This is a genomic window from Amantichitinum ursilacus, assembly GCF_001294205.1.
Taxonomy (GTDB): domain Bacteria; phylum Pseudomonadota; class Gammaproteobacteria; order Burkholderiales; family Chitinibacteraceae; genus Amantichitinum; species Amantichitinum ursilacus.
Window position 1 is genome coordinate 173,015 of sequence record NZ_LAQT01000001.1, and the last position, 57,671, is coordinate 230,685.

The 57,671-nt window shown below is 60.8% G+C and carries 49 protein-coding genes and 1 tRNA gene (2 of these 50 running past the window's edge); 28 read left to right on the top strand and 22 right to left on the bottom strand.

Translation table 11 applies throughout. From position 1 onward, the window contains the following. Positions 1-56 carry the end of a glycoside hydrolase family 18 protein gene (locus WG78_RS00745; protein WP_053935875.1) on the top strand. It extends 1,708 nt beyond the left edge of the window, so only the last 56 of its 1,764 coding nucleotides appear in the window; its start codon lies off the left edge, out of view; its stop codon occupies positions 54-56. 59 nt (positions 57-115) lie between these two features. After that, positions 116-988 (top strand): L,D-transpeptidase, encoded by an 873-nt coding sequence (locus WG78_RS21945; protein WP_083458667.1) that lies wholly within the window; start codon positions 116-118, stop codon positions 986-988. A 78-nt stretch (positions 989-1,066) separates the two neighbouring features. Here the strand turns inward: WG78_RS21945 and WG78_RS00755 are convergent, their stop codons facing one another. From WG78_RS00755 to WG78_RS00765, 3 genes are all read right to left on the bottom strand, one after another. Beyond that, positions 1,067-2,215 carry a porin gene (locus WG78_RS00755; protein ID WP_053935876.1) on the bottom strand — a complete coding sequence of 383 codons (1,149 nt, stop codon included), beginning with the start codon at positions 2,213-2,215 and terminating at the stop codon, positions 1,067-1,069. A 931-nt stretch (positions 2,216-3,146) separates the two neighbouring features. Further along, positions 3,147-4,289 (bottom strand): BamA/TamA family outer membrane protein, encoded by a 1,143-nt coding sequence (locus tag WG78_RS00760; protein WP_053935877.1) that lies wholly within the window; start codon positions 4,287-4,289, stop codon positions 3,147-3,149. 126 nt (positions 4,290-4,415) lie between these two features. Beyond that, positions 4,416-5,087, bottom strand: a complete 672-nt coding sequence (locus WG78_RS00765; protein ID WP_053935878.1) for a PadR family transcriptional regulator — start codon at positions 5,085-5,087, stop codon at positions 4,416-4,418. A gap of 242 nt (positions 5,088-5,329) precedes the next feature. Between WG78_RS00765 and WG78_RS00775 the strand changes: the two genes are divergently transcribed. The 5 genes from WG78_RS00775 to WG78_RS00795 all read left to right on the top strand — a co-directional run bounded on the left by WG78_RS00775 (position 5,330) and on the right by WG78_RS00795 (position 12,077). Then, positions 5,330-7,900 (top strand): autotransporter outer membrane beta-barrel domain-containing protein, encoded by a 2,571-nt coding sequence (locus WG78_RS00775; RefSeq protein WP_053935880.1) that lies wholly within the window; start codon positions 5,330-5,332, stop codon positions 7,898-7,900. 112 nt (positions 7,901-8,012) lie between these two features. Next, the gene (locus tag WG78_RS00780; protein WP_053935881.1) at positions 8,013-8,438 is read left to right on the top strand and encodes a DUF4124 domain-containing protein; all 426 of its coding nucleotides are present in this window, start codon (positions 8,013-8,015) and stop codon (positions 8,436-8,438) included. 132 nt (positions 8,439-8,570) lie between these two features. Beyond that, entirely contained in the window at positions 8,571-10,025 is a 1,455-nt protein-coding gene (locus WG78_RS00785; protein WP_053935882.1) for an aminoacyl-histidine dipeptidase, read from the top strand. A gap of 134 nt (positions 10,026-10,159) precedes the next feature. Beyond that, positions 10,160-11,002, top strand: a complete 843-nt coding sequence (locus WG78_RS00790) for a dienelactone hydrolase family protein (protein WP_053935883.1) — start codon at positions 10,160-10,162, stop codon at positions 11,000-11,002. Between the two features lie 220 nt (positions 11,003-11,222). Beyond that, positions 11,223-12,077 (top strand): energy transducer TonB, encoded by an 855-nt coding sequence (locus WG78_RS00795; protein WP_053935884.1) that lies wholly within the window; start codon positions 11,223-11,225, stop codon positions 12,075-12,077. A 19-nt stretch (positions 12,078-12,096) separates the two neighbouring features. On the opposite strand, the gene WG78_RS00800 is transcribed toward WG78_RS00795, so the two are convergent. Next, the gene (locus WG78_RS00800) at positions 12,097-12,999 is read right to left on the bottom strand and encodes a LysR family transcriptional regulator (protein WP_053935885.1); all 903 of its coding nucleotides are present in this window, start codon (positions 12,997-12,999) and stop codon (positions 12,097-12,099) included. A 90-nt stretch (positions 13,000-13,089) separates the two neighbouring features. Between WG78_RS00800 and WG78_RS00805 the strand changes: the two genes are divergently transcribed. After that, positions 13,090-14,103, top strand: coding sequence for an NADP-dependent oxidoreductase (locus WG78_RS00805; RefSeq protein ID WP_053935886.1), 1,014 nt, complete (start codon positions 13,090-13,092; stop codon positions 14,101-14,103). A gap of 77 nt (positions 14,104-14,180) precedes the next feature. On the opposite strand, the gene WG78_RS22985 is transcribed toward WG78_RS00805, so the two are convergent. After that, positions 14,181-15,539 (bottom strand): carbohydrate-binding protein, encoded by a 1,359-nt coding sequence (locus WG78_RS22985; protein ID WP_053935887.1) that lies wholly within the window; start codon positions 15,537-15,539, stop codon positions 14,181-14,183. A gap of 842 nt (positions 15,540-16,381) precedes the next feature. On the opposite strand from WG78_RS22985, the gene WG78_RS00815 reads away from it, so the two are divergent. The 3 genes from WG78_RS00815 to WG78_RS00825 all read left to right on the top strand — a co-directional run bounded on the left by WG78_RS00815 (position 16,382) and on the right by WG78_RS00825 (position 19,426). Next, positions 16,382-17,200, top strand: coding sequence for a hypothetical protein (locus WG78_RS00815; protein WP_152969001.1), 819 nt, complete (start codon positions 16,382-16,384; stop codon positions 17,198-17,200). A 217-nt stretch (positions 17,201-17,417) separates the two neighbouring features. Next, complete coding sequence (locus WG78_RS00820) at positions 17,418-18,305, top strand: PEP-CTERM sorting domain-containing protein (RefSeq protein WP_053935889.1); 888 nt, start codon at positions 17,418-17,420, stop codon at positions 18,303-18,305. 326 nt (positions 18,306-18,631) lie between these two features. Beyond that, the gene (locus WG78_RS00825) at positions 18,632-19,426 is read left to right on the top strand and encodes a prohibitin family protein (protein WP_053935890.1); all 795 of its coding nucleotides are present in this window, start codon (positions 18,632-18,634) and stop codon (positions 19,424-19,426) included. A gap of 109 nt (positions 19,427-19,535) precedes the next feature. Here WG78_RS00825 and WG78_RS00830 read toward each other — a convergent pair whose 3' ends face one another. From WG78_RS00830 to WG78_RS22610, 4 genes are all read right to left on the bottom strand, one after another. Further along, entirely contained in the window at positions 19,536-20,219 is a 684-nt protein-coding gene (locus WG78_RS00830) for a YoaK family protein (RefSeq protein ID WP_053935891.1), read from the bottom strand. Positions 20,220-20,668: 449 nt separating this feature from the next. Beyond that, a tRNA-Thr gene (locus WG78_RS00840) sits at positions 20,669-20,744 on the bottom strand. A gap of 66 nt (positions 20,745-20,810) precedes the next feature. Further along, a complete protein-coding gene (locus WG78_RS00845; protein WP_152969002.1) occupies positions 20,811-20,996 on the bottom strand; it encodes a hypothetical protein in 186 nt (61 codons plus the stop codon). Positions 20,997-21,178: 182 nt separating this feature from the next. Beyond that, a complete protein-coding gene (locus tag WG78_RS22610) occupies positions 21,179-21,328 on the bottom strand; it encodes a hypothetical protein (protein ID WP_161805042.1) in 150 nt (49 codons plus the stop codon). Positions 21,329-21,535: 207 nt separating this feature from the next. On the opposite strand from WG78_RS22610, the gene WG78_RS00850 reads away from it, so the two are divergent. The 3 genes from WG78_RS00850 to WG78_RS00860 all read left to right on the top strand — a co-directional run bounded on the left by WG78_RS00850 (position 21,536) and on the right by WG78_RS00860 (position 26,004). Next, positions 21,536-22,198 (top strand): response regulator, encoded by a 663-nt coding sequence (locus tag WG78_RS00850; RefSeq protein ID WP_053936166.1) that lies wholly within the window; start codon positions 21,536-21,538, stop codon positions 22,196-22,198. Next, entirely contained in the window at positions 22,195-23,490 is a 1,296-nt protein-coding gene (locus WG78_RS00855) for an ATP-binding protein (RefSeq protein ID WP_053935894.1), read from the top strand. Before WG78_RS00850 ends, WG78_RS00855 begins: the two co-directional genes overlap by 4 nt. A 186-nt stretch (positions 23,491-23,676) precedes the next feature. Further along, complete coding sequence (locus tag WG78_RS00860; RefSeq protein WP_083458669.1) at positions 23,677-26,004, top strand: extracellular solute-binding protein; 2,328 nt, start codon at positions 23,677-23,679, stop codon at positions 26,002-26,004. A 233-nt stretch (positions 26,005-26,237) separates the two neighbouring features. On the opposite strand, the gene WG78_RS00865 is transcribed toward WG78_RS00860, so the two are convergent. The 4 genes from WG78_RS00865 to WG78_RS00880 form a co-directional block, all read right to left on the bottom strand. Continuing rightward, complete coding sequence (locus tag WG78_RS00865; RefSeq protein WP_053935896.1) at positions 26,238-27,128, bottom strand: uracil-DNA glycosylase; 891 nt, start codon at positions 27,126-27,128, stop codon at positions 26,238-26,240. After that, positions 27,125-27,595 (bottom strand): ribosomal protein S18-alanine N-acetyltransferase, encoded by a 471-nt coding sequence (gene rimI / locus WG78_RS00870; RefSeq protein WP_053935897.1) that lies wholly within the window; start codon positions 27,593-27,595, stop codon positions 27,125-27,127. Before rimI ends, WG78_RS00865 begins: the two co-directional genes overlap by 4 nt. Then, complete coding sequence (gene tsaB, locus WG78_RS00875; protein ID WP_053935898.1) at positions 27,592-28,275, bottom strand: tRNA (adenosine(37)-N6)-threonylcarbamoyltransferase complex dimerization subunit type 1 TsaB; 684 nt, start codon at positions 28,273-28,275, stop codon at positions 27,592-27,594. The genes rimI and tsaB overlap by 4 nt, the downstream gene beginning before the upstream one ends. Positions 28,276-28,531: 256 nt before the next feature. Then, positions 28,532-30,526: a phosphocholine-specific phospholipase C gene (locus WG78_RS00880; protein WP_053935899.1), complete on the bottom strand. Its 1,995-nt coding sequence runs from the start codon at positions 30,524-30,526 to the stop codon at positions 28,532-28,534. Between the two features lie 302 nt (positions 30,527-30,828). Here WG78_RS00880 and WG78_RS00885 point away from each other — a divergent pair, with 302 nt between their 5' ends. Next, positions 30,829-32,241, top strand: a complete 1,413-nt coding sequence (locus WG78_RS00885) for a PA0049 C-terminal domain-containing protein (RefSeq protein WP_083458670.1) — start codon at positions 30,829-30,831, stop codon at positions 32,239-32,241. A gap of 52 nt (positions 32,242-32,293) precedes the next feature. Here the strand turns inward: WG78_RS00885 and clpB are convergent, their stop codons facing one another. From clpB to cysG, 3 genes are all read right to left on the bottom strand, one after another. Beyond that, positions 32,294-34,876, bottom strand: coding sequence for an ATP-dependent chaperone ClpB (gene clpB, locus WG78_RS00890; protein WP_053935901.1), 2,583 nt, complete (start codon positions 34,874-34,876; stop codon positions 32,294-32,296). Between the two features lie 322 nt (positions 34,877-35,198). Continuing rightward, positions 35,199-36,503 carry a GGDEF domain-containing protein gene (locus WG78_RS00895; RefSeq protein WP_053935902.1) on the bottom strand — a complete coding sequence of 435 codons (1,305 nt, stop codon included), beginning with the start codon at positions 36,501-36,503 and terminating at the stop codon, positions 35,199-35,201. Positions 36,504-36,667: 164 nt separating this feature from the next. After that, the gene (cysG, locus tag WG78_RS00900) at positions 36,668-38,068 is read right to left on the bottom strand and encodes a siroheme synthase CysG (RefSeq protein WP_053935903.1); all 1,401 of its coding nucleotides are present in this window, start codon (positions 38,066-38,068) and stop codon (positions 36,668-36,670) included. A gap of 120 nt (positions 38,069-38,188) precedes the next feature. On the opposite strand from cysG, the gene WG78_RS00905 reads away from it, so the two are divergent. From WG78_RS00905 to WG78_RS00915, 3 genes are all read left to right on the top strand, one after another. After that, the gene (locus WG78_RS00905) at positions 38,189-38,497 is read left to right on the top strand and encodes a c-type cytochrome (RefSeq protein WP_053935904.1); all 309 of its coding nucleotides are present in this window, start codon (positions 38,189-38,191) and stop codon (positions 38,495-38,497) included. 30 nt (positions 38,498-38,527) lie between these two features. After that, positions 38,528-39,190, top strand: a complete 663-nt coding sequence (locus tag WG78_RS00910) for a glutathione S-transferase family protein (RefSeq protein WP_053935905.1) — start codon at positions 38,528-38,530, stop codon at positions 39,188-39,190. A gap of 128 nt (positions 39,191-39,318) precedes the next feature. Next, positions 39,319-40,683: a glycerophosphodiester phosphodiesterase family protein gene (locus tag WG78_RS00915; protein ID WP_083458671.1), complete on the top strand. Its 1,365-nt coding sequence runs from the start codon at positions 39,319-39,321 to the stop codon at positions 40,681-40,683. 277 nt (positions 40,684-40,960) lie between these two features. Here the strand turns inward: WG78_RS00915 and WG78_RS00920 are convergent, their stop codons facing one another. Then, complete coding sequence (locus WG78_RS00920) at positions 40,961-41,563, bottom strand: PEP-CTERM sorting domain-containing protein (protein ID WP_083458672.1); 603 nt, start codon at positions 41,561-41,563, stop codon at positions 40,961-40,963. Continuing rightward, positions 41,560-42,336, bottom strand: a complete 777-nt coding sequence (locus WG78_RS00925; RefSeq protein WP_053935907.1) for a PEP-CTERM sorting domain-containing protein — start codon at positions 42,334-42,336, stop codon at positions 41,560-41,562. Before WG78_RS00925 ends, WG78_RS00920 begins: the two co-directional genes overlap by 4 nt. Before the next feature lie 412 nt (positions 42,337-42,748). Between WG78_RS00925 and WG78_RS00930 the strand changes: the two genes are divergently transcribed. Further along, complete coding sequence (locus WG78_RS00930; RefSeq protein ID WP_053935908.1) at positions 42,749-43,144, top strand: VOC family protein; 396 nt, start codon at positions 42,749-42,751, stop codon at positions 43,142-43,144. A gap of 9 nt (positions 43,145-43,153) precedes the next feature. Here the strand turns inward: WG78_RS00930 and WG78_RS00935 are convergent, their stop codons facing one another. The 4 genes from WG78_RS00935 to WG78_RS00950 form a co-directional block, all read right to left on the bottom strand. Then, positions 43,154-43,645, bottom strand: a complete 492-nt coding sequence (locus tag WG78_RS00935) for a metallophosphoesterase family protein (protein ID WP_053936168.1) — start codon at positions 43,643-43,645, stop codon at positions 43,154-43,156. A 33-nt stretch (positions 43,646-43,678) separates the two neighbouring features. Beyond that, positions 43,679-45,496 (bottom strand): sensor domain-containing diguanylate cyclase, encoded by a 1,818-nt coding sequence (locus WG78_RS00940; protein WP_053935909.1) that lies wholly within the window; start codon positions 45,494-45,496, stop codon positions 43,679-43,681. 698 nt (positions 45,497-46,194) lie between these two features. Continuing rightward, on the bottom strand, positions 46,195-46,803 hold the full coding sequence (locus tag WG78_RS00945; protein ID WP_053935910.1) for a hypothetical protein: 609 nt from the start codon (positions 46,801-46,803) through the stop codon (positions 46,195-46,197). Further along, entirely contained in the window at positions 46,800-47,168 is a 369-nt protein-coding gene (locus WG78_RS00950; RefSeq protein ID WP_053935911.1) for a response regulator, read from the bottom strand. Before WG78_RS00950 ends, WG78_RS00945 begins: the two co-directional genes overlap by 4 nt. 310 nt (positions 47,169-47,478) lie before the next feature. Between WG78_RS00950 and WG78_RS00955 the strand changes: the two genes are divergently transcribed. The 9 genes from WG78_RS00955 to WG78_RS00995 all read left to right on the top strand — a co-directional run. Beyond that, positions 47,479-47,904: a response regulator gene (locus WG78_RS00955; protein WP_053935912.1), complete on the top strand. Its 426-nt coding sequence runs from the start codon at positions 47,479-47,481 to the stop codon at positions 47,902-47,904. A 28-nt stretch (positions 47,905-47,932) separates the two neighbouring features. After that, complete coding sequence (locus WG78_RS00960) at positions 47,933-48,388, top strand: chemotaxis protein CheW (protein WP_053935913.1); 456 nt, start codon at positions 47,933-47,935, stop codon at positions 48,386-48,388. Continuing rightward, positions 48,385-49,872 carry a CheR family methyltransferase gene (locus tag WG78_RS00965; protein ID WP_053935914.1) on the top strand — a complete coding sequence of 496 codons (1,488 nt, stop codon included), beginning with the start codon at positions 48,385-48,387 and terminating at the stop codon, positions 49,870-49,872. Before WG78_RS00960 ends, WG78_RS00965 begins: the two co-directional genes overlap by 4 nt. A gap of 46 nt (positions 49,873-49,918) precedes the next feature. Continuing rightward, positions 49,919-50,464: a chemotaxis protein CheW gene (locus WG78_RS00970; protein ID WP_083458675.1), complete on the top strand. Its 546-nt coding sequence runs from the start codon at positions 49,919-49,921 to the stop codon at positions 50,462-50,464. Positions 50,465-50,540: 76 nt separating this feature from the next. After that, entirely contained in the window at positions 50,541-52,265 is a 1,725-nt protein-coding gene (locus WG78_RS00975; protein ID WP_053935915.1) for a methyl-accepting chemotaxis protein, read from the top strand. A 73-nt stretch (positions 52,266-52,338) separates the two neighbouring features. Next, on the top strand, positions 52,339-54,795 hold the full coding sequence (locus WG78_RS00980) for a hybrid sensor histidine kinase/response regulator (RefSeq protein ID WP_053935916.1): 2,457 nt from the start codon (positions 52,339-52,341) through the stop codon (positions 54,793-54,795). Beyond that, positions 54,792-55,889, top strand: a complete 1,098-nt coding sequence (cheB, locus tag WG78_RS00985; protein WP_083458676.1) for a chemotaxis-specific protein-glutamate methyltransferase CheB — start codon at positions 54,792-54,794, stop codon at positions 55,887-55,889. The genes WG78_RS00980 and cheB overlap by 4 nt, the downstream gene beginning before the upstream one ends. Positions 55,890-56,053: 164 nt before the next feature. Continuing rightward, positions 56,054-57,445, top strand: a complete 1,392-nt coding sequence (locus WG78_RS00990; protein WP_053935917.1) for a hybrid sensor histidine kinase/response regulator — start codon at positions 56,054-56,056, stop codon at positions 57,443-57,445. 9 nt (positions 57,446-57,454) lie between these two features. Then, on the top strand, positions 57,455-57,671 hold the 5' portion of the coding sequence (locus tag WG78_RS00995) for a response regulator (RefSeq protein WP_083458677.1). Its footprint extends 146 nt past the window's final position; 217 of the gene's 363 nt are visible here — the first part of the coding sequence; it begins with the start codon at positions 57,455-57,457; its stop codon lies off the right edge, out of view.

Here is a 57,671-nt window from a genome sequence, read left to right on the forward strand (position 1 = left end):
ACAGCAAAGACGGCGAATTGTCGAGTGTGCTCTACAACAATTTGTTGAAGAAATAACAAGGCACACGTAAGCTGAAAAACGGGGAGCAATCCCCGTTTTTTTATCTGGAGACGCCATGAAACTGCTCGTTGATATCGCGTCGCAGCAACTGCAGTTGCTCGATGACGCCGCAAAAGTGGTGAAGCAATGGCCGGTCTCGACCGCCGCCAACGGGCCCGGAGAGCAGGGCGGCAGTATGAAAACCCCGCGCGGCCTGCATGTGATTCGCGCTGTGGTCGGCCGCAATCTGCCCAGTCACGCCGTTTTACGCGGCCGCCGTCCCACGGGTGAAATCCATGACGCCGCGCTTAGCGCTGTGCATCCCGAACGCGACTGGATTCTCAGTCGCGCGTTGTGGCTGTCGGGTTGCCAGCCTGGTTTTAACCGGCTGGGGTCGGTCGACAGCATGCGTCGCTATATCTATATCCACGGCACGCCCGATGATCAGCCGATGAGCACGCCGGCCTCGCATGGATGCATCCGCATGCGCAATGCCGACTTGCTGGAACTGGAACCGCTGGTGGCGGCGGGTACGCAAGTGGTGATCCGCGAAAACGCCACAGAACGGCCGCCGATTCATGTCGTGCCATGGCCTGAACATGCATCGCTGGAAAGCTACGATCTGCATCCGATCGGCCCGTCCTTGCCTGATTCGCCGGTACCTGGTGGGATACCGCTGCGTTGGGCAGCGTGGCGCGAAGACGGCATCCTGCTGGGCGTATTGACGTGGAAAGCCGGCAGCGGCGCCACGCTGGCGGTGCGTACCGGCGCGCAAGTGGGCGAGGTGTTGCCCTTGCTGTGGCGCGAAGCAGCCCGTGTGGCCAGTGAAACCGGTCAAAAAGAAATGCGCACCGTGGTCAAAGCCGAATGGCTGCGCGAACTCGACCAGTATGTTGCGCCCATCGCCACCGTAGCCGACAGCGCGGTGTTGGTGCGCGGCTGGATCTAATCCTTTTTTACGGCAAGCGCCCATGAAAAAACCCCGCCGAGGCGGGGTTTTGTGCAATCAGCGTTCCGTGAGGAAAGCTTAGAAGTCGGTACGAACGCCCAGCAGACCGGTCTTCAGGTCCTGGCCGTTGGCAGCAACCAGCGAAGCGGAGTTGTTCTGGAACGAGAAGGCGTTGGTGGCGCCGCCGCTGTTCTTCAGATCAACGTACGACAGGTACAGGCGGGTTTGCTTGGACATGTAGTACACAGCGCTGAACGAGTACTGTTGGCCATCGGTGTCGCCACCGTTGACGTTGTTGGACTTGGTGTACAGGCCTTGCAGTTCAAACTTCTGGTTGAACCAGTAGTTAACCGTTGCCATGTAGTTGTTCCAGCTGGTGTCTTGACCGTTAGCACCTTCGTTCTTGATGTGCTCGATACCAGCGCCCAGGCCCAGGCCGAATGCGAAGTTGTAACCAACCACGGCTTCCAGACCTTGAACATTGGCACCGTTGGTGGTGTTGTTCGTGGTGGTGGTGCCCGAAGTGGTGGCAACGTTGCTGGCGTTGGAGATACCGGTCACCTGGTTGAAGGTGCGGTTCTTGGCGTATTGGTAAGACACGCCAGCGTTGAAGCCTTGCAGGTTGTACAGGGCGGTCACGTCATAGATCGGCGCCTTGCCAGCCGGCGTCGGCGAGGAATCCAGGCCTACGTTGGCGCGAACCTGGAAGCCGGCCCATACCGGGGAATCCCACGACAGGCTGTCGTTCAGACGGGTAGCCAGTTGCGCGAAAGTGCCTTTGCCGCCTTTCGGGTCAACGGTATCCAGGAAATCGTCGAACAGCGGCGACAGTTTGCTGGAGGTCAGCATGGTCTTGTACGAGTTGTCGTAGTTACCAGCGCGGAACGTACCGAAGTCATCGCTCTTGAAGCCGATGAAGCTGTTACGACCACCCCATGCACCGCCGCCAACGCTCTTGTAGCTGTTGGTGCCGGACTTGGCGCCCAGACCGGTTTCGAGTTGCCACAGGCCGGTCCAGCCGTTGTCCCACTTGTCGGTGCCACGGAAACCAATACGCGAAGAAGAATCAACCAGGCGCACTGCATTAGGCAGCGCAGCAGCGGTCACGCCGGCGTCGCCTTTGTAGTATTCGACAGATTCACGGATAGAACCGTAGATGGTCACATCGGCCATTGCGAAGGGAGCGGCGAAAGCCAGACCCAGTGCGGCAGCGATAATTTTTTTCATTTTGAAATTTCTCCTGTTGCAATAACAAGGCAGCACGAATGCACTGCAGCTCTGAAACCGTCACGGCATCAAGTAACGTGCCGGTGTAATTGCCGGCGCTCTGTAACTTCGAAAAAATCCGAAATTGCACAACGTCGGCTGGATCGGGTTTTCTTTTAATCGGGAACCCGCTGAGTCGCCGCGGTTTCTTCTGAAAACGGCGTCAGTCTAGGCGGCGATGATGACACAAATGTGACATCTATAGAATTGGAAGCGATGAGGTTTTGTATATTTGCAACAGAAATGAATATGCAATCAGGGTAATCAGCAATAATTGGGGCTTTAACGGTCAAAAATACCCCTTAAACGGCGAACTTTTACTTTTCTGTGACATTGCACTTGTTGCAAAAATACAACTGCAATTGCAAAAATGCGGTGGCCAGCTGTTGCGTTTTAGCACATCGACTGATGCAGTCTGGCGCATCTTTTCCGACACGTTGTGCAAAAAACCGGGCCATTTGCACCGTTCTGGCGCCGACGTAGATGCTGGCTCGCATATTTCGCTTGCGGATAAACAGCATAACCAGATGCTGATGTAGCTGCGAGACGCGTCCGGCGCGGATGATCGGCGGGCACAGCGTGGCGCGGCGCCGTTAAATGCGCCCAATACTGACTACGCATAACGACCCTGGTAAAGCGCTAGTCCGGAAAGCCGGCTTGATGGCGCAAGCGAGCAGGGTTTTTCCGGCAACGCCGGATAAAGCGCTGCAATGGTTTTTGATGAGCGTATTAGCGACGATCGGTTAATTGAATTACATAAAACGACGCGCCGAATATAAAACGGTCGCGATCCTGGCTGTGATCGCAGCCGACGTCATCCCTGATAGCAACGTTTTAGCCGCGCATTGCCGCGCACTTTAAGAACGTTGCGCAATGCGCAACGCGCCTGCCATTAACGCCACGCGCTGCCCACTTCGATATACCAGGCGTTTTGCTCTTTGCTATGCGCGGCATCGATCCCGACCGCCAGGCCCAGCTTGCGCGCAATCAGATATCTAAAACCTGCGCCATACGCGACCGGTGTTTCGGCATCACTAAACGAATGCCATTTGCCATAGGCGCGGCCCGCGCCGCTAAAGCCCAGCACCGACCAGCGTGGGTCGACATTCCAGCGCAATTCAGCCTCGGCCATGATGGCGTTCTTGTCCTGATAGCGCCCGCGCTGTATGCCGCGCTGGTCGATATAGGGCTGCGCATAAAACGGCACATCGCCGCTGGTAAATTTGGTCGCGCCGCGCAGGCCCAGCACAAAGTCTTTGCTCAGGGGCAGCCAGGTAAACGCGCGCAGATTGTAGCTGTCGTAATCGCGATCGCTGCCAAATCCGCCGCGCGCATATTGCGCTTCCAGCTCGCCGTAAGTGCCTTTATTGGGGAAGAACATATTGTCGCGCGTGTCGTAATCGACCACGATGCCGCCTTTGCCCACGGTCATATCGCGTTCGGGGTTGGGCAGCTCGGAGGCAATCGCGCCGGTAAAGCGCGCCTCGGCGGAAAAGTAGGTGTAACGCGGCCCGATAAACCAGGGCGAGCTACCCAGGCGGAACAACACCTGCTGCATTAAAAACGTGCCATTCAGTTGATAAGAGCGCGCGTTATTCAACAAGCCGTAGTACTCGGTATTGAGGTTGGTTTTGCCCAACGCGCCCAGGTAGCGAATGCGGTCGCCATCCCAGGTATGAAAATGCATCAGCCCCGCGCCCCACGTGCCGTTCTCGGTACCGGCCGCGCCGATGCCGGTGATATTGGGCGGCTCCAGCACACCGGTCTGTTTGGCTTTGGCGCCCGCTTCGGCCATCGATTCATCAAAAAACAGCAAACCGAGGCCACCCCCATAACCAATGGCTGGCTCAGTAATCACGGTGGGAACGGGCAGAAAGCCCTTGTGGTTGAGCAGATAGTCGCTGACGTCAAATGCGCCATCTTGCGGATCATGAAAACTGATGCCGTCGGCCCGCGCGGCCAGACTGCCTAGCAACAATGCGGCGGCGAGGGCCGCTTGAGCGCCATGGCGAAAAGGGTTTGCACAGTAGGTCACGGCGGGGCCTTGTGAACAAAAAGGGGTTCACTCAGCTTAGGCGACGTTTTTACAAAGTCTTGCGCTTTTATGTAATCGCGCAGCGTGCCCTCGCCACCGCCTGCCCGCCGCGCCGATTACGCTTGATTAGCCTTCGCCGCGTTCGATTTTGCCAAGTGCTTCTTCCAGAATGCGGGCGACGCGGGCTTGTTCGGCTTCCGGCGCGCCAATCTTGGTCAGCATCAAATGCTTGAACTTGATCCGCACCGCCTCCAGCACCGGCAAGAACGGGCCTTCCGCGTGATGCCGGCCGCGATCACCGAATACTTCGCGGATGCGGTCCATTTTTTCGCCCAGCCAGGTCAGCTTGCCCATGATGGCTTCGACCACGGCGCGGTTGGCGGTCAGATGTGCGCGGCCTTCGTCGGTAATGCTGTAACGCTTTTTGCTGCCGTCTTGTTCGACGGTGGCGTGGCCGATTTCTTCCAGATAAGTCAGCGCCGGATACACCATGCCGGGGCTCGGCGCATAAAACCCGTTGGTACGCTCATCCAGCGCCTTGATGACTTCGTAACCGTGACGCGGGCTTTCTTCCAACAGCGCCAGGATAATCAGTTGCAGATCGGAAGACGACAATTTGCGGCCACCGCGAAAATCCCGGCCGCCCAGTTCGCCCTCATCATCGCCGCCCATGCCGCGCCCGCGATGCCCACCAAACGGGCCGCCGCGATGGCCGCCACGGCCTATGGCATGACAGCCCTCATGACGTTGATGGAATTCGTAATGACGACGGCGCATTTCTTCAAAGAAGTGACGCATGACAGTGCTCCTTGTGTATTTCGTAAAATATATCGTACGACATATATCGCAAGATATAGATGGAGCCGTCGCTGGTCAAGCCACGCGCCCTGCGCAAACCGACGAACGTCATTGGCTGGATGCGGGCACTTGTCACTTTTACATATCCAACCTGGAGAAGCGCCAAGCGCTGCATTACAACTAAGGCACACGTTCAAGCCGCGCATTCGTGCGTTTAACTGACCTTGTTGCAAGGGATCACCATGCAGAAATCGTTACGCTGGATGGCATTACTGATCACCGGCTGGCTGTTGGCATTCAGCCCGGCCCACGCGGCGGCCAAGCCGTCGACGCCCGCTGCGGCCAAGCCGTGGCCGCATCAATACACCGTGGATGGCACCACGCTGACGCTGTACCAGCCACAGCTGGATAACTGGCAAGGCAACCAGTTGAACGCGCGTATGGCGGTGGCGGTGAAGAAGGGCACCAGCACCAGTCCGGATGGCAAAAAGCGGGACTTGCTGGCCTATGGCGTGGCGTGGGTATCGGCGCAAACGCTGACCGACAAAACCGCGCGCACCGTGCAACTGGACAATATCAATATCGATAAAGCCAGTTTTCCGACCGAGCCGGAGAACGAAGCCAACTACCTGGCGCTGATCCGCAAAACACTGCCGCAAAAAGCAGTGGTGGTGGGGCTGGACCAGTTGGAAGCATCGCTGGCAATCAACCGCGCCGATGAGAAAGTGGCGTCGATTCCGGTGAACAACTCGCCGCCGCAAATCCTGTTTTCGTTTGAACCGGCGTTGCTGGTGCTGATTGATGGCGAGCCCGCGCTCAAGCCCACCAAAGTGGCAGGCGTGCAGCGCGTCATCAACACGCGGTCTTTGATCCTGGTGCAAAACAACGCCTGGTATTTGTACTTTGCCGGACATTGGGCCACCTCCACCGGCCCCACCAGTGTCTGGCTGGCGGTCAAGAGCGTGCCCAGCGGCTTGACTGAAGCGATGCAGCAAGCCGTGGCGGCCAAGCTGGTCGATGTAATGGACAAGCCGCCCGAAGCAATGAAGAAAACACTGGCTGCGGGCAAATACCCGACCATCTACACCGCCACCAGCCCGGCCGAACTGATCATGTTCGACGGCGAGCCGCGCTTTGAGCCGATTGCCGGCACCAACCTGGCCTACATCAGCAACACGGCCTCGGACGTGATCATCGACCCGAAAGCCGATGGCAGCGGCGATACCACCTGGTACGTGCTGTTGTCGGGTCGCTGGTTTAGCGCGCCGGCCCGCAAAGGGCCGTGGGCCTGGGTTGCCGGCGATAAATTGCCGGATGACTTCCTCAAGATTCCGTCCGATAGCGCCAAGGGCGCGGTACTGGCGTCGATACCCGGCACGCCGGAAGCGCGTGAATCGCTGATCGCCAATTCGATTCCGCAAACCGCGACGGTCAATCGCCAGCAGGCGCATTTAAGCGTCAATTACGATGGCGGCAATGCGCAGTTCAAGCCGATCGATAACACGCCGCTGGTGTATGCATGGAATACCGCAGTGCCGGTGATTCGCGTAACGGATAGCGAGTTCTATGCGGTGCAGAACGGCGTGTGGTTTAAAGCGCCGGTGCCGTCCGGCCCATGGGAAGTGGCCACCAGCGTGCCCGCTGTCATTTACACCATTCCGCCCGCATCGCCTTTGCATTACGTGACCTATGTGCGTGTGTATGGCGCATCGGGGCAGGTGGTTTATGTTGGCTATACCCCCGGCTATTACGGCACCGTGGTCAGCGGCGGCACCGTGGTCTATGGCACCGGCTATGTATGCGATGCGTGGGTGGGTGACGTCTGGTATGGCTGCCCGGCCACCTATGGCTACAACGTGGCGTTTGGCTATGACCCGTTTGTGGGCTGGACCTTTGGTTTTGTGGCGGGTTGGGCGTGGGCTTCCGCCTGGTATGGCCCGTATTGGGGGCCGTGGTATGGCTGGTATGGGCCTTCGCCGTATTACTGGGGCGGCGGTGTGGCGGTGGGCAATGTGTATGGCCGCTGGGGCAATACCGTGGCGCAAGGCACGCGCGCGGTGTGGTCCAATCCGTGGACCGGCAACTATGGTTCGGCGGTACGCGGCAACTTCTATAACCAGGCGACTGGCGGCCACGGCGTGGGTTACGCCGGCTACAACACCAATGCCTATACCGGCACCACCACGGCACGCGCTGGCGGCGCACGGTACAACCCGGAAACCGGCCGTATCGTGGCCGGGCAGGGTGGCGCGGCGGGCAATCCGTGGACCGGCAACGCCGGGGCGGCGGGCAGCAAAACCAGCATCAACACCAATACCGGCCGCGTAACGCAAAGCGGCGGCGTTACCACTCGCACCAATCAGGGCGCTACTGCAGCGGGCGGCTTTAACACGCGCGGCGCGGGCGGTGATGCCAATGGCCGTGGCTATGTGCATTACGATGCGTCTACCGGCGACGTTACCCATGGCGGCGTGGTCAATGCCAACGGCAATGTGTATGCGGGCAAAGACGGCAATGTATATCGCTATGACAAGGGGGATGGCTGGCAAAAAGTGCAGCCCGACGGTTCATTCCAGAAGGCCAACCCGCCCGCTGACAGCAATGTGGATAACGACCGGCTGGCGCGCGATCGCAGCGCGGATCGTACCGCCACGCGCAGCGATCCAGCCGCAGCGCAACAACGGCTGGACACCGCGCGGCAAAACCGGCCGCAGCAACCGACGCGCCAGTTTAATAATCCGTCGCATTTTGAGCGTGGCAATTACGGTGGCAATTTCCAGGGCCGGATGGGGGGCTTTCGCCGTTTCCGTTGAACCAGTCGGCGTGACTTTGCACTATATAAACAGGCGGCGCGTTGCGGCATGCGGCGCGCCGCCGGGTTATCAGGAGCAAGTCATCATTCCAGGTACATGCAGGAGAACCATCATGAAGCTGGGCTACGCCCATGCGCCGCTGCGGCTGGCCGGGCTGGCGCTGATATCTACCCTGTTGGCCAGCGCCTCGGCTCAGGCCGAGGTCTTTAAATGCCGCGACGCGGAAGGCAATGTCAGCTACGGCGAAACGCCATGCAAAGGCCAGCAGCGCCTGCCGTACACGGCAGGCAGCGTCACCACCATCGAAGCGCCGCCGCGCCGACCCAGTCCGCCTGTGGAAACCAGTGCTGCCGAGGCCACCGCGCCGTCAGATGACGATCGCCGCGCCCCGCGCACCACGCCCAATCCCAATCTTCCGGCGGGCGTTAATTGCAATGTCGATAACCCGGATTACGATCCGGCTTTCTGTAACGCGGGCAACCTGCGCAGCTTGTACGGGCCGCAACCGGCGCATCCGGCGCCCACCGCGCGGCATTGAACATGGGTGCGGGGCGCAACGGACGTAGCGCCGTGCGGCCAGTTTGGGCGTTTTACCTGGCCAGACCAGGTATTCCACGCCCTTCGGGCTGCGGGTAACATGGGGCGGCTCAAGCTTCCTGGAACTCTGATCATGCCGTTGTCTTCGCTTTATCCGCAGCCGCTTTGGCGTCATTTTCAAACCCTGTGCGATTTTCCGCGCCCCTCCAAACATGAAACCGCCTTGCGTGACCACTTGTACCAGTGGGCGCAGGCGCGTGGTTTGTGGGCCGAAGTGGATGAGGTTGGCAATCTGCTGATCCGCAAACCGGCCACGCCCGGTTATGAAGATCGCCAGGCCATCGTGCTGCAAGGTCACATCGATATGGTGACCCAGAAAAACGAAGGTAATCCGCACGACTTTTTTAAAGACCCGATCCTGCCGCGCATAGAAGGCGAATGGGTTAAAGCCACAGGCACTACGCTGGGCGCCGATAACGGCATCGGCGTTGCCGCTGGCCTGGCCGTGCTGGAAAGCAGCGAGCTGCAACACGGTCCGATCGAAGTGTTGCTGACCATTGATGAAGAAGCGGGCATGACCGGCGTTAAAGGTCTGCGCGCGGGCTGGTTGCAGGCGCAAATCCTGCTGAACCTGGATACCGAAGACTGGGGCGAACTGTACCTGGGCTGTGCCGGGGGCGTGGATGTGGTGGTCAGCCGTCCGTTGGCGCACGAGCCGGTGCCCGCAGGTTATGAAGTATTCAAGCTGACGGTGAAAGGTTTGCGCGGCGGCCATTCCGGCGTGGATATCCATCAGGAACGCGGCAACGCCAACAAACTGTTGGCGCGCATCCTCAACGACGTGCTGGCGCAAGGCCCGGCGCATCTGGTCAGTTTTGAAGGCGGCACCTTGCGCAACGCTTTGCCGCGCGAGGCCTTTGCCCTGGTGGCACTGCCCGGCGACGCCGCTCCTGCGCTGGCTGGCAGTGCCCGCCGCTGGCAAGCTCGCCTGGCCAAAGAGCTGGCGCGCGTGGACGACAATGTCACCGTATTGTTCGAACCGGCCGAAGCGGCAGAAGGCTTGAGCGTTAACACCAGCCGCCAGGTGATCGATCTGCTGCTGGGCTTGCCCTATGGGGTGGCGCGCTGGAGTCAGGCCGTGCCGGGCGTGGTGGAATCGTCCAACAATCTGGGCGTGGTGCGCGTTAACGCGGAAGGCTTCAAAGCGGCTTTGCTGGTGCGCTCGCTCACCGATGAAGGCGTGGATGAAGTGTCGAGCCGCATCGAAGCCGTCGCCCGCATGGCGGGCGCGCAAACCGAGCGCAGCGGCGGCTATCCGGGCTGGGCGCCGGACCCGTCTTCTGCGGCGCTGGCATTGGTGCAAAAAGCCTATCGCGAACGCTATGGCCACGATGCCGAACTCAAAGTCATCCATGCCGGTCTGGAAACCGGGCTGATTGCGGGCAAGTATCCGGATCTGGCCATGGTGTCGTTTGGCCCCACCATTCGCGGTGCGCATTCGCCGGACGAAGGCGTGGAAATTGCCACGGTCGGTTATTTCTGGGAACTGCTGGTGGATGCGCTTAAGGCCGTCCCCGCGCGCGTTTGATGGCTGCGGCCCCGGATCGACCACACCGCGTTGATCGGGGCCGTGCCGCTGCAAGAATCACGGCGTTGGCGTACCGCGCCCGCGCCGCATAGTCGTACTGTTTGCACTGAGCCACCTTTACCGGGAACCCCACCATGCCAGCTTCGACGACCTCGGCCGAGCGCCGTGACTTCTTGATTGCCAGTATCGCCACCGGCTTTGCGCTTGCCGTTAAACCGGTAGCCGCTTCTACCATCATCACCGACGAAACCGGGCTTAAAACCGCCACGGTAGGCATTACCGCGCCGGGTGGCCCGATGCCCGCCTATACGGCGCGGCCTGCCAATGCGCGCGGCCCTTTGCCGACCGTAATCGTTATCCAGGAAATCTTTGGCGTACACGAACACATTCAGGATCTGTCTCGGCGTCTGGCCAAAGTGGGCTATCTGGCCATCGCGCCCGAGCTTTATTTCCGCCAGGGCGATCCGCGCAAATACCCTGATATTGATAAATTGCTGAGCGAAATCGTGGCCAAAGTACCCGATGCGCAAGTGATGACCGATCTGGACGCCACCGCCGCGTGGGCCAGTTCCAACGGCGGCGACAGCAAAAAACTGGCTATCACCGGCTTTTGCTGGGGCGGGCGCGAAACGTGGCTGTATGCCGCGCATAACCCGAATATCCTGGCTGCCGCCGCGTGGTACGGCCCGATTGAACCGCCCAAGTCGCCGATCAAGCCGGATAACCCGATCGATATCGCCGCCAATCTTAAAGTACCGGTGATTGGTTTTTATGGCGGCAAGGATCAGGGTATTAGCCAGGACAGTCTGGCTGATATGAAAAAAGCGCTGACCGAGGCGCACAAGAATTTTGATATCAATATTTATCCGGACGCGGGCCACGGCTTTAATGCCGATTACCGGCCGTCTTATAACGCCGAAGCCGCGCATGATGCGTGGATCAAGATGTTGGCGTGGTTTAAAAAATACGGCATGTAAATGCACGGCCTGCGCGCTGCCCCCGCCCGTTGGGGGTGGCGCGCGGCATGTATCGGCGCAATACACGTTGTCCGTGCAGCGGGGCCAGCGATGCCTTAGCATGCAACGCCGTGTAGACCGAATTGCAGCTGCCGCGTTATAGCCCTGCACAAGCCCGATCTGGCGGGCGCCAAAAACAAAATCGATCTGGAGTTGCACGCTGACTACCTCGCTTCCCCCGTTGTCGCCCCTGCCGGAAGACGAAGAAGCATCCCGCAGTCTGTTCAATCTGGCGCTGGTGTTTGCGCTGGTTTTTCATCTGGCGTTGCTACTGATCAAGTTTCCCGACAAAGGTGGCTCGCCGCCGCCCGTTGAGTTGCAGGTACAACTGCAGCCCAAGGCGCGCGCGCCTGCGCCGCAGGAACCCGCGCCCATCGTGCCCGAGAAAACGGTGCAAACGCAGGCGCGTTCCACTTACGAGACGCCCGCGCCGATCAAAAAACCGCGGCGCCCGGTGGCCAGCGCGCCGCGTAAACAGCCGCGCCCGGCGCGTCCACAGCCGCCTTCACCGCAAGCCTCGGCCGATAACACGCCTGATGTCGTGATCGGTGGCCTGGATGACGCCTTTGCGCGTCGCCAACCCAATACCGCCACCAAAGCGCCACCGCATCTGGCCATGCATTTATCGGATTTGCCCGCGCAACAAGCGCAAAGCAGCGACGAACAAGCCGCTACCAATGCGGCCGAGCGCATTGCAGGCGACCCGCTCAGCAGCAATCTGTTTGGTTTGTGGGAACACGACGTGCGCGCCAAAGTGGAACGCATGGGCGATATGAATTTCCCCAAAGACAAATACGATCGACCGATCTTCGGGATTATCAAATTCCACCTGGTGGTGAATTACGACGGCACGATTGCCGACGTAGCCATTACCGAAACCTCGGGCAATCCGGAACTTGATGCCAAAGCACTCGGCATTCTGAAGATGTCAGTCCCCTTGCCACGACCCGCGCCGGCCTTGCTGGACAAGCGCGGCCATATCACGCTGGACCGCTACTATCAGTTCCTGGATGAGCGGGTGCACTGGCGGCGTTAAGCATCACCGCACCAGCGTGTCAGTCCTGGTCGAGCAATAGCGCCAGGAACGCCCGCACGGCTGGATTGGTGCGACGGCTTTCGGGCCACAGCGCGCTGATGTTGTGTCGCGTCACCGCAAAATCCGCCAGCACCGGCACCAGTTGCTGGCGGTCCAGCCACGGTTGCGCCATAAAGCTGGCCGCCATCCCGATGCCCGCGCCTGCGGCCAGCGTGGCCAGCACTGCTTCGCTGGCATCGACGATGAGGGGCGACGACGGCACGATTTCGATTTCCTTGTCGCCGATCTGGAAAGGCCAGCGGAATAGCTGGCCCGTGCTTTGATAGCGCAGGTTGACGGTATCGTGCTGCACCAGTTCATCCGGGTGGCGCGGCGTGCCGCAGCGCGCCAGATAGTCGGGCGCAGCGTAGCAACACAGCTGATACGGTGCCAGCCGCCGCGATAGCAGCGAGGAATCGGGCAGATCGCCAATACGTACCGCCAGATCGATGCTCTCTTCGGCCAGGCCGACGATCTGGTCGCTGAGCCGCAAATCGATCGTCACCTTGGGATAGCGCTGGCGAAACGTCGCCAGCGTCGGCGCGATCATGTGTAACCCAATCGGCAATGACGCGGCGATGCGCAACAAGCCTGCCGGTTCCGCCCGCGCGGATCTGGCCAGCTGTTCGATGTCTTCCGCCTGCCGCAGCAATTGCAGCACGCGTTCATGCAAGTCGCGGCCTTCCGCCGTAAACGTGAGCGAGCGCGTGGTGCGGGTAAACAGCGCGACGCCAAAGTGGCGCTCCAGCCGCTGGATGCTTTTGCTGATGGCCGAGGGCGAGACCGCCAGCGCTCGCGCCGCAGCCGTATAGCTGCCCAATGAACCCGCGCGGGCAAAGGCAATCAAGCCAGTCAGTCGTTCCAGGCCAATTTGTTCCGTCATGGCACTATTAAAACGAATTCAGCGCTCATTATCAATCTGCCGGCACGCATCTAACATGGCTTATCGATATGGATATGCAGCGAGGATGCGATGACCGAAATGATGAAAGCCGTGCGATTGCACGCATTTGGCGGCCCCGAAGTATTGCGCTACGAAGACGCGCCGCGGCCGCAAATCGCGGCGGATGAAGTATTGGTGCGCGTGCATGCGGCCAGCCTTAATCCACCTGATCTCTATCTGCGTGATGGCTATCGCGCCTTGCCGCCGGGCTGGCAGCCGGATGCGACGTTTCCGTTGATTCTGGGCACCGATGTTTCGGGCGTGGTGGCGGCCGTGGGCAATGCGGTATCCGACTTCATGGTGGGTGACGCGGTCTATGCCATGGTGCGCTTTCCGCAAGCGGCCATGACCGGCAGCGGGGCGTATGCCGAATATGTGAATGTGGCCGCCAACGAACTGGCCCTCAAGCCCACGCATATCGATCACCTCCACGCGGCGGGCGCGCCCATGTCGGTGCTGACGGCATGGCAGTTTCTGGTCGATTTGGGTCACGACGTGCCGAACCCGTTCCAGTCCTTCGCCCATGCCCCGGTGCCGCTGCAAGGCAAAACGGTGCTGATCAATGGCGCGGGTGGGGGTGTGGGGCATGTGGCGGTGCAGGTGGCCAAGTGGCAGGGTGCGCGGGTGATTGCGGTGGCGTCGGGCAAACACGAGCAATTGCTACGCGACCTGGGTGCGGATGAGTTTATCGATTACCACCGCGTTGCAGCGGAAACGGTGGTACACGATGTTGATCTGGTCATGGATGCCGTCGGCGGCCCCGGCATCGAGCGCTTTTTGCGCGTGATTCGCCCGGGCGGCGCGCTGTTCCTGGTTAACCCGCTCGATTTTTCCGCGCACAAAGAAGCGGCGGATTTGGGCATTACCGTATCGACGGCTCAGGTGCGATCCAGCGGCAAGCAACTGGCCGAGGCCGCGCGCCTGTTGGATGACGGCACCTTGCGCATCGTTATCGACCGCACTTTTCCGCTGGCGCGAGCCGCTGCGGCGCATCAGCGTGCGGCGCAGGGCAGCATTCAGGGCAAGGTGGTGCTGGTGGTTTAAGCGCGGCCTTTACACTCGCGTGCATAGTCGTTAAAAAGCCCGACCAGTTGGTCGGGCTTTTTACCTGCAGGGCTGGATTACTGGCCCAGATCGCTGACAAAGCGATTGGTAAACGACAGATTGCTCTGGCCATTGGTGCCCGCGATATCACGGTCCAGCGACCAGTAGTGCGCGCCGACCAGGCCGTTGGCCTTGATAAAGTTGGACATGGTATCCACGTCGGCCAGGGTAAAGGTTTCGCCGGACGTATCGTTGGCCGCAATCATCGGCGTCAGTTCGATCTGGTTGTACGGCAGCTTGTAGAAGTTATGCAGATCCATCGCCGCCTGAATGGCCGACTGACCCATCTGACACACGCCTCCGCTGACCACACACACCGCATTGCTGGCCGGATTGCCATAGTCCATCACCATCAGGTTGATGGTGTATTTGGTCAGACCCGAGCTCTGAATCGCGCTCATCACCATTTTGCCCATATCGCCCAACGGATTCGGCGAATTGGCGCCCATATCCACCGCAACGGCCGAACCCGCCTGGCTGGTGGCCAGCGTAGCGATGGTGAAGCTGTAGCGCAGGTTAGGGTAGGTTTTTTGCGCGGTAATCACGCGTTGCACCAGCGCGTTGATCTGCGCCTGGGTCTGGCCCGCTTCGATATCAAAATCGATACCGATCATATTGGCCGAGTAGTAATTCTTGATGAACTGGGTAAAGCCGGCATCGGTGCCACAGCTGAACACACCGGCTGCGCCGCCGGTCGACACCACATACTTTTTGCCTGCGTTAACAAACAGCGGCACGTTGGTGGCGGCAAAGGTCGACGGCGTCATGCCGCCGAGGTTTTCGCCGACCGGGCTGGCGGCGGTGGAGCCGCATTCGCCGGTTACAAACGCCCAGGTCAGCGTCGACAGATTGCTCGGCATGGCGCTGGTGACTGCCACCACGGTGCCTGCCGCATTGCGGCTGCGCATCTGATCGGTGTTCCAGTCGGTGTTGACGGTGACGTCCTTGTACGGGCTATCGATAAACGCCGGTGCGCCACCGCTCGGGGTTGGCGTGGGGGCTGGCGTCGGTGTCGGTGCGGGTGTCGGGGTGGGGACTGGCGTCGGCGCAGGAGTCGGTGTGGGCGTCGGCTTCGGTGTCGGCGCTGGTGTGGGGGTCGGTGTCGGTGTCGGCGTCGGTGTGGGGGTCGGCGTTGGGGTGCCGCCGGTATCCGCGCCTAGATCCTGCCACAGGCTGGGCGTTGCGGCCGGGTTCCAGCCTGCGCCTGCGTAGTCAGTTTGCGTGACCAGCGCTTTGTAATCATGGCCGTTGTAATAAACGATAGTGCCGACGCTGTAAGTGCCACCGTCTTGCCAGGTGGGATAGGCGGCCAGGGCGTACGACGCTGCCAATGCGGCAGGCAGGATGGCCCATGCCATCCGGTTGATGCGCTTCATGAAACATCTCCATCCATAAGTTGATTTGATATCGAACGGGCGCTTTTGCGCCTCTGGGGGCTGCAACCACGGCCTTGTTCAAGGACCGTGGGTAGGGCGGTTGACGCGTATTGCACAAGCGTCGCTGCGGACGCATTGGCGCTTATTAACGATGCCCCGGCGCGCGGCGTCAATGCCGCGACATGTTGCGCTGCCAAGACGAGTCGGATTTGCAACAGCCGGTATCAAGCGCGCTTTGGGGGATCAATCTATGCCCCTGTCATGGCGATGCAAGCAGTAGGGCAAGCTGGGCAAAAAGTGTGGATGTGCCGTACCGGGGTGTGGTTTTTTTTGCCAGGCAAAGTGGGGTTTGCTGACCGCCTGTCGGCCATCTCGCGTCGGCGCGCCACGACTTTCCTTTCAAAGCCCGTGCAGGTTTGCGCAGATTGAAAGCGATGCGACGTTAAAGGCTGCATGGATGTAAGCAAAGTGGGTATCGGGCGAGGTCCCGCAGTCCCGCTGTATTTTACCCATTTGTAATATTAGAAATTGCTAAAACAGTTGTCTGGTCAATAGAAACCCTTTTGTCAGTGTGGTGTATGGCGGCGGGGCTCCACAGGGGGTGGCCGCGTTGTTTTCAGTCCAGGCGCGCGCTATTTCGGGGGTCCGCCGGGTTTGATACGCTGCGCAACTTCTCGCTGACCATTCGGTTACATCCGATACATCGCTGATACGTATTCCGTAATGGCAGTAGCAGCGTTTTGAGGGGTTTTTCTGTTCTGGATTGCAACGTGCGTTGTCGTTTACCCCACGCCACGTCCCCTGACCGCGTCGCAGTCAGAAGATCTTTTTTGAGAATTACAATGACCCAGTTCGCCCGTATGTTGAAATTGTCCTTGATCGCCGCAGCCGTGGCCGCACTGTCCGCATGTGGCGGCGATGGCGGCAGCGATGCTTCCACCGGCTCGGTGAGCAATCCCACCCCGACGCCCACTGCAGTGCCGACCCCGACTCCGGCACCCACGCCCACAGCCACGGCCTTTGTGGCTGGCGCCAAACCCGGTTACTTCCTGATCTGGGGTGGCAGCGTCTCGATCGGTAAGCTGGACACCGTGCAGCAAGACAGCGCAGGCGCAATCCGTAGCGTGAGCAGCTTTACCACCACCGCCGACAGCACCGTGGGTGACGTGCTCAGCACAGCGCATGTGGCGACGGGCGAATGGCAAAGCGGCAGCACGTCTTATGTGTCGGGCGGCAACACCGACGGCCCGTACGACAACAAGAGCTATGGCTATAGCTATGTGGTCTACAACAATGTGCAGGCGTATGCGGGCGACGCTACGTTGACTTGCACGCCGCACTTCACCACGCCGATGAACGCCGGCAAGTTTGCCAGCATCACCGGCACTGCCACGCTGAGCATCAATGGCGGCGTCGCGAATGCTGCGGTGAACATGACCTTGACCGCAACCGACAAGTCGCAGACCAACATCAGCAACAGCGCGACGCTGGCACCGGGCATGAACAACATGGGCACATTGCTAGCCGGCGGCAGCCGCACTTCGGCGGCATTATTGCTGGGCGAAGGCGAAGCCGGTGGCTACACGCTGATTGCGCCGTGGGCCGCGAGCACCACTGCGGGAGGCAAGTACACCGGTATTGCGGTATTCAACTGCAAATAACCCCGCGCAGCGGGAAATGTAGCAATAAAAAAAGCGGCCCATGTGGCCGCTTTTTGCGTGTGGGTTGCTTGATCGCCACGCAAAATCGCGCGCTCAGATAAATGGCTTGGCAAGTATCGAACTGTATCTAACAATACATATGCCATCACGATAATTACACGAAGCTGTGCGTGTTTGTCGGGTGACATCCAATCAAAAACACTTGCGAGACTTGCCAATGATCCGCACCACCTTCCATGCCCTCGCGCTGGCTGGCGCTATCGCCACGCCGACCGCGATGGCCAATACCCAGGTTTATGACAGTGCTGGCTACACCATCACTATTGATTCCACCAACTACCAGTTTGGCTACGACGCCGGGCATGCGCCTTGGGTTCAGGGCATTGATTACCCTGCCGCAGACGGCACCACCCACCAGTTTCAGGATAATTTCAGCGCTTATATCCATGAAGTGGATCCGGGCAATATCAATACGCAAAGTGGCCCGCTAAAACAGGAATCGTGGGTGTCGATCCAGGTTCAGGCCAAGCCGGGCTGGAGCCTGGAGTTGTTTAATTTCAACGGAATTTCGGGCGTCGCGACCGGCGCCAGCACCCTGCCTACATTTACGTCAGAGTCTTCTTTGCGCGTAGGCCAGAGCGCCAGCGACTCGCGCGAGGTAAGCGTAGAGCAGTACTACAACCAGACGCCGTCGCCCACCACCGACTGGCACATGTCCACCGGCGACGTGGGGCCCGCGCCTTCGGGCGCGTTGTTTACGCAATATGGCGCAGGGGTTTCCTGGTGGCATAACTACTGGCTGCAGGACTGCGCCACTGAACTTTGCGACGCGCTGGTGGGACCGGTCACCATCCAGCCCGGCGACGTGACCTGGTTAAGCTATACCGGTCACTTTATCTGGGACGCCACCGCAGTCGCCAATGACCCGACTGCGGCCATGTTCTCAATGTGGGAGCGAGAGGGGGTATATCCGCACCTTGACGTGGAAGCCATGTCGCCGGTGCCGGAGCCCGAAACCTGGGCGTTGTTCGGCTTGGGCCTGGTCGGTTTGAGTGCGCGCGGCTGGCGCAAACGCCGCGCTGGCGTTAGCGCCTGCCTGGTCTGATCTGAAAAAACGCTCAAACCGAAGCTGAAAGCCGCAGCGCTGCCTGCGGCTTTTTGTATTCGTGGTGTAAAGCAGACAGTGCCACACGCCGTAGTCTACTTCCGAAAATGCCGCGACTAGAATGCGGCGCAAATGACGGCAGTGCGGGCACCAAGCGACCGCCGCGTCATTGACATCAAATTAAACAAATCTGTAATTCGCTCGCTTGCTGAGTGTCATTTTGTAGCTGGTTTGTGAGGATACCGAGTTGTTAAGGTCACCGGATTCGAAGAGGGCGTTCGCGGCCTCAGCGTCATTCCATGTCTTAACAACAAAAGGTAAAAATCATGCAGGACAAATTGACTCGCAATGCGCTCAAGATCGTTGCGGTCCTGATCGTTTTATATGTGCTGCTCGCCAGCTTTTATACCGTCACGCAAGGCGAGCGCGGCATCGTATTTCGCTTTGGCCAGATCCAGTCTGTAGAAAGCGAGGGCTTGCATTTCAAGCTGCCGATGGTCGATAGCGTGGTCAAAGTGGACGTGCGCACGGTCAAAGCCGATGCGCCCACCACGGCAAGTACGCGCGATCTGCAAAACGTGACCACCAAAGTGGCGCTCAACTATCACCTCGACGCCACCGCACTAAAAGACACTTACTCGCGCTTTGGGCTTGATGTGGAAGAAAAGCTGATTGATCCGCGCATTCAGGAAACCACCAAGGCCGTGACTGCGCGCTTTTCGGCGGAAGAACTGCTGTCCAGACGTGATGACGTGCGCAGTGAAATTGCCAACAACCTGCGTACCAGCCTGCGCAGCTACAACATCGTGGTCGAGGATATCCAGATTACGGATTTCCATTTTTCCGCCTCGTTTGATCACGCCATCGAAGCCAAGCAAGTGGCCGAACAACAAGCGCAAAAAGCCAACAATGATCTGGCGCGGATCAAGATCGAAGCTGAGCAGAAGATCGCCATGGCCCAGGCCGAAGCGCAAACCATCAAGATTCAGGCTAATGCGATCCGCGAGCAAGGCGGCCAGGAATATGTGCAGCTGAAGGCGATTGAAAAATGGAATGGCGAACTGCCTCAGGTGGCTGGGGCGAATACACCGTTTATTAACTTGAACAGTGCGCAGAAATGACGCGCGTGGGCGGATAGCTTGAGACGACGCATGCCGGTGACGACAGCTCGTCCTTTGCAGTAAAAACCCCGAACTGCGGTTCGGGGTTTTTACTTTTGTGCGCGATCATTCAGGGCGAGGGCGAGGGCGAAACCGCGATCAGCACAAACTGCACCATGGCCGCACTGAGCAGCGCCGCTTCCACCCACAACGCTTGCGCCCCCAGGTGAGTGGTGGCGAGCGCCCCAATGACGGTGCCCGCAAAAAAACACAGCACCACCACGCCCAGCAAACGCGCGCTGCGCAACGATTGCAGATCGGTGCGCGGCAGCAATCCCGCCGCCAGACGCTGACCAAAGCTGCGCAGATTGCCCGAAGTCATCACCGAGTTGTAGGACAGGCCCGCAATGTGCGTAAACGTAGCAGCCTGCAGCGTGGCCACAAAGCTGATCGCCGGGATCAGGCCTGCATCGGGCAACGCAATCAGACCACTGGCGACCGCCACCATAAACACCAGCTCCAGCAGCAGGCAGGCGATGGCGGGATGGCGCAACGATTCGCTGCGTGTGGGTAGTAGCTCAAACACATGGGCCAACAGCACGGCCAGCAGGAACGCCACGATCGGCGGAAAGTGGCGCAAGCCCTGATGCCAATTGCCCGCCGCCAGATTGATGCCCATCAACGCCACGTTACCGGTCATGGCATTGGCAAACACGCCGCCGTGGCCCACATAGGCGAAGGCGTCAAGAAAACCGCCCGAGACAGTGAGCAGCAAGCCAACGGTGATGTCGGTTTTGGCGCGGATGAGGTTCATGGGAATGGAGTGGTCGCGCAGTCGAGTACCCACTCAGCGCCGCAATGCCGCGCCTTAAGGGCCAACAGAATAAGCGGCTGCAGAGCGGACAGATTGCGATTCAAACGGAGCGATTGTTGCGCTTTTGACGCCAGCTGAGCGCACTGGTAACCAGGCCGGCGACCAGAAGGCCGAATCCGCTGGCCAGATAATGGTCTGGCGTGGTGGCGGGGGACTGGGGCTGCATCTTATTGGCTGTGGCGGCGGGCGTTGTTTCGTTTTCGCGACGTGGGTTCGTCATTTTGCACCTGAGCGGAAGGCGGAAAGTAGTCACCGCGCGTGGCGGCCCCAGTCACTTTAGGTTGAATGCGGTCAGGCAACAAGCGCGTTATTGCAAAGCCCAAAACAAAAAGGCCACGTCCTTGCGGAAGTGGCCTTGATTTAACGATTTGAATCTACAACAGAATTAATGGTGCCGCCGGCAGGAATCGAACTCGCGACCCCCTGATTACAAGTCAGGTGCTCTACCAACTGAGCTACAACGGCACACTTGAGGGGGCGAATATTAGCACAGGTTTTTTGCGCGCCACAATTTGTTTGTGCGCGGTGTTTTTACCGCAAAAAACTCATATCCGCCGCAGGCGGCACAGCTTGCTGTTCCACTCCATGCACCCCCGATTGCTCAATCTGCAATTCCACCTTGTCGAGCACGGTTTCAAAGCGTTGGGCGATGGCCACTTCGGCCAGGGCGAAAACTGCGGCGAGGGCGAGGATGATGATGGCGGTGGTTTTACGCATGATGGTCTCCATTCGGGCGTGTTGAGCTGATGGAGGCCATTGTGGGCGGCGTGCTACGCGGGCTGAACAAAACTGAAGATTACTAACGAATGCCCAGAAATTCTTAATGTTGCGGGCACAAAAATGGCGCAATGCGGCCGGGCATAAAGCCAGCCGGATTGCGCCCGTAGCCTTTGCGGCTGTTACATCTTTTTAGCGCCTTGGTCCGGATTGGCCGGGTTGTCGCCTTTGTGCCAGACCGCGCCTTGCGAGCCATTCTGGTCAGCAAAGGCCGGGGCAACCGCGCCGGCAGTCGTTAAAGCGACGAGCAATGTAAGCACGATGCGTTTCATGGTGTTTTCTCCAGTGTGTTGGTACAGCGTCTGTTGGCGCTGCTGACCCTATATACGAGCGCGTTACCGCATCGGATGCAGCGGCGCACCGCCACGCCGTCGGCACTGTGCCACGCGCACGGCTAAGCGCGTGCTAAGCCGGCTGCGGCATGCTGGCATCGTCTATCATGGCGCGGTCAGCCCATGAGCAATGCGCGAGAAAACAGCATGCGAGTTCTGGTAGTCGAAGATGATCGAATGATTGGCGAAGCCGTGGTGCAGGCGCTGAAAGATGCGGCCTATGCCACGGATTGGGTACGTGATGGCGAATCTGCCATGCAGGCCCTGCAAGCCAGTTGCTATGAAGTGTTGTTGCTGGATCTGGGCTTGCCCGGCCGCGATGGCCTGCAGGTGCTTGGCTGGTTGCGCCAGCGCGGCGATGCGGTGGGCGTGTTGATTGTCAGCGCGCGCGATGCCGTGGAAGACCGGATTGCCGGGCTGGATGCCGGGGCCGACGACTACATTCTCAAGCCGTTTGAAGTGGGCGAATTGCTGGCGCGTATGCGGGCGGTGGCGCGGCGGCAAAGCGGGGCGGGCACGCCCACGCTGAGCAACGGCGCGCTGGTGCTCGATTTGTCGACGCGCGAAGCCACCTATGCCGAGCGCACGTGTCGCCTCTCCGCGCGCGAATTCTCGTTGCTGCAAGCGTTGTTGATCCGCCCGGGCGCCATCCTGTCGCGCCAGCAACTGGAAGACCGCATTTACGGCTGGAACGAAGAAGTCGAAAGCAATGTGGTCGAATTTGTCATCCATAGTCTGCGCAAAAAGCTGGGCAGTGACGTCATCAAAAACGTGCGCGGCCTGGGTTGGATGGTGGACAAGAACTCGTGAAAAACTCGCTGCAATATCGCCTGTCGCTGTGGATGGCGACGTTTACCGTGCTGTTTGCGTTGGTGGCGACGCTGGTGTCGTATGTCTCGCTGTATATCGAAGCGTCGCAAACCCAGGATGACCAGCTGCGCCAGATCTCCTTGCTGGCGATGCGCTACCACCTGCCAACCGTGGATGAGACCGACCTCAGCGGCCGCGGCGCGGAGGATTCCGAATCCAATGTAGTCATCCAGCATGAAGGCGAAACCGCCGCTGCCGACGAGCTGATCAAGCCGCTATCCGACGGCATGCAGACTGCGCATTGGCATGGCAAACACTGGCGCGTGTATATCGAAAGCGGCCCGGATGGCAAACGGCTGGCCGTGGCACAACAAACCATGGTGCGCGACGAAATCGCCCGCTTTGGCAGCATGCGCGGGCTGGTCACGCTGGTGTTGATGCTGCCTTTGCTGGTGGGCATGGTGGTGCTGATTATCCGGCGCACGCTGGAGCCGATCCGCCAGTCCACCGACCAGCTGGATCAGCGCGATGACGGCAATTTGCAGCCGCTGGACGAGGCCGGCATGGTGACCGAGATCCGGCCGTTTGTAGGTTCGATCAACCGCTTGATGGAGCGGCTGGCGGCGGCCTTGCAGCAGCAACGCCTGTTTATTGCCGATGCCGCCCACGAATTGCGTTCGCCGATTACCGCGCTGACGGTACAGGCGGAAAACCTGGCCCATAGCCAGCTCGCGCCTGAAAGCGCGGGTCGCCTGACGACATTGCAAGCGGGTCTACAACGCACGCGCTTGCTGCTGGAACAACTGCTGGGGCTGGCGCGGCTGCAATCGGCAGCCGTGGGCGCAACGGGCCCGGTGTCGCTGGATGGCGCGGCGCGGCATACGGTAGAAGACATCATGGCGGCGGCGTTGGCGCGCCATGTCGATCTGGGGTTCGGGCGGCTGGAAGCGGTGTCGATCAACGCCATTGAGGTTGATGTGCGCACGCTCTGCCGTAATGCCATCGACAACGCCGTGCGCTACGCCCCGGATGGCGGCGTGGTGACGGTGTCCATCTACCGGGACGAAGCGGGTGCGGCGGTGTTCGAAGTCGAAGACAACGGCCCCGGCATCGCGCCAGAACATCTGCAACGCATCTTCGATCCGTTTTATCGCGTGCCGGGCAATGACGCCACTGGCAGCGGCCTGGGTTTGACCATCGTGCGCAATATCGCCACGCGCTACGGCGGCCAGATCAGCCTGGGGCCCGCGCCCAGCGGCGGTTTGTTGTTCCGCTTTAGCCAGCCTGCTTGACCTCGCCATCAGCCGCCGCCAGCCGGCGCTAGCGCTATAAGGTGCGGCCCTGGTGTGTATGCAATGCATCAGTGCGCTGCATGGTTCGGACGAAAATGTAGTCGCTCCCCTAGAATTACATTTCAGCGATGCGGATGACATCGCATTAAAACGCGAACACGACTTGCGGGTTTAGGGGAGTTGCCGATGTTGCATTCAATGCGGGGACGGTTGCTGGCGCTGGTGGCGGGCAGCAGCGGGGTGGCGTGCGTGGTCGGCGCGTCGATCAGCCAGGGCGGCATGCCCAGCGCCGGTGGTGTTGCCACGGCATTGATGCTAGCGGCGGCGATAACCGCCGTGGTGGCGCTGGCGGCAGGCTGGATCATGCAGCCGCTGCGCCGCATCGAATCCACCTTGCATCAATTGGGCAATGGCTCGGCCGATCTGTCGATCCGCTTTGCCGAAACCGGCGACACCGCCGCGCTGGCCGCGCCGCTTAATCGCTTTATTGGTGGCCAGCAATCGCTATTGCGCGAAGTGCAGCGCGAAATGGAAGCGCTGGCGCTCAGCCTGCACGAGCTGACCGCCGTCACCGCGCAAATCTCCGCCGATACCCGCCAGCAATCCGACCACGCCGCTGCCTCAGCCGCCACGGTGGAGCAAATCACCGAGAGCATCTCGCGTATTGCCGATAGCGCGCGCGATGTGGACGAAGTGGTGGCGGAAACGCAAAGCATGTCGGGCCAGAGCGCGCATGCGGTGCAAAGCGTATCGGATGAGGTCGAGCGCGTGGCCAGCGCCATGAGCGGCCTCGGCGGCACCATGAGCAATCTGAACACCAGCGCCAACGAAATCAGCGGCATTGTCGGCGTAATCAAAGACATCGCCGGCCAGACCAACTTGCTGGCGCTGAATGCCGCAATTGAAGCCGCGCGCGCCGGAGAGCAAGGGCGTGGTTTCGCCGTCGTTGCCGACGAAGTGCGCAAGCTGGCCGAACGCACGCAAGCGGCTACCGTCGATATCGCGCGCCGGATTGAATCGGTCAATACCGAAACCCACGCCGCCACCGACGATATGAGCCGTACCTCGGCCGGCGTGGCGCAATCGGTCGAGCGCGCCGGGGAAGCCCGCGCGCATATGTTGGAAATTGCCGAGCGCATGAATGGCGTAGCGCAGGTGGTGCGCCAGATTGCGCATGCCACGCAGGAACAATCGTCCGCCACGGAGACCATGGCGCGCGCCGCCGGCCATATCAGCGATATGACGCAAGCCACCGACTCGGCGCTAACGCAAGCCACGCAAACGCTCAAGACCGTGGACGAGCGCGCCAAAGTGTTGCTGCAGGCGGTGGGCAAGTTCCAGCTGGCTGATATCGAGGTACTGCATTGGTGGCTGTCGCGTAGCGAAGCGCGTGCGGTGTTTGAACTAAAAACGCGGCTGAATCAGCGCGGCCATCACTGGATGGACACGCCCGCAGGCAACGGCGACCCGATGGCGGCACTGAATGCGCGCGTGCAAGCGGGTAAAGCGCCCACCGCCGCTGCCAACCGCATTATCAATATCGGCAAATGGTCGCAGGCAGGCGTGCTGGCTGATCTGAATGAGCCGGCGCGCAGCGGCGGCTGGTCGAAACTGCTGCCTGCGGTCTTTGACAAAATGATCCAGGTGGATGGCCGCTATGTGGCCATTCCGCTGGGCGTGGCGCGCGTCAATACCGTGTGGGTGAATACCCGGCTGATCCAGAAAGTGGGTGGTAGCCAGCCGCGCAGCTGGCCGGAGTTCCTGGCGCTGTGTGACAAGTTGCACAACGCCGGCATCACGCCGCTGGCGCTGGGTGAACAGGATTGGCAAATCGCCTCCTTGCTGGAAACCCTCCAGGCCGCGCAGGGCGCTGATTTTTATCGCGCGTGTTTTGTGGATCGTGATGCCGCTGCGCTGGGCGGCGGCAAGATGGTGGAAGCGTTTGAGCTGTTCCGCAAACTCAAGCCGTATTGCACCGAAGACAAAGCGGGCCGCGACTGGAATCTGGCCACCGGCGACGTGCTGAACGGCCGCGCTGCGATGCAGATCATGGGCGACTGGGCCAAGCCCGAATTTATCCAGGCGGGCAAACACCAGGGCAGCGATTACATCGGCTGGCCCGCGCCCAGCCCACGCGGCGAGTTCTCGTTTGCCGCTGACGCGCTGATCATGTTCCGCCAGCAAGATCCGGCCAAACAGGCGGCGCAGCGCGATCTGGTCGAGCTGGTAATGAGCCAGGAAGGGCAGGAGGCGTTTAACCTGTTCAAGGGCAATATCCCGGCACGCAGCGACGTGCCGCTGGGTAAGTTCGACGGCTATTCACGCCAGGCTGCGCAGGATTTTGCGCAGGCAGCCAGCGGCAATGTACTGGTGCCGTCGTGGGCGCACAGCCAGTGCCTGGCGGAAGCGGCGCGCGAAGCATGCATGAAAGTGGCGCGGGAGTTCTGGCGCTCACCGGCAATGAGCGCGGCCGAGGCCGCACGCCAATTCGCCAGCGCCGCGCGGCAGCAATAACCACTGAAGCATAGGGTGGGTCTAGACCCACCAAGCAAAGCCAGCGAGAAGAACTACATCATTGATGTTTTTGGCGCTTTCCCTTGGGTTAGCCCCACGCCCAAAGCCAGCGAGAAGAACTAAATTATTGATTTATTTGGTTTTTCCCTGCTTTGGCGGCGCGCTGAAAACCAGCGGGAAGATCTACCGCATCAATCTTCTCTTGGGCTTTGAAGGGTGGGTCTTGACCCACCCTACGACAGCGTTGCTTTTAGCAGTAGCAGGTCGCGCCAGGCTTTGGCTTTGTCGGGCAGGTTGCGCAGCAGGTAGGCCGGGTGGTAGCTGACCACCACCGGGATGCCCTGGTACTGGTGCACCTTGCCGCGCAACGCGCTTACCGGGGCGTCGGTGTTCAGCAGCATCTGGATGGCGAAGCGGCCCACGGCAAAGATCACCTTGGGCTGCACCAGCGCCACCTGGCGTTGCAGAAAGGGCGCGCATTGCGCCACTTCGTCCACTTGCGGATTGCGGTTGCCGGGCGGGCGGCACTTCAGCACATTGGCGATATACACGCGTTCGCCGCGCGCCTCGCCGATGGCTTTAAGCATATTGTCGAGCAGCTTGCCCGCCGCCCCCACAAACGGTTCACCGCGCAGATCCTCTTCCTGGCCCGGCGCTTCGCCGATCACCATGATGTGGGCCTGCGGATTGCCCACGCCCGGCACCACTTGCGTGCGGCTGGCGCTTAAACCGCAGGCCACACAGCCCTGCATGGTGGCTTGCAAGGTCGCCCAATCCATCTGCGCGATTTCCAGCGCGCGGGTATCGGGGGCGATGACTTCCGCGTCGGGGCGCTCGGCGCGCGTTTCCACCACCGGCACGATGGGCGCTTTGCGGGCCGGTTTTTCCACCGCTTCCAGCGCGGGGATAGCATGCGTGGCAATCACCGGCGCGGTATCGGCTGCAGGCACGTGCACGGCCGGATGCGGCGCATGTGCGACGGGCGCAGGGGCGGGCGCGCTGACCGGGCCGTCGGTTAACGGCGCAGGCACAAAATCGGTGGCGGACAGCGACAACCAGTGCGCGCGTTCCAGCCACAACGGCCCCAGGCCTAATTCATCAAGAATCTGCTCGCGCCGGCTCATGGCTCGGTTCCATTGCTGGGTGCGTGCAGCGTAAAGGCGTAGTTGACGGCATCTTCTCGGCCGCCGTCCGCGCCGGGATAGTAGTCTTTGCGCAAGCCAATGCGCAGACCGCCGGCCTTGGCATACAGCGCTTGCGCCGCGGCATTGCCCGCGCGCACTTCCAGAAACAATTTGGCCACGTCGCGGCTGCGCAAGGCATTGATGACGGCGCTCAGCAATTGCGTGCCCAGGCCTTGGCGCTGCAGCGCGGGGTCGACCGCAATCAACAGCAATTCAGCTTCGTCCAGCACGGTGTTGGTCACGGCAAAACCAGCCAGCGCGCCATCACGGTCCAGCGCAATGCAGTCGTGTGCTTCCAGCGCTTGCTGCCATTGCGCGTGGCTCCAGGGATGCGGATTGGTGGCGTTGTCCAGCGCCAATACCGCGTGGATATCCGAGCCCAGCAAGGCGCGCAGTTTTACCGTCATTTGGCTACTCGCTCGTGGGTTTTAAGCGCCACCTTGTCGCGCAGATAGAGCAAGGTAGCCTGATCCGCTGGCATGCCCTGGCCCGCCTCAAAGCGCGGCAAAGCCAGCGCCAGAATATTGCGCGCATGCGGATAGGCATCGGACATCGTGTCGGTCAGTTGCGCGCCCAGACGTTGCCGCAGCGTGTCGGCATAGGCGGCAAAACCACTGCCCAGGCCCATCCAGCCGCTTTGCTCGGGCACGGGGATGGCATCGGGGTTGAGCACATCGGCGGCGAAGATTTCGCGCCATTGCTCGCCTTCGCGCTGATACGCCGCGGTGTAGACCTGGTTCATGCGCGCATCAATGCAGATATAAGCCAGATCGCTGGGGCATTGCTGCGCCAGCGCTTCCAGCGTCGACACCCCCACCACCGGAATATCGAGCCCGAACGCCAGTCCCTGCGCAATGCCACAGCCGATGCGCAAACCGGTAAACGAACCGGGGCCCATGGCAAAGGCCACGCCCGCCAGTTCGGCGCGCGTTACGCCGGCCTGGACCAGCAGTTGTTCGAGGGCAGGCAGCGTCAGTTCGGCGTGCTTCTGGCCAACATGCTCGGCGTGCAGAAACAAGCCTTCCGGCGTGTGCAACGCCAGCGACAGATGTTCGGTGGAGGTTTCAAGAGCGAGGTAGCTGGGCATGGGGCGGGGGCTTTGATCGTGAGCCCGGATTTTAACAGGTGTCGCCGCCCCGCGCGCTAGCGCATGGCGGCGCATCCTGATGTGGGACTGGGCGTCCCCGTCGAGACCCACCATCCAAAGCCATACCCAGATGCTGCGATATGCGCGTCTGGCCTGGATTTGGGTGGGTTCGCCCCCGCCCGCCAGCATAGCTACCCGCCGCGATACAGCATACGGCCTTGATTGATGGGCCCAGACGCGGACGCCAAACCCCTCATCAGCCCGTAAACGGCATTTCGGTCTTGCTTTCCACACCCTCGATATGGCCTGCAAATTCGCGCGCAAACAGGCTGTCGCCGCTCAGCGTGATCACATAGTCATACCAGTCACTGTTGGTAGGAAAGCTGCCGCCGATGGTTAGCCCGGCTGGCACAGTCACCGTCCAGACGCGGCCGCCGCTGCCGTCGGCGGGCGCATTGCGGCGCTTGACGGTAAACACGGCGGGTGTGGTGGTCGACGCATTCACAAACGACAGCGCAATCGGCGCACCGGCCGCGCCCAGCGTAATGGTCACTTCGGGCTCGGGCTGGTTCTGCCACGCGGTGGCGCTGATATTGCCGGCAAAGCGACGGTAGAAGCGGTTAGGGCCATACAGGCTGATGTCGTATTTGCCGCCGCCATAGGTGTTAACGCTGAAATAATCCTTGGCCTGCACGCCATCGCCAGTCACCTGATACCGCCAGGGCCCATCGGTGCGATAGGCGTTCACGTACGCCGTCATCATCACGTCTTTCGGGCCCTGGTTGGTCATATACACCCAGTAACGGCCGGTGGAACGTTCCGCGCCGCCCCAGCCATTCAGCTGATACGGTTGTACGCGGGTCGGGCGCGGTCCGGTTTCCTGGGTTGGCGCGGTCGTGGTGGCGATGGGTTTGGCGGCGGGCAGGTTTTTGCATTCCGTCGCGGCGGCCGCAGCCAGCGCGGCGGTGTCGGGCAGCGTGGGGAAGGCGTAGTCGCCCGCGTTAAAGTTGAATGCGCTGGTCAGATCGCCGCACACCTTGCGCCGCCACGCGCTGATATTGGGTTCCTGCACGCCGGTCCAGGCTTCCAGAAAGCGCAGCGTGGAGGTGTGATCGAACACTTCGCTGGCCACATAACCGCCCTTGGACCACGGCGAAATCGCCAGCGCCGGAATGCGTCCGCCCAAGCCTATCGGCAAACCGTTAACAAACTCATCGGCGGTGCCGCTGGGCGCCACCGGCGACATTGCATGATCAAAAAAGCCACCATTCTCGTCGTACACCAGAAAGAACACGGTTTTTTCCCACACCTTGGGGTTGGCGGCGAGTGCGGTTAGAAACTGGTTTACATAATTAGCGCCCGGATTGGGGCCATGGTCCGGGTGTTCGGATAGCGCTGTCGGGGCCAGAATCCACGACACCGCGGGCAACGTGTCATTGGCCACATCGTTGGCAAATGCGGTGGCGGCGCGGCGTTGCATACCGTTGATATACAAGGGCGAAGTGGTCGCGGCATTCTTGAAATTGTTAAACCACGCCAACGCGTTGTCGTCGAAATTGTCGGTTTCCTGGTACACGCGCCAGCTGATGCCCGCGGCCTGCAGGCGCTCGGCGTAGGTGGTCCAGGTGTAGCCCTTTTCGCTGTTGTCGATGACCGGGCCGCCGTTCTTGCCTTGCGGATCGATGGTGCCCGTCATCAGGTACAAGCGATTGGGGTTGGTGGGGCCCATCACCGAATGAAAATAATGGTCACAGGTGGTGAAATTGTCGGCCAGCGCGTAATGCCACGGGATATCCGCGCGGTTGAAATAGCCCATCGACAAGCCGCCCTTGGCGCTATACCACTTGGTCAGCTTGCCGTTGTCCCAGGCGGTGTGGCCCGAGGTCCAGTCATGCGCCACATCGGCGGCGCATTCGGCAGCGGTGGTTTTAAGGTTGTGATGAAACGGGCACTGAATCGTGCTGCCGCTCTTTTGATAAAACACATTGGCTACGCCATTGGCCGCGTTTTGCAGCAGCGGATGGTTGTCACCAAAGCCGGACACGCCATTCAGGCTGCCAAAGTAGCTATCAAACGAGCGATTCTCTTGCGAGAAAATGACCACATGCGCGATCGAACCCAAAGTGCCGCTGCCCGCCGGGGCCGCCAGTACTTTTTGCAGGCCGGGCGGCAACATCGAGGTGGCCAACGCGGCACCCGCTGATTGCATAAAGCGGCGGCGGTTAAAAGGCGGCTTTTTGTGGTCATCCATGGTCTCGTCTCCGTCATCAGTTTGTCTGTATGTGCCAGGCCCGCAACGAGCCGACGCCAGCGCAAGGTAGGCAGCGCAGATTGCGGATTTGTTAAGCAAAAACAGCCGGAAACCGACACTGACCAGCTGGTTATGGGGGCGATGTGTTGCGCAAAGTATCGCGCCATCGCGTGCAGGCGCACGGACGTCTAGATGATCGTCAACGCGCCTCAAATATCAGCGCGCCAGCGGGGGCTGCCCGACGGGCGGCAGTGCCGGTAGACTGCGGCGTTGGCGCAAACAAACCCCGGGTGGAGTAATCGATGCAGAAAAACTGGTTAGCGATGATGGCCTTGGTAACGGCAAGTTGGGCGCATGCAGCATGCATCGATGCCTCGCGGCCGCTGTCGGTGGAAGAGCAGCGCCTGGCCAATACGGTGGTGCCAGGCGGCGAAGCGTTCTCGGCGCAAATCCTGCGCGCCAGTGGCTTTGATCAATACGGCCCGGCCTTTGCCAGCGCCTTGTGCCAGCAACCTTCGTTCGCCGCCGCTGACCAGTTCATCCGCCATAGCGGCATTGCCTTGTGGCAGGCGGCACTCGACCGCGTGCAGGGCCGTGCGGTGCGGGGCGATTTGCCGCATGGCGATGACCGCATGCTGTACTGGTCGCGCTTGCAATTGACCGCAGCAGTGCGGCAATGGCAGCCCGGTTTTAAATTAAGCGAGGCGCAACGCGGGCAATTGCTGTGGACGCTAGAACGCGCCTCGCGCGGCCAATTCAGTATTCAGTTTCCTTCGGGCGCCCAATATCGCCGCATCATCGTCAGCGGCTTCGATCCCTTTACTTTGGGCAAACCGGGCAGCGCTGACGCGCATGTGCGGATTGGCAATCCATCAGGCGCATTGGCGCTGGCGCTGAATGGCCGCCAGATCACATTGAGCGATGGCAGCATCGCCGTCATCCAGACTTATCTATTGCCAGTTAATTACCAACCGTTCCGCCAGGGCATGCAAGAACATACGCTGCTGCCCTTTATGCGCGGCCCCAATGCCGTGCAGGCGTCGATTACGGTGAGCCAGGGCGGCAAAGGCGAATTCTGGATTGAGCAATGGCATGGCCGGTATCACGCCACCCACTTTGCCGATAACCTCGGCGAAATCATTCCGCCTTTATTAGCGCACCAAGGCGATTCGGATATCTATCCGCCCAGCGATGTATTGGGCTACAACGCCAAACCGTGGCAACAAAACCAGCCGCCGCAATGGTTGGGCACCAGCTTGCCGGTGGCGGCCATGATCAACGCACACACCGGCGCGGGCATCGCCAATCCCTACGCGGGCGGCTTTGAAGGGTTTCCGGTGCTGTGGCATACCTCATTCAGCGCATTTGCCGATTGCAACGCCAATACCATTACGCATTTCAATGAAAAACAAGGCGGGCCTTATCCACCTGTGAATGCGCCCGCGATTCCCGCTCCCGATAGTTGCGCGCAAAGCGGGGGCGGCGGCAATTATCTGTCCAATGAAAGCGGCTATCGCAATGTATTGCTGCGCGAAATACATAACCCCAAAATGCGGGCCGGACATTTGCATGTACCGGTGATGACGGTATTTGATCCGCAAGACAGCAGCGCAATGACGGATGCGATCTTTGAGCAATATCGCGACAGTGTTGTTTTGCAAAGCACGCGTTTGATTGAAGCGATAGCGCAAAGCCTGGTTAAACCCGCGCTATAAAAAAAGCCCGATGGTTTGCGCCATCGGGCTTTGCTTTTCAAAAATAAACGCATTACACCTTGCTAAACACCATACGCGAGCCGCTGGCGTCCACCTTGATCGTATCCTTCGCGGCAAACTCGCCTGCCAGCAATTGCTTGGCCAACGGGTTTTCGATTTCGCTCTGGATCGCGCGTTTCAGCGGACGCGCGCCGTACACCGGGTCGAAGCCCGCGTCGGCCACCACGTCGAGTGCGGCGTCGCTCACTTCCAGCCCGATTTCCATTTGCGCCAGCCGTTGTTGCAGGCGGGACAGCTGGAAGCGCGCGATATTGCGGATCTGCGATTGGTCCAGCGCGTGGAACACCACCACTTCGTCAATCCGGTTAATAAACTCGGGCCGGAAATGCGTTTTAACTTCGGCCAGCACCGCCAGTTTCACCACCTGATAATCATCCGACGCCATGGCCTGGATTTGCTGCGAGCCCAGGTTGGACGTCATCACGATCACCGTATTCTTGAAATCGACCGTACGGCCCTGGCCATCGGTAAGGCGGCCGTCGTCCAGCACTTGCAGCAGCACGTTAAACACGTCCGGATGTGCTTTTTCGACTTCATCCAGCAGGATGACGCTGTACGGTTTGCGGCGGATGGCCTCGGTCAGATAACCGCCTTCTTCGTAGCCGACATAGCCCGGCGGCGCGCCAATCAAGCGGCTGACCGAGTGTTTCTCCATGAATTCGCTCATGTCGATGCGGATCAGGTGCTCATCCGAATCAAACAAAAACTCCGCCAGCGCCTTGGTCAGTTCGGTTTTGCCGACGCCAGTGGGGCCGAGGAACAAGAACGAACCATACGGCTTGTTGGGATCAGCCAGGCCCGAGCGCGAACGGCGGATGGCATCGGAGACCAGGCGCACGGCCTCATCCTGGCCTACCACGCGTTTATGCAACGCGTCTTCCATGCGCAGCAATTTGTCGCGCTCGCCTTGCATCATCTTGCTCACCGGAATACCGGTAGCGCGGCTGACCACTTCGGCGATTTCTTCCGCGCCCACTTGCGTGCGCAGCAATTTATTCGGCGTGTTGGCGCTGCCTTCGGCCGCTTCGGCAGCGTGCAGACGTGCTTCCAGTTCTGGCAACTTGCCGTATTGCAACTCGGAGGCCTTGTCCCATTCGCCGGCACGGCGCGCGGTGTCCATCGCCAGTTTAACCTGCTCGATTTCTTCCTTGATCGACTGGCTGCCCAACACGGCGGCTTTCTCGGCTTTCCAGATTTCTTCGAGGTCGGAATACTCTTTTTCCAGCTCGCCTATTTCGGTTTCGATCAGACCCAGCCTGCGTTGGCTGGCCTCATCCTTCTCACGCTTGACGGCTTCGCGTTCGATCTTGAGCTGGATAATGCGGCGGTCCAGCTTGTCCATCACCTCCGGCTTGCTGTCGATTTCGATCTTGATGCGCGATGCGGCTTCGTCAATCAAATCAATGGCTTTGTCGGGCAAGAAGCGGTCGGTGATATAGCGATGGCTTAGCTCGGCCGCTGCCACGATGGCCGGATCGGTGATCTCGACGCCATGGTGTATCTCATACTTTTCTTGCAAGCCGCGCAGGATGGCAATGGTGTCTTCCACGCTGGGTTCTTCCACCAGCACTTTCTGGAAGCGCCGTTCCAGTGCGGCATCTTTTTCGATGTTCTGACGATATTCGTCCAGCGTGGTGGCGCCAATGCAATGCAGTTCGCCGCGCGCGAGGGCGGGCTTGAGCATATTGCCGGCGTCCATGGCGCCTTCGGCTTTACCCGCACCCACCAAGGTATGGATTTCATCGATAAAGATGATGGTGCTGCCTTCGTCCTTGGCCAGTTCGTTCAGCACGGCTTTCAGGCGTTCTTCAAACTCGCCACGATATTTGGCGCCGGCCAGCAAGGACGCCAGATCAAGCACCAGCACGCGTTTGTGCTTGAGCGAATCCGGCACTTCGCCGTTGATAATGCGTTGCGCCAGGCCTTCGACAATGGCGGTTTTGCCCACGCCAGGTTCGCCGATCAGCACCGGGTTGTTTTTGGTGCGGCGTTGCAACACCTGGATGGCGCGGCGGATTTCATCGTCACGGCCGATCACCGGGTCGAGCTTGCCTTGGCGGGCGCGTTCGGTCAGATCGGTGGTGTATTTAGTCAGTGCTTCGCGCTTCTGGTCGGCATCGGCGCTATCCACGCCCGCACCGCCCCGCACGGCTTCAATCGCGGACTCGATGGCGGCCTTGTTGCCACCGTGCTGTTTGAACAAGCGCGCGGTGTCGCCCTTGTCATCGGCCAGCGCCAGGATATACAGATCGCTGGAAATAAACTGATCGCCGCGTTTGGTGGCGGCTTTGTCGGTCAGGTTGAGCAGGTTGGCCAGATCGCGCGACACGGTGATCTCGCCGCCGTTGCCTTCCACCTTGGGCAGCCGTTCGATCGACTGGGTAAGCGCCTGCTTGAGCGGTTGGGCATTGACGCCAGCGCGAGCGAGCAGGGCGGGGATGCCGGAATCGGCATCATTAAGCAGCGCCAACAGCAAATGTTGCGGCTCGATATAAGCATTGTCGTTGCCCAGCGCCAGGCTTTGGGCGTCGGCAAAGGCTTGCTGAAATTTGGTTGTGAGTTTGTCAAAGCGCATGATTGGCCCTCTGGTAAGTCGTGCAATTGACCAAAAGATGGGCACCACCTGGCGCTTTTCAAGCGAGGGGGGATAGAAAAGACCGCGCTGGGGGTAGGGTTGGAACATTGCGCTATACGCGCGGCTTTTGTCGGGGGGCGTTACCGCGTTCGGGGCAACGTGCATTCGGTGGTGCCCTGGATGCCGGACGGCCCCCGAACGGGGCCAGGGCCATGCGGCCCCAACCTGTGCGTTGTCCCTGAAGGGGTAACGCACCCTACGCCAGGTCTACGCACTGTTTGTGGGTGGGGTACGACCGGCGCGGGCGGTGGCCCGGCTGGGGTCAGGGTGCGTGGCCCACTACGCGGTTGCGGCCGTTGTGTTTGGCTTCGTATAAGGCGGCGTCGGCGCGGGCCAGCGCGGCGGATAGCGCCTCGGGCGCGGCGTAGGTGGTGACGCCAAAGCTGGCGGTGACCGCCAGCGCTTCGGGCCATTCGGCCGCGCGGATGTGCAAGCGCAGTTTCTCGGCCAGGCGCGTGGCGGCGTCAAACGGCGTGTTGGTGCAGATCAGCATGAATTCCTCGCCGCCCCAGCGCACCAGATAATCGCTATGGCGAATCTGGCTGCCCAGTTCGCGTACCAGTTGCTTAAGCACCGCATCGCCCACACCGTGGCCGCGCTCGTCGTTGATGCGCTTGAAGTGGTCCAGATCAATAAACACAATCGAGAAGGTGTCGACGCCCTTGCGCGCCTTTTTCATTTCGCGCACCAGCTCGTCGCGGATGCCGGCGCGATTGCGCGCACCGGTGAGCGGGTCGCGCCGCGCGGCTTCTTCGATGCGCAGGTTCTGGATTTCCAGCGAGATATTCATCGCTTCCAGTTCTTGCTGGCGCGCGCGGCTGGCGGCCAGGTTTTGTCGTACGCGATGCAGGCCCAGCAACAGATAGATCATCGCCGCGCCGGCCCACAGCGCCACAATCACCAGCAGCAACGCTTCGCGGCTGATCCACTTGCCGCAGAACGCCAGCGCGGTGATATCGATACGATGCAAGCCCGGTTCGCGCATGCCGGGCGTGGCAATCTGCAGCATCACCACATTGGATAAATCCACCGCCGATCGATCGGCCGGGATGCGGTTATCGGCCAGCCAGGCCGAGTTAACGTTCAGATTATTAAGGCGTATGGTCAGCGCGTCGTGGTCATTGGCCGGGTTGGGCGTTACGTCCAGCTCATTCAGCTTCCAGCTGTTTTCGTCTTCGGCGCGCGATTGGCTTAAATCAAAATTGCGCAGAAACAGCCGCAGGCGATGGCTGCCCGGGCCGTGATAGCTGGCCTCGATATACACCGAGTCATAATCGGACAGGTCGACGCCATGGGCCAGGCTATCCGTGCGGATATCCAGTTGGCAATACGGGCTGCCTGCCTTGGCGCCCACGCTGCATTCCAGCCGCCCGCCTTGCGCCGACGGAATAAATTGCGCGATGGAGTCGCCCTCGGGGCGGTCATCCGTGACGCTATACCGATAGCCAGTTTGCGGGCTGATTTCCAGACGACGGTTCATGCCCCAGTGTTGCCAGCCCAGCAACACCAATGTGAGCAAGATCAGACCCGCCATCACGTAACGCAGTTTGCCTACGTCGTGAGCCATGCTTTGCCTGAGCGCGATGATTGTGATTGTTATTGGGCTGTCCCGATGGTCAGAGCAGCCATGCCAGCATCATAAAGGTCGCGCGCAATTTGAGCATGCACGACGTGCTGGTTGGTACAAACATGCCGAAACACGGTGGCGGTGACTGATGTGTTTACAACAACTTAAGCGGTCTGCTGCGCGCGGTACCACGCCAGCTTGTCGGCCAGGCTAACCACATTGCCAATGATGATCAGCGCGGGCGGTTTGATTTGTGCGGCGGCAATCTGCTGCGGCAGCGTGGCCAGCGTGCCGATCAGCACGCGTTGTTGTGGCAACGTGGCCTGCTGCACCACGGCGGCCGGGGTATCGGCGGCGCGGCCGTGGCTAATCAATTGTTCGCACAGGCGCGGCGCTTGCGCCACGCCCATGTACACCACCACGGTTTCGTTCGGGTTGGTCAGGCGCGGCCAGTCCAGTTCGATTTCGCCTTCGCGCCGATGGCCCGTTACCAGCGTGACCGATTGCGCATGATCGCGATGGGTGAGCGGAATGCCGGCGTAACACGATGCGCCTGCGGCCGAGGTGATGCCGGGCACCACCTCAAACGGCACGCCGTTTTGCGCCAGCTCTTCAATCTCTTCGCCGCCGCGCCCAAAGATGAACGGGTCGCCGCCTTTCAGCCGCACCACGGTTTTGCCTTGCTGCGCCAGGGTCACCAGCAAGGCATTGATATCTTGCTGCGGCAGCGCATGGTTGCTGGCCTTTTTGCCGACGTAGATGCGCTCGGCATCGCGCCGCACCAGGTCGACAATCGCGGGCGAGACCAGGTTGTCGTACAGCACCACATCGGCCTGCTGCATCAAACGCAGCGCCCGGAAGGTGAGCAAATCCGGGTTGCCCGGCCCCGCGCCCACCAGATAGACCGCGCCGCGATTCAGTTCGGTGTCGTCGGCTTGCGCCAGCTGGGTTTGCAGTTGCGCGAAGGCGGCGGCGCTGTCGCCCGCCAGCGCTTGCTCGGCGGCCGGGCCTTCCAGCGCGCTTTGCCAGAAGCGGCGACGCGCGCGTTCGTTATCGCCAAAACGGGCTTTGACCGCATCGCGTAAATCACCGGCCAGTCGGGCCAGCGTGCCATAACCTTGCGGCAGCAAGGCTTCCAGCCGGGTACGGATCAGCCGCGCCAGCACCGGCGCACGGCCACCAGTGGAAATCGCAATCTGCAGCGGCGAGCGATCAATCAGCGCCGGCACAATAAAGCGACACAGCGCCGGGTTATCCACCACGTTGACCAGAATGCCGCGCGCTTCGCAGTCGGCAAATACTTGTTGATTGACCGGCGTGTCGTCCGTCGCGGCAATTACCACGCGCTGGCCAATCACGTCGTCACTTTGATAATCCCGCGCCAGCCACACCACCTGGCCTTGCGCCGCCCACTGCGCCAGCTCGGCCACCAGCGTGGGCGCCACCACCTGCACCTGTGCGCCTGCGCTTAGCAGCAGACGGCATTTGCGCAAGGCCACGTCACCACCGCCCACCACCAGCGTGTGTTGTTTTTGCAGATTCAAGAACAGCGGAAATGTATCCATAACGAGCGGTAATGATCCAGATCAAAGTATGACGACGGGATGTCCGTCAGGGTGCGTGCGCGGCTATTTTAAACCATCCCGGCCCCCGCACCGGGCAACACTCATAAAAGGATCTGGACTATGAATTCTCGCTATCTGGCTTTACTGCTGCTGGCTGGCCTGGCCGCCCCCGCGCTGGCAGCCGATCCGGAGGCGCTGGCGCAATCTAAAAATTGCCTGGCCTGTCATGCGGTCGACCACAAAGTGGTGGGCCCGGCCTATAAAGACGTAGCGGCCAAATACAAGGGTCGTAAAGACGCCGTGGCTTATCTGGTGGGCCGCGTGCGTAATGGCAGTTCGGGCGATTGGGGCCCGGTGCCGATGCCGGCCAACGCCGTCACGGACGATGAAGCCAAACAACTGGTGACGTGGGTGCTGAGTCGCAAATAAGCGCGCCGCCCACCGTCAAGGAGGGCGTGGATGTACACCTTATATGGCACTACCGGCTCTGGCGCGGCTGTGGTTGCAGCGGCGTTGGCGGTGATCGGCGCGCAATATCGTAATGTTGACGCGTCCTCCTGGGACGAAGGCCCGGGCCGCGATGAACTGGCCCGGATTAACCCGCTGGTGCAAATCCCCACACTGATTTTGCCGGAAGGCACGGTGATGTCGGAGAGCGGCGCCATCCTGATCGAACTGGGCTTGCGCCATCCCGAATCCGGCCTGCTGCCGCAGGAACCCGCCGCGCGTGCCCGGGTAATTCGCGGCCTGGTGTATCTGGGCGCCAACAATTACGCCGCCACTGGCATCAACGATTATCCCGAACGCTGGTGCGATGCCGCGACCGAAGACGACATCGCGCGCATCCGCAAAGGCACGCAGGCGCGCGCCGGATGGCTGTGGGATGTTTTTGCCGATACGTTTTTCCATCCCACCCCCGCGGAACCGTGGCTGGGCGGGGCGCAGTTGAATGCGCTCGACATCATGGCCGCCATCCTGTCCAAGTGGACCGGCGCGCGTAAACATCTGGCGCAAAGCCGACCGGACTTTCTGGCGCTAATGCTCAAAATCGAAAAAACCGGCGTGATGGCCGAGATCCAGGCGCGTTACTGGCCGCCCGAAGGCCCACCTGATCTGGCATAAGCGCCGTATGCAAATCGGTGGGCGGCGCCGCGATTGAATTGCAGATGTAACAAGCCGTATCGCAAAACTGTCATGAAACTGTTGCTCAATGACTGCGCTTGAAAAAACGCACACATTGGAGCGACTCGATGAACCACCCGCAAATGCGCCGTCTGGCGCTGCTGTCCGCCTGCCTGTCCGCCGCGCTGCTTGCCGCGTGCGGCGAGGGCAATGATTCCGCACCGCTGCCCACGCTGGACGGGCAAAAGCCGATGGTGATTGGCCATCGCGGCCTGCCGGGCCTGCGCCCGGAAGAAACCCAGCCGTCGTATGAACTGGCCGCCGATGATGGCGCTGATGCGCTGGAAGAAGATCTGCACCTGAGCAAAGACTGTGTGCTGGTGGCGCGCCACAACCCGTGGCTGAGCGACAACACCAACATCGCTGATATCGCTAAAACCAACGCGGATTTTGCGGCGCGTAAACGCACGGTGCCGGGCCGCCTGGTTAACGTGACGTGGCCAACCACCGCCACCAGCGGGCCGTCCAGCTATCTGGTGGATTTAACCGACCCGAATGATCCGAAATCGGTGCTGAAATCGCTAATCGTCGATGGCGAAGACCACACCAACGATTGGTCGATTACCGACTTTACCGCGGCCGAACTCAAGCAGATCGGCGGCACCACTTACGACGCCGCCAGCGAGCGCCCGTCGCAGTATAACGGCCTGTATCCGATCCTGACCTTCCAGGAAATCATCAACATCGCCAAGGCCAAGAGCGCGCAATACGGCCGCTCGATTGCGGTGTACCCGGAAACCAAAAACCCGACCTGGAACAACGCACAAGCCATTGCCAACGGTTGCGGCGCGCCGGGCAGCCATCCGCTGGAAGATGCGCTGATCAAGATCCTGAACGACAACAGCCTCAACAGCAAAACCGCCGCCGTGTTCGTGCAAAGCTTTGAGCCGGGCAGCCTGAAATACATGCGCAGCCACGGTCTGAACACCCGCATCGTGCAGTTGATCGACGCTTGGGACGTCAATCTGAAAGACGGCAGCGTGGTGTACAACGAAATCACCGACAGCCGTCCGTACGACTGGACCGTCGCCGGTGATCCGCGCTGGTTTGATGCGATGCTGACGCCCGCAGGTCTGGCCGATATCAAAACCTACGCCGACGGTATCGGCCCGTGGAAACCGATGATTGTGCCGCTGAAGATCACCCCGTGGCCGGGCGACACCAACGCCGATGGCACGCCATTTAGCGGTTCGACCACGCAAGCCACGGTGCAACCGGCCACCTCGGTGGTCAAGGATGCGCACGCTGCGGGCCTGTTCGTGCACGTGTTTACCTTCCGCAATGAAGCGAAATACCTGGCAGGCTCGTACAAGGGCAATCCGGATGCGGAATACCAGACCTTCTTCCAATTGGGCGTGGATGGCGTGTTTACAGACTTCACCAATACCGCCGTGGCCTCGCGCGATGCGTATCTGAAGACCATGCGCCAGTAAACCAACGGCCCATAGGGTGGGACTAGTCCCACCACTCAAAGCCCACGAGAAGAATGCACACGTTAGCGTTCTGCCTTGCGGCTTTGGCGGGAGGGACCAGTCCCACCGTTCAAAGCCAGTGAGAAAGACGCGCGTGTTTGCGTTCTTGTCTGCGGCTTTGGCGGGTGGGACCAGTCCCACCCTATGCCTCCAGCAGGCCTTTACACGCCAGAGGTCAGGATAAAAATGCCCCGAAACCATTGCCGGTTTCGGGGCGTTGTCTTGCGTGCGATCAAGATCAAGCCGCCGGCACCGCCGTGCTGGCCTTGCCCGCCTTGCGTCGCGCCAATACCGCCATGGCGCCCAGACCCATCAGCGCCCAGGTTTCGGGCTCAGGGACCGGGGCCAGGTTGATGGCGTCGACCGACCACTGATTAAAGCGGGTGTCGAATTTGCCGTCGATTTCGAGGGTGTCGATCGCGCTGGTAAAGCTGGCGTCCGCGGTAAACCATTGATAGTCGGCGCCATCACGGACCGGGTTAAACACCTGGCTGGCCACCTTGACACCGTTGCGATAGCCGCTGATGACCAGACTGCATTGCTCATCCCAGCTGAAGTAATAGTTCCAGCCGCCAAACTCGATGCTGCTGAGCACGGACGGCGTTTTCAGCGTGATAAAGGCGGGGCCCGCAGTGCCCAGAATCGCCTGACTGCCGCTGGGAAAATTCAGCCCGGCCGAGCTGGATTCGAGTGTGATGGAGGGGTCCAGCCCCAGCCCGTCGTAGGTCCAGGGCAGAAACTGCGGGGGCGCGGAAATGCCGTTGAACGTGATCAGTTCTGCCTGAGCGTTGGCGCCTGCCGTGGCGAGCGCGGCCAGCAATAAAAGTGATTTGAGTTTCATTGTTGTGCTCCGCTACGGTTTTTGCGCTGTTGCCGCCGTGCCACCAGGCCCATCATGCCCAGCCCCATCAAGGCCCATGTTTCGGGTTCCGGTACCGCCGCCAGGGGGTTGGCCACGGCGGGTAGATCCTTGATGTACACGATGTCCAGGTCGTCGATCAGCCAGCGTTGCCCCAGGCCGCCCGAGACAAACGACACCGCCGTCAGCGGGGTATCGGCGAAGGGCGTGTCATACCACTGGAAGGCGGTATCGCTGAGGTTGACGGTGAACGAGCCCACCAGCGCATCGCCGTTGTAACCGTTGATGGTCAGCGTGCTGCTACTGAACGCGCCGCCGCCCCAGCTTTGGGTGAAGGCAGCGGCATCCAGCCCTTGCAGCACAAACGGGATGGTGTCGACATAGACCGGATCACCACCGCCCAGCGTGTAATAGCCGCCTGCGGCCAAAACCACCGGATCGTCGTTGTACAAATAGTTAAACAGCGCGTGGCTGCCGTAATCGAAGGTCAGCGCGCCAAAGTGGGCGTTGTAGTAATCCGAGCTGACGGTATATACCGGCGTGCCTTCGGGCGGGCCGTCAATGGCCCAGGCATCGCCGGTATGCAGTTCGGTCTGCACATTGCCGTATTTATCGGTGCCGCTAAGGCCGGCGACCCGGGAAAAGTCGGCGCTGGCAGGGTAGTACGAGGCGACATGGTCAAAATTGATGGCATGCGCCTGCATCGCCAACGCCAGGCAGACCAGGCCAGACGCTGCTTTGATGAGGTGGGACATTCTGGTTTTCTCCGTGATGGACTGAAGGGTGTCGAGCGGGCTCGATCTTGTTCTCGGACCAGTATCGGAAAGAAATTGGCTTAATCAAGGCTTAAGTCAGGATTATTTTATTGACAGAAGCAAACGTGTGAAGCGACTAACATAGGTAGTTTGAGGAAATTAATGTGTAAGAATTTATAGGGCCGGTTAGAGGGGAAAAGCTGAAACCCAGTGAAATAGCCGGTTTCTAGCGCACGGGGGATGCACGTGACCGACAATCCAATGCCGGGCCCGCTTCGCTTGCGGCGGGCAGGTACGCTGTATGAAAGCAGCAGGCTGACGCCCCGGCATCGCCGGGCGCTGGATTTTCGTGCTGGCCATAACGTGCAGCCCGAAGGTTTGTAAATCAGGTGGATCTGAAGGAAAACTGATCATGACAACGGCGCAAAAACACAAAGTGCTGGGCTTGGGCGGTGTCTTTATCCGCGCGCATAACCCGGCGGCCCTGGCGGCGTGGTACCGCGAGCATCTGGGGTTTGAAGTGCAGGATTTTGGCGGCAGCTTTGGCGCGATATTTCCGTTTGCCGAGCGCGAAACGGGGTACCAGTTATGGACGGCGTTTCCGGCCGACACGCCTTATCTGGGCGGCGCGGCGCAAGCGCAGATGCTTAATTTCCGCGTGGCCGATCTGGATGGCTTGCTGGCGCAGTTGCGCGCAGCTGGGGTCAGCGTTGAAGAAGACATTGAGCGCTCGGAATACGGCGCGTTTGGCTGGTGCCGGGATGGCGAGGGCAATCGCGTGGAATTGTGGCAGCCGCCCACTGAATGAGGCCACGCGCTAGCTGGCCGGGCGCGATTGCTGGTCGATCAGTGTCGCGTTGATCAGATCCCACGTGCGTACGGTCAAGCCGCTTGCCGCGATCAGCACATCGCCCACCGCAATTGGCAACGAAAACCGCCGTGGTCCGGCGCTGCCGGGGTTGATGAAGAGGGCGTCGGCCTGCATGCGGATTACCGGCTTATGCGAATGCCCGGTCACCACAATGTGGACACCGGCGGGCAAGGGCTGCGGCACGTCGGCGATGTCGTGCACGGCCAGAAAGCGCACGCCGCCCAGATCGATGATTTCTTGTGCGGCGATGCCGTTAGCCCATGCGGCCATGTCGTTATTGCCACGCACCACGGTCAGCGGCGCGATGGTGCGCAAGGTATCAAGCATGTCGGGGCCCCCGATGTCGCCCGCGTGGACCAGATGGTCGCAACCGGCCAGCCAGTCCAGCGCCTCCGGGCGCAGCAGGTTGTGAGTATCCGAGATCAAGCCGATACGCATCGCGACATCCTGGTTGTTACGGGCCGGCACGCTTTAACCATCACCGTCTCGCGCAAAGCCATAGTTGTTTTTGCCCGCGCGTTTAACCGCGTACATCGCGGCATCGGCCGCATCGATCAGGGCGCCCGGGTTGGCCGGTTGATGCGGGTGGCGCAAGGCGATGCCGATGCTGGTGGACAGATGCAGCACCTCGCCATGCAGCACAAACGGCGCGCGCATCACGCCGACAATCTTGCTGGCCACCTGGGCGGCATCTCGCTCGTCATGCAGGTCTTCCAGCAGCACGGTAAATTCGTCGCCGGCCAGCCGCGCCACCACGTCATTGGCGCGCACCGCTTCGCGTAAACGGCGGGCGAATTCGCGCAGTACCTCGTCGCCGGCATCGTGGCCAAAGCGGTCGTTGACGCCTTTAAAGCCGTCCAGATCCAGAAAAAACAGCGCGACCGGATTGGGATGCCGCGTTTGCCGTACGCAGGCTTCTTCGATGCGGCGCAGGATAGCGCGGCGATTGGGCAGGCCGGTGAGCGGGTCTTCCAGCGCTTCGCGTTGCAGCCGCTCTTCCAACCGTTTGCGGTCGCTGATATCAATAATCATCATGTATACGCCGCGCGTCTGGCCTTGGTGGTCATCGTCCGGGATGACGGTCAGGCGCAAAGTGCGCTCGCCGTTGCGGATCGGCACGGTGGATTCGAATGCCAGTTTCAGCCCCTGCAAACCCTTATCCAGCAACGGTTTGGCGCGCAGCCACAAATCCGGGCCCAGTGCGTCTTGCAGCGGGCGGCCGCTGACTTGCGAGGGGTCTTTGCCAAACCACTCGCGCCAGATGGCGTTGACGTAGCCAACGCGGTAATCGGCATCGATATAACCAATCAGCACCGGCAGATTGTCGGCAATGGTTTGCAGTTCTTCGCGGCTTTGGCGTAATGCGGCTTCGGCATGTTTGCGCGCCGAGATGTCGTGCATGAACAGGTTGAACAGGATCTGCTCGCCATCGGCAATCGGGCTGACGGTCATTTCCACCGCGATGCGCCTGCCGTCCTTGCGCAATACTTCGGTCTCGCGCCGCGCCGCACGCGTGGTACGGCCCTCGCGGATAAATTCGTCGCGCGCAGTGGCGGCGGCAAGGCGGTCTTCCGGAATCAGCAAAAAGTCTTGATAGCGCTGGCCTTTGATTTCTTCGGCGCTCCAGCCGGTCAGGTCGGTGGCGGCCTGGTTCCAGGCCAGAATGCGGCCGTCTTCGGCGGTGCCGATAAACGCTTCGAGCGCGGTTTCCAGCGTGTCGGCCAGGCGCTTTTGCCGGCGATCCACTTCGTCCTGCGCCTGGCGCAACTTGTCGCCATGCGTGGCGGTATTACGCAGTTCCAGTTCGCGCAGATTGATGGATTGTTGCAGCAGCCGCGCCAGATCGATCAGCGCGTCCAGGCTGGCGGCGTCGGGCACGTGCGGCTGGGTGTCGAACACACACAGCGTGCCGATCGCGTAATGGTCCAGCGTGTGCAGCGGCACGCCCGCGTAAAAGCGGATCGAAGGCGGGCCCACTACCAGGGGGTTATCGGCAAAGCGCGCGTCCAGCAAGGCGTCGGTCACCACCAGCGGCTGGTCTTGCGCGATGGCATGGCCGCAAAACGAAATGGCGCGATCCGAGCCGGTGAGGTCGCAGTCATAGCGCGCCTTGAACACCTGGCGGTCTGCATCCACCAGCGTAACCAGCGCGTGCGGCGTGTTCATCAGCCGCGCCGCCAGCCGCGTGGCGCGGTCCAGCGTGGCATCGGGGCCAGCGTCCAGCATCGCCAGCGCGCGCAAAGCCTGCACACGCGCGGCATCATTAGCGGGGATTGGGGCAGGGATCATGCGAGAAACAAAACGCCAGGGCAGATAGAGCGGGGCACGGAGATCTCCAGCGGCGTCGGGTGCGCCGGTTGCTTGTGCCTTAGTTATATCCGTTGCGGGGCAGAACGGCCAGGGGACAACGCTCTGGTACAACGCCGCCGTGCAGCGCAAGCATGTCGCAGGGCGGAAATGTATAGGGTGGGACTCGGCGTCCCCGTCAAGACCCACCAGCCAATGCCATTGATGAGGCCCGCAAAGCGCAAGCATGTCGCGGGCGGAAATTCATAGGGTGGGTCGAGACCCACCAGCCAATGCCATTGATGAGACCCGCAAGCGTTGCGTTCTTTTTTGTGGCTTTGAGTGGTGGGTCTAGACCCACCCTATGCGTTGCGGCGCAGCGGGCGGCTGGGCAACCAGTCAGGCCAGGAAAAGCCATTGATGAAGCCCGCAAAGCGCAAGCATGTCGCGGGCGGAAATGCATAGGGTGGGACTCGGCGTCCCCGTCGAGACCCACCAGCCAAAGCCATTATTGAGGCCCGCAAGCGTTGCGTTCTTTTTTGTGGCTTTGAGTGGTGGGTCTAGACCCACCCTATGCGTTGCGGCAGTGGGCGGGTGTGCAATCGGGCTCGCCAGGCGGGGCCATTGGTGGGGCCCGCAAGCGTGGCGTTCTTCTTCGTGCTTGAAGGGTGGGTCTGTGCCCACCCGATGCGTTGCGGCGTTTAAATGCCGTCGACGAAGCGGTCGAGCGCTTGCCCCAGTGCCAGGATGTCGGTCTCGGGCATCAGAATGATCAGGTGGCAGCGGAAGTCGCGTTCTTCCAGCACAAAATACACTTCCACCAGCAGCGCCACGCGCGCCTGGATGTGTTCGGGCTTCAGCAAGCGATACGCCGGCGTCTGGTCGGCAATCAGCGTGGGCGCCGAAAACGCGCTCAGCATGCCCAGCAGATTGGCGATGCCGCCCACGCATGCGCCCACCAGGATATTGCCGATGTCGAGCAGGATTTCGCCCTTGTTTTCTTTGGTGTCGGCGTCATAGCCCATCACCTCGTGCAGCCCGGCCATGCTTTGCTCGGGGTAGATCACGATGGCTTCGCCGCGAAATTCAGTGGTAAACGCCTGGCGGATGGCGGACACATCGGCGTCGCCCACCAGTCGCACAATTTCTTGCGACAGATTGGCCGCCGCCACCGACGAAATCCGCGGGATAGACAGTTTGACGAACTCGTCCAGCACTTGCGCAATCGACGCGCCCGCCTGGCCCATGCCGATATTGACGAGTTCCTGCAGCGCTTCGCGCTGGTCTTCGGTAAGCAAATCGGTGCTCATAATTGAATTCCGTATTCCTTGAGCACTCGCTCGATCTTGCCGGCATCCACCGGCTTCTGGATGAATGCAATCGCGCCCAGCTCGCGTACGCGCACCTGGGCTTGTTCCTGGATGTCGGCCGACACCACGATCACCAGACCGTTAAGGTCTTCGTCACGGTGCGCCTGCAGCACGCCATAGCCATCCAGATCCGGCATGGTCAGGTCCAGAAACATCACATCGACATTGCCTTGCCGGCACGCGGCCAAAGCCTGATTGCCATCGGCCGCCTGGGCCACGGTGATATCCCAGTGCGCTGGCAACGCCTTGATCAGCATCTTGCGCGCAATCGATGAATCATCCGCCACGAGTATGGAGAGTGGCATACAACGTCCCTTGATTTTTATGGTGCCATGCTTGGCTCTGCGCGCATTTGCGGCAACCGGGAGCGCTCCTGGTGGCAACAAAGGGCGGATTGTTTCAGCCTTGTGCTGAGGCCTGCGGCATGGCATTACGACTTGTCTGATTGTTATGGGACAGGTTTTATAGCATGCAGCACCCCGCTGTCCATGACTGCGGCGTAAGTGTAGCTTGTGCGTGTCAGCATTCCACCCGGCGGTGGCGACCGACGGACGTTTGCGGCGGATGTGCGGAAAGCGGCCCCATTTACTAATCTGCTGTGAGACGCCACGGCAAATGTTCGAGGCGCAAAGCCAAATGACGCAACCGACCGCGAAAGTGCTTATCGTCGATGACGACGAGTTCAGTCGCAAATTATTGAATATACTGATCAGCGCCGAGCAGTACGCCACCTTCGAGTGTTCAAGCGCCGAGGCGGCACTGGCTTTGATGCCCGCCATGCAGCCAGATCTGATCCTGGTGGATCTGATGATGCCGGGCATGGATGGCTTTGAGCTGACGGCCCGGATCAGACAAATAACGGCGTTGCAACAAACGCCCGTAGTGATCATGTCGGCGCTCGACGATATGGCCGTGCATCAGCGCATCGAAGTGTGCGGCGCGGATGCCTTTGTCCATAAACCCATTAATCGCTGGGAATTGCTCGATACCGTCAACCGGTTTTTACGGCCCGTGCCGTTGTCTGACCAGGTAGGGGGCTAGCGCAGTTTGCGGCACACCGAGCTTACACATGCGGCAATTGCTGGAATGGCGCCTGGACGCGCAGCGTTACGCACTTGATCACCATCAGATTATCCGCGTAGAGCGCGCCGCCGCCGTGGCGCCGCTGCCGGGCGCGCCGTCCAGCATTCTGGGCGTCATCAACGTGCGTGGCGAAATCCTGCCTGTGTTTGATGTGCGGGCGCGCTTTGGTTTGCCGACGCGCGCGCCGCAGCCTGGCGACCAACTGGTGCTGGTGCAAACCGCCACGCGCCGCCTCGCGTTTTTTGCCGATCAGGTGCACAGCGTGGCGGCCTGGCCGGACGAAGCCTTGCTCGACGCGACGTCGCTGGGCGTGCAGGACGCCACCACCGCCGCCGTGCTGCGCCTGAGCGATGGCCTGGTCCTGATTCAGGATCTGGATCGCTTTCTGGCGCAAGACGAAGCCGCCTGGCTCGACGATGCGCTGACGGCGGTCCAGGTTTGACTTCGTCGCTGTTCGCCAGCTCATCCGCCTCCGGCCCTGCCGCGATCCCGGAAGCCTTTTTGCAATGGCTGGGGCGCAGCACGGGCCTGAGCTATCCCACCTCGCGTTACGACGAACTGTGGCGCGGCCTGGCGGGCGTGGCGCATGAGCTGGGCCTGGCCGATGCGCAAGCGGCGATGGGCTGGCTGATGACGCGGCCGTATACCCACGCGCATGCCGAGCTGCTGGCCAGTCATCTCTCAGTCGGCGAAACCTGGTTTCTGCGCGAAACGCCGACGCTGGATTTGCTGGAACAACGCTTGCTGCCCGAGCTGATTGAACGGCGGCGCAATCTGGACCGTACCTTGCGCATCTGGAGCGCCGGTTGCTGCAGCGGCGAAGAAGCGTGGACGCTGGCGATCTTGATTTCGCGCTTGCTGCCCGACGCGCCCAGCTGGCGTATCAGCGTGGTGGGCAGCGATATCGTGCCGCGCTTTCTGGAACGCGCGCGCAACGGCGTGTACCGCGAATGGTCGTTTCGCGGCACGCCGCCGTGGCTGCGCCAACGCTGGTTCCAGACCACCCCGGCCGGGCAGTTTTGCGTGGCGGAATCGTTGCGGCCCATGGTGCAGTTTGTGTCGATTGATTTGCTGAATGATCCGTTTCCACCCATCAGCAATATCCCGGCCTTCGACATCATCCTGTGTCGCAATGTGCTGATGTATTTTGAGCCCGCGGCGATGCAACGCATTGTCGACAAGCTACGCGATGCGCTGATTGATGGCGGCGTGTTACTGACGGGGCTGAGCGAAACCGGCCGCCAGCGCTTTGCCGGCTTTAACCAGGAAACCGCGCTCGACGTCAGCTTTTATCGCAAAGGCTTGCCGCCCGCACCCGCGTGGATGCCCGATATGTCGATCTTTGCCGCCGCCGCGCCCGCCGCCGCTGGGGTGACATCGCCACCCGCCGCGCCTGTGCCGGCGCCGCATCTGCCGCGCCCCAGCGCCTTGCATCCGCCCGCGCCCGCACCCGCCGTGATTGCACGCCACGAAATCGCCCAGGGCTTGCTGGACGAACATCGTTACGCCCAGGTCATTACCCTGATCGGCGAAACGCCCACCGCCGACGAATTGCCGCTGCTGGCGCGTGCGCACGCCAATATGGGCCAACTGGCCCAGGCCGCGCGCTGGTGCCAGCAAGCCATCGAACGCGATAAAACCGACGCCAGCCTGCGTTATCTGGCCGCCGTGATTACCAGCGAGCAAGGCGATCTGGAGGGCGCCATCCAGGCCTTGCGTCAGGCGCTGTTTTTGCAGGGCGATTTTGTGCTGGCGCACTATCTTCTGGGTACACTGCTGGCCCGGGCCGGACAGGGCGCTGCCGCCGCGCGCCAGTTGAATGTCACCGCCAGTTTGCTGGCGGGCATGCGCGACGAATATCTGTTGCCGGAATCCGATGGCATGACCGTGGCGCAATTGCGCCAGATGTTGCAGGCCTCGCCATGAAGATGCTGCTGACCTATTCCCATCCTTCGCACGCAGGAGCAAACCGATGACGCTGGAAAGCCCGCCCGCCGATACGGCCGCGATCGACCTGTTGATGCAACAACGCGCGCGCGAGCTGGCGCGGCCCATCCTTGATGGCGCCGCCGCAGGCGAACGCGTGGAAGTGCTCGAATTCATACTGGCGCACGAGCGTTACGCCATCGAAACCGCGTGGGTGCAAGAGGTGTATCCGCTGCGCCAGCTAACGCCCCTGCCGGGCACGCCCGCGTTCGTGCTGGGTATCGTTAACGTGCGCGGCAAGATTGTGTCGGTGATGGATTTGCGCGTGTTTTTTGGCTTGCCAGCACGCGGCATTACCGACCTGAACAAAGTGATGATCCTGGGGGATGGCGAAATGGAATTCGGCATTCTCGGCGATGTGATCATCGGCACGCGCATGTTGCCGCTGGCCGACATCCAGCCGCCGCTGCCCACCTTGACCGGCGTGCGCGCGGATTATCTAAAAGGCGTAACCGCCAGCCAGAGCGTGGTGCTGGATGCGCAACGACTGTTACGCGCCAGCGCGGTTGTGGTGGACCAGCCGAGCGCCTAAGTTAAAACAACATACGATTCTGATAAACAGATCGAACCCGACCAAAACAAGACCAACACGAGCAGGAGAGTGCCCCATGAAGTCGTCCATTGGCGTCAAGCTATGGAGTAGTTTGCTGGTGGTTCTGGCCGCCATCATCATCGTCGGTGTGGCCGCCTGGACCAACATCAACAAATTTACCGAATCCGAAAAAGCCATCGCGCATGCGCTGGATGTGCAAAGCCAACTGGCCGATGTGCTGTCGTTGCTGAAAGACGCCGAAACCGGTCAGCGCGGTTATGTGATTACCGGCGAAGACCGTTATCTGGAACCGTATAACAACGCGGTGGCGCAGATCGACAACCGCCTGGCCACGCTGGCGCAAACGGTCGAGAAACCCGAAACCAAACAAGCCATCGCGCAATTAACCGTGCTGGCCGACGCCAAACTGGCCGAGCTGAAAGAAACCATCGGACTGCGCCGCGATAAAGGCTTTGACGCCGCCCGCGCGGTGGTGCTGTCCGATCGCGGCAAGACCACGATGGATCAGGCGCGCGGCATCGTCACCGAACTCAACAAGAAAGTAGTGGCTGCACTGGAAGCGCGTAATGCCGAGGCCGAGGCCAATTCGGCGTTTACCGTCGACACCATCGTCATCGGTATCTCGCTGACCGCCTTGTTTGTGCTGGGCGCAGGCATTTTCCTGAATCGTGCCATTGTCGGCCCCTTGCGTGATCTGACCCGCGTGGCCGAGCGCATCAGCGTGGGCGATTTGAGCGTGGATGCGCAGGTGGTCAAGCGCGATGACGAAGTCGGCGCGCTCAATGCTGCGTTTATCCGCATGACCGAATCGCTGCGTGGTATGGCGCATGTGGCGCAACGCATTGCCGAGGGCGATCTGCGCGGCAGCATTACGCCGGTGTCGTCCGAAGACGTATTGGGCACTGCATTTGCCACCATGACGCAGAACCTGCGCCAGGTGAATCGCGAAATCGCCGAGGGCGTGAGTGTGCTGACCGCATCGGCCAGCGAAATCCAGGTCAGCGCCAGCCAGATTGCCGCTGCTGCCGCCGAAACCGCCACCGCCACCACCGAGACCGCCACCACGGTGGAAGAGGTGAAGCAGACTGCACTGGTCTCCAGCCAGAAAGCACGTTACGTGGCCGATGTGGCGCAACGCTCGGCGCAAGTGTCGGTGGCCGGGCGCAAGTCGGTGGATGAAAGCATGTTGGGCATGCAGCAGGTGCGTGAGCAGATGGAACAGATCGGCGACAGCATTCTGCGTTTGTCCGAGCAAAGCCAGGCCATCGGCGAGATTATCGCCACCGTGAACGATCTGGCCGAGCAATCCAATCTACTGGCCGTGAACGCCTCGATTGAAGCCGCCAAAGCGGGCGAGCAGGGCCGCGGGTTTGCTGTGGTGGCGCAGGAAGTCAAAAGCCTGGCCGAGCAATCGCGCCAGGCCACCGCGCAAGTGCGCACCATCCTCGGTGACATCCAGAAAGCCACCAGCCGCGCCGTGGTTGCCACCGAACAAGGCAACCGGGCGGTGGAAGCCGGCACACGCTTGTCGCGCGAGGCGGGCGAGTCAATCCGCTTGCTGGCCGAAAGCAGCGACGAGAGCGCCGAAGCCGCCAGCCAGATCGCCGTGTCGGCGCAACAGCAACTGGCCGGGATGGGCCAGCTGGCGCAAGCCGCCGACAACATCAAAGTGGCCGCCACGCAGAATATGGAAGGCACGCGCCAGACCGAAGTGGCCGCGCACAATCTGCACATGCTGGGCCAGAAACTGAAACAAGTGGTCGACCGCTACCAGGTTTGAGGTGTGCCCGCATACGTACGGGCGCGCGCAAGCACAGTGGTTGTTGCTGACTATCAAGCCGGGTTGAGGGTGAATGTCGACTGAAGAAGAACGCTTTTTGCAGCGTTTGCTGGCCATGTTCCGCATCGAAGCGCAGGAACATCTGCAAACCATGTCCAGCCTGATGGTGGAGCTGGATGTGGCGGTGCGCGCCGAAGACGGTGGCGAAGTGCTGCAGCCGCTGATCGAAACCTTGTTCCGCGAGGCGCACAGCCTGAAAGGCGCAGCGCGCTCGGTCAATCTGGAAACGATCGAGCTGATTTGCCGCTCGCTGGAAAGCGTGCTGTCGGCGCTGCGCAAAAACCAGATGCCATTGACCGCGCCCGTGCATCGCGCCGTCAGCGATGCGGTGGCAGGGCTGGAAAACGTGCTGGCCGTCGAGCCGATTGATCGCCCGCTGGATCTGGCCGCCATCAAATTGATCGGCGCGCTGGACCAGTTGCTGACGCCGCCCGAAGAAGTGGGCATGCCGTTGCCGCCCGTGGAATCGCTGGCGCTGTCACCGCTGGGCTTGCAGCTGGAGCCGGTGATGCCGCTGCCGCCGCTGCCCGATCCGCTGCCGCAGGTGGCGCCGCCGCCTTTGCCTGCGCTTGAGGCGGTGCCGCAACCGGCCGCCCCCGCGCCCGTTACTGCGCCAGCCGAACATCCCGTCGCAGCGCCACCCGCCCATGCCGTACCCGAAGCGCCGGTTGCGCCTGCACCGGCAGTGATCGCGCATGACATTCATCCGCGCCATCAGGAAATGGGCGATACGGTGCGGGTGTCGGCGGGCCGCCTGGGCGTGTTGCTGAATGAACTGGAATCGTTGCTGGGCCTGAAACAAGATGCCACCCACCGCGTGGAATCGATCCGCGCCTTGCATGCCGAAGTGGCCGACTGGCGCCGCGAACGCGCGCGGGCGGTGCTGGGTTTGCGGGTGGCCGCGCGGCAGCAGAATACCGACAGCACGGGCGAGCTGGCGCGCTGGCTGGATATGAATACGCAAGACGAGTTGTTTGGCAAACAACTGCAAGACCGGCTGGCGCAGCTGGAACAAGCGGCGCGGCAGCAACAACGCGCGACGGCGTCGCTGGTGGATCAGCTGCTTGATGACGTCAAACAGGTGCTGTTGCAGCCGGCTTCCAGCCTGCTGGATCTGGTGCCGCGACTGGCGCGCGATCTCGGGATCACCACCGGCAAGCAGATTGACGTCACGCTGGAAGGCCAGAGCACCGAAATTGACCGGCGCATTCTGGAACAGCTAAAAGACCCGCTGATCCATCTGGTGCGCAACGCCATCGACCATGGCCTGGAAACGCCGGAAAAACGCCGCGCCCTGGGCAAGCCCGAACGTGGCCAGTTGCGCATCAGCGTGGCGCCGTACGAAGGCGGCAAAGTGCTGCTCAATATCGAGGATGACGGCGCCGGCATTGCGCTGCAGCGCATCCGCGAAGTGGCGTTGGCGCAGGGCCGATATACCGAGGCGCAACTGGATGCGATGGATACGCCCACCTTGCGCAATCTGATTTTTGAAACCGGCTTTTCCACCAGCCCGATCCTGACCGATTTGTCGGGCCACGGCCTGGGCCTGGCCATCGTGCGCGAGAAGGTCGAAAAGCTGGGCGGCCATTTATTGCTGGATGCGCCACCGGGCGGCGGCACGCGCTTTCAGATGCTGTTGCCGGCCACGCTGGCCACGTTCCGTGGCGTGTTGGTGACGGCGGGCGAACGCCAGTTTGTGCTGCCGACCCGCCATGTCGAACGCGTGCTGCGCTTGCCGGTGTCCGCCATCAGCAGCATGGGCAGCAAGCCCAGCACACGCATCGGCGATGAAGCCATGGCGGTGGTGCGGCTGGCCGAAACGCTGGGGTTGAACGCCAGTACCGCAGCGGTGGATGACTGGCTGAACGTGGCGGTCGTGGCCGCCAGTGGTCGGCGCATTGCCTTTGTGGTGGATGCGGTGATGGCGGATATCGAAGTGCTGGTAAAAGGGCTGGGTCCGCAATTACGCCATGTGCGCAATATCGCCGGCGCGACGTTGCTGGAAGGCGGCCAGGTGGTGCCGGTGCTGAACGCGGCCGAACTGATCGCCAGCGCCGCCGCCAGTGCGGGCAGCAGCTTGCGTCCCGCCGACCCCGATGCGCCAGCGCAGCAATCGTTGCTGGTGGCGGAAGATTCGATCACCTCGCGCTCTTTGCTTAAAGGCATTCTGGAAGCCAATGGCTACAAGGTGACTACCGCCGTCGACGGGCTGGATGCGCTGACGCAAGCGCGCGCGGGCCAGTTTGATCTGGTGGTGTCGGACGTCGAAATGCCGCGCATGGACGGTTTTGATCTGACCACGCGTTTGCGCGCCGAGAGCAAAACCGCCGCCACGCCCGTTATCCTGGTCACCGCGCTGGATAGCCGCGAACACAAGGAGCGCGGTGTGGAAGCAGGCGCCAATGCTTATATTGTGAAGAGTGCGTTTGACCAGACCAGCTTGCTGGCCGCAATCCGGAGATTGATATGAGAAAGCGGGTGCAGCCGATCCGCGTGCTGGTGGTTGAAGATTCGATGACCGCGCGCGAATTGTTGCTGGGCATTCTCAAGACTGACGCAGACATCGAGGTGGTGGGCACGGTGTCCAGCGGGGAAGACGCGGTGCGCTCGGCGCAAACGCTGCGCCCCGATGTCATCACCATGGACGTGATCCTGCCGGGCATGGACGGGTTTGAGGCCACGCGCCAGATCATGCAGACCGCGCCCACGCGCATCATCATCGTGACGGCAACGCCGGTGGATGTGAATGCGCGCGAGGATTTTCGGGTGCTGGAGGCAGGCGCATTGACGGTGCTGGTTAAACCGACGCCACCCGGCCATCCGAAACATGCCGAACTGGCCATCGAGTTATTGCAGATGATCCGCGCGATGGCCGGCGTGCAGGTCGTTAAACGCTGGGCCGGGCAGCGCGCGCCGGAGCCTTTGGCCGCGCCGGTCTTGCCATTTAACACTGGCATCAAGCCGCGCATTGTGGCCATCGGCGCGTCCACTGGCGGGCCGTTAACGCTGAAGTGCTTGCTGGAGAATCTGCCGAAACCGTTTCCATTACCGATTCTGATCGTGCAGCATATCGCCGAGGGCTTTACCCAAGGCTTTTGCGACTGGCTGGGCCAGGCCTGCGGCATGCCGGTGTATATGGCGCATCATGGCCAACGCATTGCGGCCGGGGCGGCTTATGTGGCGCCGTGGGACATGCAGATGCGGGTGACGCCGCTGGGGCTGATCGATCTGGTGGATGCGCCGCGCGAATATTGCGTGCGACCGTCAGCGTCGTTTATGTTTCGCGCCGTGGCGCAGGTGTATGGCGCGGCCGCAGTGGGCGTGTTGCTGACCGGCATGGGCCGCGATGGCGCCAAAGAACTGCGCATCATGCGCGAGGCGGGCGCGGTGACGTTTGCCCAGGATAAACAAAGCTCGGTGATTTTTGGTATGCCCGGCGAGGCCGTCAAACTGGATGCCGCCGTATATATCCAGCCCCCCGAAGTGATCGCCATGACCATCGGCCAGTTAGTGGAGCGCCTGCCTGCGCAACCGCTGCCGTCAGTCGGGCAAACCCGTCGGTAATTGCGATTGCAACGTATGTATTAACGTGTGAGCCACGCGCCAGACGCGTGCCACCTCCAACAAGGCCGGTACAGGCCACGGCTCGTCCGCGCTGACGCTTGCTTGCCGCAAGGCGGGCGCGAGCCGCACAGATTGATAAACGCAGCAGCAACACGGAGTAGTACATGGACAACAAGTCCACGGGCACCGAGATCCTGATTGTTGAGGACAGCCCAACCCAGGCGGAAAAACTGCGCTACCAGATCGAGAGCAAAGGCTATGCCGTGCGCGTGGCGGCCAATGGCCATCAGGCCCTGGCGCTGATGGAGCAAAAGCGGCCCAATCTGGTGTTGTCCGATGTGGTGATGCCGCAAATGGACGGCTATACGCTGTGCAGCACCATCAAGGCCACGCCGCAATGGCGTGATGTGCCGGTGATCCTGGTGACGTCGCTCACCGACCCCAAGGACATCATCCGCGGGCTGGAATGCGGTGCCGACAACTTTATCCGCAAGCCTTACGACGAAACCTATCTGCTCACGCTGATTGAGCATGTATTGATGAACCAGAAATTGCGCCATGGCCAGAATGTGCAATTCGGCATCGCGCTATATCTGGGCAATCAAAAGCATTTTATTAATGCCGAACGCCAACAGATTCTGGATTTGCTGATCTCGACCTACGAACAGGCCGTGATGGTGAATGAGCAATTGTTAAAGCGCGAACGCCAGGTTAGCGAACTGAATATCCGGCTGGCGCAACACGCGGCGGAACTGGAAGAAACCAATAAAGAAATCGCGCGTAAAAACCAGGAGCTGGAACATAGCAGCCGCATGAAATCGGAATTTCTGGCCAATATGTCGCACGAATTGCGCACGCCGCTGAATGCGATTATTGGTTTTTCCGAAGTCTTGCGCGATGGTTTGATCGGCGAGCTGGATGCGCAGCAAAAAGAATTTGTGTCGGATATCTATTCCAGCGGCGAACATTTGCTGCTGCTGATCAACGATATTCTGGACTTGTCGAAGATTGAAGCCGGCAAGATGGAACTGGAAATTGAGTCGGTGGATTTGCAGACCTTGCTGCAAAACTGCCTGACGGTATTAAAAGGCCGCGCCTATTCGCATCGCATTGAATTGAAAGTGGACGCGGATGAACTGGGCCGCGCGCAACTGGACCCGCGCAAGACCAAGCAGATTATTTATAACCTGTTGTCCAATGCCGTTAAATTTACCCCCGATGGCGGCGCGGTCACGGTGATTGCGCGCCGCGTGAGCGGGGCCAGTCTGAATGGATTGCGGTTTATTGGTAGTGACAGCGCAGCCACGCATCCGGAATATCTGGCGATTGCCGTACGCGATACCGGCATCGGCATTACGCCGGAAGAATTGAATAATCTGTTCCAGCCGTTTGTACAGCTGGATAGTTCGTTGTCGCGCAAATACGAAGGCACTGGCTTGGGCCTGGCGCTGGTGCGGCAACTGGTTGAGTTGTATGACGGACGTTTGTCGGTGGAAAGCACTGCCGGGCAAGGGTCCGAATTCAAGGTGTGGTTGCCCTACCACCCGGTGGAGTAGGCAGGCGTTATGGCACGAATATTAATCATTGAAGACAACGCGGCGAATCTGAAGCTGTTTACGTTTCTGCTCAAGAATGCAGGGCATACAGTCAGTACCGCCACCGAAGCCGCCACCGGTTTATCGCTGGCGCGCACCGAATTGCCCGACCTGATTTTGATGGATGTGCAATTGCCCGGCATGGACGGGCTGGAAGCCACGCGTTTGTTAAAAGCCGACAGCACCA

What these genes read in the sequence shown, in the direction of transcription:
- WG78_RS21945 (WP_083458667.1), top strand. Translation starts at nt 116, where the DNA reads ATGAAACTGCTCGTTGATATCGCGTCGCAGCAACTGCAGTTGCTCGAT.
- WG78_RS00755 (WP_053935876.1), bottom strand. Translation starts at nt 2,215, where the DNA reads ATGAAAAAAATTATCGCTGCCGCACTGGGTCTGGCTTTCGCCGCTCCC.
- WG78_RS00765 (WP_053935878.1), bottom strand. Translation starts at nt 5,087, where the DNA reads ATGCGTCACTTCTTTGAAGAAATGCGCCGTCGTCATTACGAATTCCAT.
- WG78_RS00775 (WP_053935880.1), top strand. Translation starts at nt 5,330, where the DNA reads ATGCAGAAATCGTTACGCTGGATGGCATTACTGATCACCGGCTGGCTG.
- WG78_RS00780 (WP_053935881.1), top strand. Translation starts at nt 8,013, where the DNA reads ATGAAGCTGGGCTACGCCCATGCGCCGCTGCGGCTGGCCGGGCTGGCG.
- WG78_RS00785 (WP_053935882.1), top strand. Translation starts at nt 8,571, where the DNA reads ATGCCGTTGTCTTCGCTTTATCCGCAGCCGCTTTGGCGTCATTTTCAA.
- WG78_RS00790 (WP_053935883.1), top strand. Translation starts at nt 10,160, where the DNA reads ATGCCAGCTTCGACGACCTCGGCCGAGCGCCGTGACTTCTTGATTGCC.
- WG78_RS00800 (WP_053935885.1), bottom strand. Translation starts at nt 12,999, where the DNA reads ATGACGGAACAAATTGGCCTGGAACGACTGACTGGCTTGATTGCCTTT.
- WG78_RS00805 (WP_053935886.1), top strand. Translation starts at nt 13,090, where the DNA reads ATGACCGAAATGATGAAAGCCGTGCGATTGCACGCATTTGGCGGCCCC.
- WG78_RS22985 (WP_053935887.1), bottom strand. Translation starts at nt 15,539, where the DNA reads ATGAAGCGCATCAACCGGATGGCATGGGCCATCCTGCCTGCCGCATTG.
- WG78_RS00815 (WP_152969001.1), top strand. Translation starts at nt 16,382, where the DNA reads ATGACCCAGTTCGCCCGTATGTTGAAATTGTCCTTGATCGCCGCAGCC.
- WG78_RS00820 (WP_053935889.1), top strand. Translation starts at nt 17,418, where the DNA reads ATGATCCGCACCACCTTCCATGCCCTCGCGCTGGCTGGCGCTATCGCC.
- WG78_RS00825 (WP_053935890.1), top strand. Translation starts at nt 18,632, where the DNA reads ATGCAGGACAAATTGACTCGCAATGCGCTCAAGATCGTTGCGGTCCTG.
- WG78_RS00830 (WP_053935891.1), bottom strand. Translation starts at nt 20,219, where the DNA reads ATGAACCTCATCCGCGCCAAAACCGACATCACCGTTGGCTTGCTGCTC.
- WG78_RS00845 (WP_152969002.1), bottom strand. Translation starts at nt 20,996, where the DNA reads ATGCGTAAAACCACCGCCATCATCATCCTCGCCCTCGCCGCAGTTTTC.
- WG78_RS22610 (WP_161805042.1), bottom strand. Translation starts at nt 21,328, where the DNA reads ATGAAACGCATCGTGCTTACATTGCTCGTCGCTTTAACGACTGCCGGC.
- WG78_RS00850 (WP_053936166.1), top strand. Translation starts at nt 21,536, where the DNA reads ATGCGAGTTCTGGTAGTCGAAGATGATCGAATGATTGGCGAAGCCGTG.
- WG78_RS00860 (WP_083458669.1), top strand. Translation starts at nt 23,677, where the DNA reads ATGTTGCATTCAATGCGGGGACGGTTGCTGGCGCTGGTGGCGGGCAGC.
- WG78_RS00865 (WP_053935896.1), bottom strand. Translation starts at nt 27,128, where the DNA reads ATGAGCCGGCGCGAGCAGATTCTTGATGAATTAGGCCTGGGGCCGTTG.
- rimI (WP_053935897.1), bottom strand. Translation starts at nt 27,595, where the DNA reads ATGACGGTAAAACTGCGCGCCTTGCTGGGCTCGGATATCCACGCGGTA.
- tsaB (WP_053935898.1), bottom strand. Translation starts at nt 28,275, where the DNA reads ATGCCCAGCTACCTCGCTCTTGAAACCTCCACCGAACATCTGTCGCTG.
- WG78_RS00880 (WP_053935899.1), bottom strand. Translation starts at nt 30,526, where the DNA reads ATGGATGACCACAAAAAGCCGCCTTTTAACCGCCGCCGCTTTATGCAA.
- WG78_RS00885 (WP_083458670.1), top strand. Translation starts at nt 30,829, where the DNA reads ATGCAGAAAAACTGGTTAGCGATGATGGCCTTGGTAACGGCAAGTTGG.
- clpB (WP_053935901.1), bottom strand. Translation starts at nt 34,876, where the DNA reads ATGCGCTTTGACAAACTCACAACCAAATTTCAGCAAGCCTTTGCCGAC.
- WG78_RS00895 (WP_053935902.1), bottom strand. Translation starts at nt 36,503, where the DNA reads ATGGCTCACGACGTAGGCAAACTGCGTTACGTGATGGCGGGTCTGATC.
- cysG (WP_053935903.1), bottom strand. Translation starts at nt 38,068, where the DNA reads ATGGATACATTTCCGCTGTTCTTGAATCTGCAAAAACAACACACGCTG.
- WG78_RS00905 (WP_053935904.1), top strand. Translation starts at nt 38,189, where the DNA reads ATGAATTCTCGCTATCTGGCTTTACTGCTGCTGGCTGGCCTGGCCGCC.
- WG78_RS00910 (WP_053935905.1), top strand. Translation starts at nt 38,528, where the DNA reads ATGTACACCTTATATGGCACTACCGGCTCTGGCGCGGCTGTGGTTGCA.
- WG78_RS00915 (WP_083458671.1), top strand. Translation starts at nt 39,319, where the DNA reads ATGAACCACCCGCAAATGCGCCGTCTGGCGCTGCTGTCCGCCTGCCTG.
- WG78_RS00920 (WP_083458672.1), bottom strand. Translation starts at nt 41,563, where the DNA reads ATGAAACTCAAATCACTTTTATTGCTGGCCGCGCTCGCCACGGCAGGC.
- WG78_RS00925 (WP_053935907.1), bottom strand. Translation starts at nt 42,336, where the DNA reads ATGTCCCACCTCATCAAAGCAGCGTCTGGCCTGGTCTGCCTGGCGTTG.
- WG78_RS00930 (WP_053935908.1), top strand. Translation starts at nt 42,749, where the DNA reads ATGACAACGGCGCAAAAACACAAAGTGCTGGGCTTGGGCGGTGTCTTT.
- WG78_RS00935 (WP_053936168.1), bottom strand. Translation starts at nt 43,645, where the DNA reads ATGCGTATCGGCTTGATCTCGGATACTCACAACCTGCTGCGCCCGGAG.
- WG78_RS00940 (WP_053935909.1), bottom strand. Translation starts at nt 45,496, where the DNA reads ATGATCCCTGCCCCAATCCCCGCTAATGATGCCGCGCGTGTGCAGGCT.
- WG78_RS00945 (WP_053935910.1), bottom strand. Translation starts at nt 46,803, where the DNA reads ATGAGCACCGATTTGCTTACCGAAGACCAGCGCGAAGCGCTGCAGGAA.
- WG78_RS00950 (WP_053935911.1), bottom strand. Translation starts at nt 47,168, where the DNA reads ATGCCACTCTCCATACTCGTGGCGGATGATTCATCGATTGCGCGCAAG.
- WG78_RS00955 (WP_053935912.1), top strand. Translation starts at nt 47,479, where the DNA reads ATGTTCGAGGCGCAAAGCCAAATGACGCAACCGACCGCGAAAGTGCTT.
- WG78_RS00960 (WP_053935913.1), top strand. Translation starts at nt 47,933, where the DNA reads ATGCGGCAATTGCTGGAATGGCGCCTGGACGCGCAGCGTTACGCACTT.
- WG78_RS00970 (WP_083458675.1), top strand. Translation starts at nt 49,919, where the DNA reads ATGACGCTGGAAAGCCCGCCCGCCGATACGGCCGCGATCGACCTGTTG.
- WG78_RS00975 (WP_053935915.1), top strand. Translation starts at nt 50,541, where the DNA reads ATGAAGTCGTCCATTGGCGTCAAGCTATGGAGTAGTTTGCTGGTGGTT.
- WG78_RS00980 (WP_053935916.1), top strand. Translation starts at nt 52,339, where the DNA reads ATGTCGACTGAAGAAGAACGCTTTTTGCAGCGTTTGCTGGCCATGTTC.
- cheB (WP_083458676.1), top strand. Translation starts at nt 54,792, where the DNA reads ATGAGAAAGCGGGTGCAGCCGATCCGCGTGCTGGTGGTTGAAGATTCG.
- WG78_RS00990 (WP_053935917.1), top strand. Translation starts at nt 56,054, where the DNA reads ATGGACAACAAGTCCACGGGCACCGAGATCCTGATTGTTGAGGACAGC.